Below are 56,208 nucleotides of genomic sequence, written 5' to 3' on the forward strand. Positions count from 1 at the left end.
GTCTCCGCCTACTACTCCGCCGCCGTCCTCGTCCCCGACGCCCTCGCCGTCCTCGAAAGCGCCGAGATCGGCCGGGAGGGATGATGCCCGAGCCCGTGACCCCGCCCCGCCCGCCCGACGCACCCGGCCGGCCGCCGGCGTTGCCCGCCTCGGCGTTCGGGCCGACCGGGCTCGGCACGGCCGCCGCCCGGATCGTGCCGCGGACCGGCGGCGCCCGCCCGCCCGAACCGCCGCGCCGTCCGAGCGCCACCGAAAACGCACACTGAACCGCGGAATCCGAAACTTTCGAAATCACCGGCATTTCGAAAGTTTCGGTCCCGGCTCCCTTCTTGACGACGAAAACGAAACGGTCCTACCGTTTTCACATTCGTTTCACCGGAAGGGAGCACCCCCGTGCCCGGTTCCCGGATCCGCCCTGCCCTCGTGCTGCTGATGGCCACCCTGCTCGCCGTGACCGGAATGGTCACGGCGGCCTCCGGCGCCGCCGCGGCGGTCGAAGACGACGGCGCCGACTGCCCGGTTTCACTGCCCGGCTCGTTTCCCTCGACGGCCAAACTTCCCGATCCCTTCAAGAAGATCGACGGCACCCGGATCACCTCGAAGTCCGACTGGCGGTGCCGCCGCGAAGAGATCAGGAAACTGGCGGAACGGACGATCTACGGCCAGAAACCGGCGAAGCCCGCCACGGTCACCGGAACCGTATCGGCCACGAACATCACCGTCAACGTCAGCGAAAACGGCCGCAGCGCCAGTTTTTCCGCGGGCGTGCAGCTGCCGAGCGGAACCGGGCCGTTCCCGGCCGTCTTCGTGGTCGGCGGATTCGGTGCGGACACCGCCACGATCCGGGCCTCCGGCGCCGCCGTGATCAGCTACGACCCGCTGGCCGTCGGCAAGGAAGGAACGCCGCGGAACAACAAACAAGGGGCGTTCTACAGCATTTACGGCTCGTCCAGCAGCACCGGGCTGCTCGCCGCGTGGGCGTGGGGCGTGAGCCGGATCATCGACGTCCTCGAGCGGTCGGGCGGGCAGGTGCTCAAGGCGGACGCGCTGGGCGTCACGGGGTGTTCGCGGTACGGCAAGAGCGCCTTCGCGATCGGCGTGCTGGACCAGCGCATCGCGCTGACCATGCCGATCGAATCCGGCACCGCCGGCGTCCCGGCCCTGCGCGCGATCCCCGGGGAAAGCGGGTCGCAGGGGCTGAGCAACGCCTACGGGGAACAGCCGTGGTTCGGCGACGCGTTCAGCGCCTACACCGGCAATCCGGCCGGGCTGCCGGTGGACACGCACGAACTGGTCGGCATGGTCGCGCCGCGCGGGCTCTTCATCATGGAGAACCCGCACATCGACTGGCTGGCCGCGCGCTCCGGCAGCGTCGCGGCGCTGGCCGGCGCGGAGGTGTACCAGGCGCTCGGCGCGGGCGGCAACATCACCTACTGGTCCGACGTGCAGGACGGCACCCACTGCGCGTCCCGGCCCGAATGGCGGACACCACTGCAGCAGAACATCCAGAAGTTCCTGCTGAAGACCGGCAGCGCGCCCGGAGTGTTCCGGATTTCGGCGAAGAAGGCGGGCAACCTCGCCGAGTGGCGCGACTGGACGACACCCACCCTGACCGACGGCCCGGGCACGACCACGCCCACCACCCCGACCACCCCCACGACTCCTACCACGCCCTCGGGTGGCGCCTGCACGGCGGCGGTCTCGGTGAACCAGTGGACGGGCGGGTTCGTGACGACGATCCGCGTCACGGCCGGAGCGGCCCCGATCACCGGCTGGACGGTGGCGGCGGACCTCCCGACGGGAGCGGCGATCACCTCGGCGTGGAACGCGGGCCGCAGCGGCGACACGGGCGCGGTCCGCTTCACGAACACCGGCTTCAACGGCGCGCTGGCCGCGGGCCAGTCGACGGAATTCGGTTACCAGGGCACGGGAACGGGCACCGGCACGACGGCCACCTGCATCACCGGTTAGGGGCTGCCGCGTGTCAGCCGCCCCACCGGCACCCTGGCTGGCAGGATCGGCGCATGGAACGTGTGCTCGGCATCGGTGGGTACTTCATCCGCGCCACCGACCCCGCCGCCCTCGCCGCCTGGTACCGCGACTGCCTCGGGCTCGACACCGACGAAAACGGCCTCTGGCAGCAGGAACCCGGGCCCACCGTCTTCGCGCCGTTCGAGGCCGGGACCGGTTACTTCGGCTCCGAGACCCAGCAGACCATGCTCAACTTCCGGGTCCGCGACCTCGACGCCATGCTCGAGCAGCTCCGCGCCCGCGGCGCGGACGTCGCCGACGAGGTGCAGGACATGGCCGGGGTCGGGCGCTTCGGCTGGGTCACTGATCCCGAAGGCCACCGGATCGAGCTCTGGCAGCCCGCCTAGAGCACGAACCCCGCCGGGAACGGGTCGTCCGGGTCGAGCAGGTACGTCGCCGTGCCGGTGATCCACGCCCGGCCGGAGAACTCCGGCACCACCGCCGGCACGCCACCCACCTCGGTCTCGGCGACCAGCTCACCGGTGAACGTCGTGCCGATGAACGAAGAATTCTCGAACGGCGTGTGCAGCGGCAGCTCACCGCGGGCGTGCAGCTGGGCCATCCGGGCGGACGTCCCGGTGCCGCACGGCGACCGATCGAACCAGCCCGGATGGATCGCCATCGCGTTCCGCGACGCCCGCGCGTCCGACCCCGGCGCCAAGAACTGGACGTGCTTGCACCCGCCGATCAGCGGGTCCTCCGGGTGCTTCGGCGGCCGCTGCTCGTTGATCGCGCCCATGATCGCCAGCCCCGCGGCCAGGATCCGGTCCTTCTCCGCCCGGTCGAACGGGATGTCCACAGAGGACAAGTCCAGGATCGCGTAGAAATTTCCGCCGTACGCGAGGTCGTAGCGGACCGAGCCCAGGCCCGGCACGGAAACCTCGGCGTCGCGCTCGGCGAGGAACGACGCCACATTGCGCAGCTTGACCCGAGTCGCGTGCCCGTCCCGGACCGACACCTCCGCGTGCACCAGCCCGGCCGGGGTGTCCAGGCGCACCACCGTCGTCGGCTCGGTCACCTCCACCATGCCCGTCTCCACCAGTACCGTGGCGACCCCGATCGTGCCGTGGCCGCACATCGGCAGGCAGCCGGACACCTCGATGTACACCACGCCCCAGTCGGCGTCCTCGCGGCAGGGCGGCTGCAGGATCGCCCCGCTCATCGCCGCATGGCCGCGCGGTTCGTTCATCAGGAACTGCCGCAGGTGATCCAGGTGCGCCATGAAGTGGCGGCGGCGCTCGGCCATCGTGGCACCGGGAATCGGGGCGACGCCGCCGGTCACCACCCGGGTCGGCATGCCCTCGGTGTGCGAGTCGACCGCCGTGATCGCGCGCGACGCCCGCATCTACGCCACCCCCAGCGCCGCGAGCGCGCGACCCATGTCCGCGCGGACCTGCTCGCGGTGGACGTCCGAAAGCGGACCCCGCGGCGGACGGCACGGCCCGCCGCGGCGGCCGACCAGGTCCATCCCGAACTTGATGGCCTGGACGAACTCGGTGCGCGAGTCCCAGCGGAACGCGGCCACCAGCGGTTCGTACAGCGCCCTGGCCTCCTCGAGCTTGCCCGCCGTGGCGAGCTCGTACAGCCGCGCCGACTCGGCCGGGAACACGTTGGGGAACCCGGCGAACCACCCGGTCGCACCCATCAGCAGGCTTTCCAGGACGACGTCGTCGGCGCCGGAGATCACCGCCAGGCCGGGTGCGCGCTCGCGGATCTCCAGCACGCGGCGGACGTCACCGGAGAACTCCTTGACGGCCACGACGTTGTCGATCTGCGCGATCTCGGCCAGCAGGTCCGGCGTGAGGTCGACCTTCGTGTCGAACGGGTTGTTGTAGACCATCACCGGCAGGCCTGCCGACGCCACCGCCTCGAAGTGGGCGAGCACCTCGCCGCGGTTGGCGCGGTAGAGCGTCGGCGGCAGGCAGAGCACGCCGTGCGCGCCGTCCTCGGCCGCCGCCTCGGCCCAGTACCGCGCCTGGTGCGCGCCGGGGCCGTGGACGCCGACGACGACGATCCCGTCCGTGCCGACGGCCTCGATCGCGGTGCGGGCGACGCGGCGGCGTTCGTCGTCGGTGAGCGAGGAGTACTCGCCGAGGGAACCGTTCGGGCCGACCCCGCGGCAGCCGTTCGCGACGAGCCACCGGCAGTGCTCGGCGTAGGCGTCGTAGTCGACGGCCAGCCCGGCCGGGGCGGTGTCGTCGGCCCGGTAGGGCAACGCGGCGGCGACGACCACGCCCCCGAGGTCGCGGGTGTTCATGGGAGCTCCTTCGGTTCGGCGAGCTCGCCCAGGCGGATCGGCTGGGCGATCGGACGGTGGTGGCGTTCGGCGCCGCCGCAGAGGTCCGCGACGGCGAGGCCGCACATCCGGCCCTGGCACGGACCGAGCCCGGCGCGGGTGCCGAGCTTGAGCGCGTGCGGGCCGGGTGCGGCCGGGTCCGCGGCGGCGGTCTTCAGGTCGCCGTAGCTGGTTTCCTCGCACCGGCAGACGATCGTGTCTTCGCGCAGCCAGCCGGGCCACGCCGCGCCGATCGGGTGGGCGGCGGCCAGGCGGCGGGCGAAGGCACGGGCGTGGTCGCGCCGCTCGAGCAGGGCGCGGCCCGGCGTCCTCCCGGCGGCGGCCCACCCGGCGACCGCGCCTTCCGCCGCGGCGGCGACCGAGCCGCCGATCCCGGTGAGCTCCCCCGCGGCGAACACGCCGGCGACGCTGGTGCGCTGGTCGTCGCCGACCCGGACGAACCCGCCGTCGAGGGCGCAGCCGGCCGCCACGGCCAGTTCGGGCTGCGGCACGAAGCCGTGTCCGACGCAGAGCGCGTCGATCGCGTAGGTGCGTTCGGTGCCGGGGACGACCGACCAGTCCGCGCGCACGCGAGCGGTGACGGCTTCGCGGACCCGGTCGTCACCGCGGGCCTCGATCACCGCCCGGCCCATGCGGTAGGGGACGCGGTGCCGGGCCAGCGTGCCGGCGTGACGAACCAGTTCGGTCATCTTGCCGACGTGGGCGGCCGCGTGCCAGGACCATCCCTGGAGGACAGTGCGGGCCGGGTTCGCCTCCAGGACGCCGAGGACCTCGGCGCCGACGTCCACCAGGGACTCGGCGACCGGCAGCAGGAACGGCCCGGCTCCGGCGACGAGCACCCGCCGCCCGACGGCGACCCGCTCCCCCTTGGCCAGTGCCTGCGCGGCGCCCGCGGTGAACACGCCGGGCAGCTGCCAGCCGGGGAACGGCAGGACGCGGTCGTGTGCGCCGGTGGCCAGGACCAGCGCGTCGGGTTCGAGGGTGCGGCGACGGCGGTGCGTCCCGTCGGCCGGGCCGCGCAGGACGTGCACCCGCCGGCCTTCCACGGCCCAGACAGTGCTTTCCGGCCACCACGCGCACCGGCTCAGCAGCGCCTCGAACCGGTGCGCGGCGCCCCGGTGGAATTGGCCGCCGGGCGCGTCCGCCTGGTCGAGGACGGTGACGTCGGCCCCGGCGGCGAGCGCGTGCTCGGCGGCCGCGAGCCCGGCGGGCCCGGCACCGACGATGACGACGTGCGTCACGCGCGCTCCTCCCGCGTCTGGGTCCGGATCTCGTCGCCGTCGGCGGCGCGGCGGCGGCAGGCACGCACGTCGGCGACGCCGTTGACGGTGAGCAGGCAGTCGAAGCAGGCACCGATGCCGCAGAAGACCCCGCGCGGCGCGCCGGACCGCGTGGTCCGCCAGGACAGCCACCCGGCGGCGAGCAGCACGCCGGCGACGGTCTGCCCGGCGAGCCCGGTGACGGTTTCGCCGTCGACGGTGATTTCGATCGGCTCGCTCACGCCAGCACCGCCGGACGGTCCACGGTGAACTCCTCCACCGGCATCGACGGGGTCGCGCCCGTCAGCAGTTCCCGCAGCAAGCGAGCCGTCCCGGTGCTCAGGCCGATGCCCGCGCCTTCGTGGCCGGTCGCGTGCCACAGGCCGGCGAGCCTCGGGTCCTCGCCCAGCACCGGCAGGTGGTCGTCCACATACGGGCGGAAACCGCCGTACGCGCGCATCACCGCGGCGTCGGCCAGTGCCGGGAAGAGCCGGACCGCCTTGGCCGCGATCGCGCCCAGCACGTGCGGCCGGAGCGTGTCGTCGAAGCCCACGCGGCGGCGGGACGAGCCGATCAGCACCGTGCCGCCCCAGGTCGACTCCACCACCGCCGAGGTCTGCAGCTCGCCGCTGCCCGTGCCGACCGCGCCGACGTAGTCCGCGTCGTACACCTTGTGCCGCACTATGCCCGGCATCGGCGTGGTCACCAGGACCTCGCCGCGGCGGGGCCGGACCGCGATCGGCGCGCCCAGCCGGGCCGACACCGGCCCCGACCACGGGCCCGCCGCGTTCACCACCACGTCCGCCTCGACCACTTCGCCGGCCACGCGGACCCCGGTGATCCGGCCGTCCCGGACCCGGGCGCCGGTGACTTCGGCGCCGGTGCGCAGCCGGGCGCCGTAGCGCAGTGCCGAACCCAGCAGGGCCAGCGCGGCGCCGGCCGGCTGCACCTGGGCGTCCTCCGGGTAGCGGACGGCGGCGGTCACGTCGCGGGTCAGCGCGGGTTCGGCCGCCGCGACGTCCGCCGCGGAGAGCCGCTGGGTGCGCACGCCGGCGGTGCGTTGCGCCTCGGCGAACGCGACGAGCGCGCCGGCTCCGGCCTCGGTGGTGGCCACGACGATGCCGCCCTTCGGGTCGAACTCCGTCGCGGCGGCCGCCCGCGGGTCGTGTTCGGCGATCTCGGCCACCAGCCGCGGCCAGAGCCGGGCCGACAGCTGCGCGAGCGCGAGCTCGGCGCCCGGACCCTTGTCGGAGACCAGCAGGTTGCCTTCCCCGTGCGAAGTGGTGCCGCCCGCGGGACGGCCGCGGTCGAGGACCAGGACGTCGAAACCCGCCAGGGCGAGTTCCCGGGCGCACGCCGCACCGACGATCCCGGCGCCGATCACCACCACTCGCGTTCGGTTCATCGACCCTCCAGCGTTCGGTATAGCGAACGATAGGTCTCGATCCGGATCGCGTCAATCGGCCAGGACGGGGTGCGGCTCGCCGTCGAGCCGTTCGCCCGCGCGGTACTGCAGCAGGAGCACCGACTGCACGGGGCCGTCCGGGGCGGTGTAGCGGTGCGGCTCGCCGGCGTCGAACGCGACGTAGTCGCCGGGCCCGAGTTCCACGGTCCGGCCGGCCACCTCGACGCACAGCCGGCCGGCCTGCACGACGGTGTGCTCGACGCCGACGTGCCCCTGCGAGCGCTGCGGCGCGTCCCCGCGGACGAGCTGGTCGTAGACCTCGAAGACGCTGTTCTCGGCCTCGATCCGGCGCAGCGGCCGCAGGTCGACGCCCTCGCCGCGGAGGACTTCGACCTCGGCGGCCCGCACCACGGTCAGCCCTCCGCGCGGCCGGTGGTCGAGCAGGTCGGAGATGGCGACCTCGAGGACCCGCGACAGGCTGAACACGGTCTCGATGGTCGGGTTGCCGGTGCCGCCTTCGAGCTGCGACAGCGTCGCCTTGCCGATGCCAGAGCGCCGGGACAGCTCGGACAGCGACAGGCCGCGTGCCGCCCGCGCCGCGCGGAGGTTGACCGCCAGCATGTCGCGGATCGACGGACCGCCGTCATCGTTCGGTAAAGCGTCCATCAGCGACGCCTTTCGTTCGGTTTGCCGATCGCCATGATGCCACGCTCTCGCTAGTCTCGACCCGGTGAAGCAGTCGATCCTCGCGCTGGCCGACCTGGCCACGCCCATGGCCGTCCGGGTGGCGGCGACACTCGGTCTCGCGGAACACGGAGAAGCGACGGCCGCCGAGCTCGCCGCCGCCACGGGCGCGTCCGCACCGGCGCTGACCTGCCTGCTGGACCACCTCGTCACGGCCGGGGTCTTCGCGTGCGACGCGGAGTCCGGCCGCTACCGGCCCACCGAGCTGGGGGCGCAGCTGCGCACGGACGGCGCCAAGCTGCTGCTCGACATCCACGCCGCGGGTGGCCGTGCGGAGCTGGCGTTCGCCGACCTCCTGGGCACGATCACCACCGGCAGGCCGGCCTACGAACAGCGGTACGGCCGGGACTTCTGGGCGGACATCGACGCCGACCCACGGCTGCGGCGGACGTTCGACGCCCAGATGAACTGGCGGTTCCGGACGCAGGCGCCGCAGATCGCCGCGCGGTTCGGCTGGGGGCGGTTCCCCCGGATCGTCGACGTCGGCGGCGGGGACGGCGTCGTGCTCGCGGAGATCCTGCGCGCGCACCCGGCGGTGCGCGGCGAGGTGCTGGACTTGGCCCCGTCGGCCGCCGCGGCGGCGGCCCGGTTCGCGGCGGACGGGCTCGGCGACCGGGCGAGCGCGGTGGCGGGCAGCTTCTTCGACCCGTTGCCACCCGGAGCGGACGCGTACGTGCTGTCCGACATCCTCCACGACTGGGACGACGACCACGCCCGCACCATCCTGACCGGCTGCCGCCGCGCGGCGGGTGCGCACGGCACGGTGGTGGTGATCGAGCCCCTGCGCCGGGCCGCGGGCACGGCGATGGACCTGTTCATGCTGATGTGCTTCGGCGGCCGCGAGAGGACGGCGGCCGAGCTGACCGCCCTGGCGCAGGAGTGCGGCCTGGTCCTGCGCGGCACGACGGAGGTGGCCGAGGGCCGAACGGCCCTTGAGTTCGGCCCTGCCCCGGAGCCCGCCCGACTGCCCCTACCGCACCCAGGCTCGTGAGTGAGAAACAGTGTTGGAACACTGTTTCTCACTCACGACCTGCCGCGCAGGGCACTCGACCGGGCCGGCCGGTGCTACCTCGTCGTGTACGTGAGGCAGTTCGCCGCGTGGCCGCCGTCGCCGGGGCCGACGCGGATGTTGTCCGCCGTGCACTCCAGGGACGAGTTGTGCCGGCAGTCCGTCCGCGAACACGCGCCGACCTGGGCCACGACCCGGTCCAAGCCGCCCTTCGTGTTCAACGGGACGAACGTGCCGCAGTCCGCCGACCCGTTGCCGCCGCCGACGGTGATCGCGAAGGCGTGGCAGCCGTCGTGGTTGTAGGAACAGCCGCTGACCGTGCACTCGTGCACGGCAGGCATCTCGGTGGTGGTCATCCGCACTCCTGGTTCCGTGGTGGGAAAACAGTCGGTTCCCCGACCGTCCCACCCGGAACCGGGAGCCGCAACGGACGCCACCACGGCCGGGTGACAAACGCCCCCGATCGAGCTCAGCCGGTGAGCGTGTTCGGGTCGCTCGTGCTCGGCCGCCCGGTCTCGACGTGCCCCGCGAGGCGGCGCAGGAAGCGCGGATCGCGGTCCGACACGATCGAGACGTCGTACCAGTGGCCGCTGCGCCGCGTGTCCACCACCTCGACCACCCGCGCGCCCGGCTTCAGCTGCCGCGACGTCGACCGGCCGGTGTACGCGTCGGTCAGCGTGAGCCGCACCGGGGCCGGGCCGCTGTTGGTCAGGACGAGCGCCAGGTTGCCGCTGCGCCCCTCCGGCCGGGCGCTCACCTCCGGCCCGGCCGAACCGCCCCGGAACTGCCGGAGGAACCCGTTCGGCCCGTGCGCGGTGTAGTCGTACCCCCCGGCAACCGGCAGCGTGGCGGCGAGGGAGCAGCCCGCGCCCGCGGTGTACGTCCGCGGCTCGCCACCCGGAGAGGTGACGTAGAAGGTCGCGCCCGCCCGGCCCTGGTTGACGAACGTCAGGTCCAGCGCGGCCCCCACCCGGGCGTCGGTGGCGAGGTCGTAAGGCAGCGCCCGCGCCGGCCGCAGCCCCGGCTCCTGCTTTGGCAGCACGGCCTTCGCCGGGACGGCGGGCACGTAGTCCGGGTGCCGGTTGCGGTCCGGCGGGAGGTACTCCGCGGTGTCCGGCAGGGCGGGCACCCGCGCGTCGGGCCGGGCGAAGTCGAACGCCGAGGTCAGGTCTCCGCAGACCGAGCGGCGCCAGGCCGTGATGTTCGGCTCGTGCACGCCGAAGCGCCGTTCGATGAACCGGATGATGGAGGTGTGGTCGAACGTCTCCGAGCAGACGTAGCCGCCCTTGCTCCACGGCGACACCACGAGCATCGGCACGCGCTGGCCGAGTCCGTACGGGCCGGCCGGGTTCGCCGCCGAGCCAGCGAAGATCTCGCCCGCGGTGTCCACAGTGGACTGTCCGGCCGTCGCGTACGGCGGGACGACGTGGTCGAAGAAACCGTCGTTCTCGTCGTAGGTGATGAACAGCGCGGTCTTGCTCCACACGTCCGGGTTCGCGGTGAGCGCGTCGAGGACCTGCGCGATGTACCAGGCGCCGTAGTTCACCGGCCAGTTCGGGTGCTCGCAGAACGCTTCGGGCGCGGTGATCCACGAAACCTGGGGCAGGCGACCGGTTTTGACGTCGGCGCGCAGCCGGTCGAAGTAGCCCTCGCCCGCCTTGGCGTTCGTGCCGGTGCGGGCCTTCTCGTAGAGGGCGTCGCCGGGCTTGGCGGTGCGGTAGGAGTTGAAGTACAGCAGCGAGTTGTCGCCGTAGTTGCCGCGGTAGGCGTCGTCGATCCAGCCCCAGCCGCCGGCGGCGTCGAGGCCGTCGCCGATGTCCTGGTAGATCTTCCACGACACCCCGGCCTGCTCCAGGCGCTCGGGGTAGGTCGTCCAGGAATAGCCCTTTTCGTCGTTGCCGAGGACGGGGCCGCCGCCCTGGCCGTCGTTGCCCGTGTACCCGGTCCACATGTAGTAGCGGTTCGGGTCGGTCGAGCCCATGAACGAGCAGTGGTAGGCGTCGCAGATGGTGAACGAGTCGGCGAGGGCGTAGTGGAACGGGATGTCCTCGCGGGTCAGGTACGCCATGGTGGTCGAGCCCTTCGCGGGCACCCACTTGTCGTACTTGCCGCCGTTCCACGCCGCGTGCGTGTCGTTCCAGCCGTGCGGGAGGTCCTGGATGAACTGCAGGCCCAGGTTGTCCGCATCAGGGCGGAACGGCAGGATGTCGCGCTTGCCGTCGGACTGGGCCCAGACCGACTTGCCGTTCGCCGACGTCACCGGCCGCGGGTCGCCGAAGCCGCGGACCCCGCGCAGCGTGCCGAAGTAGTGGTCGAACGACCGGTTCTCCTGCATCAGCACCACGATGTGCTCGACGTCCCGCAGCGTCCCGGTCCGGTGGAACGCGGGGATCTCCGCGGCACGGGCGATGCTGGTGGACAGCGCGGAAAGGGCGGCGGTACCGCCGGCCAGCTGCAGAAAACGTCGTCGGTTGACGTCCGTCATGGGGACTCCGGGGGTGTCGTGGTGGCGAGCCGGGTCAGTATGGGTGGCAGAAAGCGAACCTGTCCCGGGACCGAGGCTAACGCCGGGCGAAAGCCTGGTTAACGCCCGCGAGCGGACAGGCCCCGGACAGAGTGTTGACAGAGATACGGAAGTACGTACTAATGTAGTGCTTCACTATGAATGACGTACTCAACTTCGCCCGGGACGAGGAAGGCCGGCTCTACTCCCCCGAGGTCCGCAGCGCTCTGGCCGGGTTCACGCTCGGCGAAGACACCGGCGTGATGGAGGCCGCGGCCGCCGTCCGCACCGCCGCGCGCAGTCTCGAGGGGCTGCGCTCGCGGGGCACCGACAACCGCGGCCTGAGCCCCGGCGCCCTCGACATCCTGATCCGGCTCGCCGGCGGCGCCGCGAACATCAAGGACCTCGCCGGCTCCGCCGGGGTGAGCTCCCGGAACGTGACCGGCCTGGTCGACACCCTGGAACGCGCCGGGCTCGCCGAGCGCGTCCCCGACACGCGTGACCGGCGGTCGGTGCAGGTCCGGATCACCGCGGACGGCCGGACCTGGCTGGAGGAGTTCCGGCGGCCGTCGCAGCTGGCCATGGCCGCGCTCTTCCGGGGGTTCACCGCCGCCGAAACCGCCCAGCTGCGGCACCTGTGCCTGCGGCTGGCCGAAAACCAGTACCACCTCGCCCGCCACCTGGAGGACCGATGACCGCACAGACCCGGGAAACCGTGCAGGCCTACCACCGAGCCCGCTTCGACGGCGACGCGACCGCCGCGGCCGCGCAGCTGGCCGGCACGTTCACCTTCCGCAGCCCGCTGATCGAGTCGGCCGACGCCCGCGGCCACCTCGACGGGCTGGCGGGATTCGTCGGGATCGTCACCGGGGTCGAGCTGATCAGCGAACTCTACGGCGACACCGAGGCCACGCTGGTCTACGACGTCCACACCGCCACCCCGGTCGGCGTGCAGCACACCGCGGAGCACTTCCGCCTGCGCGACGGGAAGATCGAGGCCATCAGCCTGATCTTCGACGCGACGCGCTGGCACCCGCTGATGGCGGCGGTGGCCCGCCCGGCTGCCGGGGTTGTGGAGACCACGGACTGAGCTCGAACACCGGGTCGGCACCGCCGGGCCCGGTGCACCCGGGGCGCGGTGCGGCAACCGCGCGGACGTCGCCTGCGGGATTCCGGCATCCGGGGCAGAATCCCGGTGTGCTCGACCGACTGTGCGGCCACCCCCGCTCCGGAGCCCGCTGACGTGGGCCGCGCGGAATACCTGCTCGTCCTCGGCGCATGCGTGCTGGCGACGGTGCCGATCGAGCTGGCGGGCGCGCGGGTGTACCGCAGGCCGGGCCGGCTGGTCCGCGCGGTGCTGCCGGTGGCCGCGGTGTTCCTCGTCTGGGACGCCTTGGCCATCGCCGCCGGCGTCTGGAACTTCGACCCGGCGTTCGTCACCGGCCTGCGGGTGCCGTTCGGGATCCCGCTGGAAGAAGTCCTCTTCTTCGTCGTCATCCCGGTATGCGGGGTGCTCACCTACGAAGGGGTCGGCCTGACCGGGCGGCTGCTGCGGCGGGGGCGCCGGTGATGCCGTGGGGCTACACGGTTCCCGCCGTCGCCGCGGTGCTCGCCGTGGTCGCGTGGGAGCTGCTTTTCCTGCGCACCGGGCTGTTCCGGCGGCCGGCGTACTGGGTCACCATGGCGATCGTCGTCGCCTTCCAGATCCCGGTGGACGGGTGGCTGACGAAGCTTTCGGCGCCGATCGTCCGGTACGCCCCGGACGGCATCACCGGCTGGCGGTTCCCGTGGGACATCCCGGTCGAGGACTTCCTGTTCGGCTACGCGCTGGTGACCGCCGTGCTGTTGTTGTGGGAGCGGGGAAAGAAGTGAGGCCCGCCTCCGCTCAGCGGAGGTCCGAGGGGGGTCGACCTGCGAGCGGAGACGGGAGTTTCGGGGCCGGTACGGGGGCCGCCTCGCGGCGGAAGGCACAACACGGCTCCAGCGTTACCGGTATTCCGTGAAGGCAAGGGGTGAGGCCCGGGGGCACCGCCGTACCGACACCCTGTACAACGTCGTGGCCCCGCTGGTGTTCCGGGCCGGGAGGGTGACGTGCGTCGCTCACCGGGCGGCCACCGGCTGCCGCGTCCGGATCGCCCAGCGGGTCAGTGCGGGCACCGGCGCGACGGCCGCGAGGAACACCACGGCGACCAGCAACCAGCCGGGGCCGCCGAGACCGCCCACCGCGAGGGTGAACACGCCCGGCCCGACCATCTGCACGGTCGCCGTCGCGGCTTCGGTCGCGCCCTGGTAGGCGCCCTTGGCGTCTTCGCGCATCAGCCGCACCGACAGGCCCCAGTTGGCGGCCACGTACCCCAGCTCCCCCACGACGTGCAGCACCGCGGCCAGGCCCACGACACCGATCGCGAGCACTCCCGAGCCGCCGGCCGTCGTGGCGAGCAGTGCGCAACTGGCCGCGAGGACCAGCCCGGACACCACCGCCGTCCGCGCGGCTTGGTGCGCCGTGCGGGCGAACCGGGCGAACGGCACCTGGAACACCGCGATACCCACCGAGCTGATGACGACCACGACCCCGCCCAAGCCGAGCGGGAGGTGGGTCCAGCCGGACAGCCACAGCGGCAGTCCGGCCGACAACATGGCCCAGCACAGGGAAAGCACGGCCGTGGCGGCGGTGAGGCACAGGTACGGCCGGTCCTTCAGCACCACCCGGGTCTTCGTCGGCACCGGCGTCCGCGCGGGCGTGGGCACCAGCAGGGTCGCGCCGGCGAGCACCAGGAAGCTGACGGCGTTGCCCGCGATGGCCAGCGTGTACGCCCACCGCGTGTCGGCGGTGAGCACCAGGGCGCCCAGCCCGGCACCGGCGGCGTACCCGACGTGCTGCGCCACCCGCTGCTGCGCCAGCGCGCGCACCCGTTCGGCCGGCTCGGCGACGAGACCGGTGACGAGCGCCGTCCGCACCGCGGTCCCGCCGGTCGCCAAGGCGGTGAACGGCACGGTCACGGCCAGGAACGACCAGGTGCCGTCCACCGCGAGGTAGCCGGCCATCGCGACGGCTCGCACGAGGGTGAGCACGACCAGCACCGGCCGCGCGCCCGCCCGGTCCGCGAAGGCGCCCAGTGGCACCGCGGCGGCCATGCCCACCGCGCTCGCCACGGCCAGTCCGACACCCACGGTGACCGGCGGGAGCCCGGCGATCCGGGTGAGGTACAGCGCCCAGATCGTGAACCAGAGCCCGTCGCCGAGCGCGGAAACCCCGCGGCCCCACAGGAGACTTCGCATGCATCCACCCTTCACGATGACGTGAAGGGTATTGCCGCGGCCGGTCACGTGCAAACATCATTCACGTACTCGTGAAGCGTGCTAGGCTCGCGCGCGTCGGAAAGGAACGGTGATGGGCGGGCTGGTCGATGCGGGCAACGCCGTCCAGGGCGCGATCGTCGAGCTGACGCGCGAACTGGCCGACCCGGTGCGGCTCACGGCACTGCAGGTGCTGGCCGCGGAAGGCCCGCACACGATGGTGCAGCTGGCCGACGCGCTCGGCGTCACCGCGCCCCGGCTGGGCAACCACCTGGCCCGGCTCCGGGCGGCCGGGCTCGTGACGGTCGAGCACACCGGGCGGCACGCCGTGTACCGCGTCGGCCGCGAAGACCTCCTCGGGGTGCTCACCGCCCTCGCCCACTACGCCGGCAAGGAGGAGATCGCGCCGCCGGATCGCGCCGAGTCGGGCGCGGACCTCGCGCACACGTGTTACGACCACACGGCGGGACGCCTGGGCGTGTCGGTGTTCGCGCTGCTCGTTTCGCGGGGAGCCCTGCGGCCGCCGGACGGTTCCACACCGGACGTGGCCCTGGGTGACGACCTCTCGGCGTTCGAAGACCTCGGCGTCTCGCCGTCGGAGGTCGACCCCGGCCGACGGCGGCCGGCCACCGCCTGCCTCGACCGGACCCACCGCGTCCCCCACCTCGGCGGCGTCCTCGGCCACGAAGTCCTGGAGGCCTTCCTGTCCGGCGGCCTCGTCCGCCGCGGCCGGGAAGACCGCGAGCTGCGGATCACCCCGCGCGGCCGCCGCCGGTTCGCCGTCCTGCTACCGGGGTTCTGACCTCCCGGACCGAGCCGCGGCCAGGTACTCCCGGTTCAGCGTCGCGATGCTCGCGAACGGAATCCCCTTCGGGCACGACGCCACGCATTCGCCGGTGTTGGTGCAGCCGCCGAAGCCCTCGGCGTCCATCGCGTCCACCATGTCGAGGACCCGGCTCGCGCGCTCCGGGCCGCCCTGCGGGAGCAGGCTCAGGTGGGTCACCTTCGCCGCCGTGAACAGCGTCGCCGAGCCGTTCGGGCACGCCGCCACGCAGGCGCCGCAGCCGATGCACGTCGCGTTGTCGAAGGCCAGGTCCGCGTCCGGCTTGGGGACCGGGGTCGCGTGGGCGTCCGGCGCGCTGCCGGTCGGTGCGCTGACGTACCCGCCCGCCTGGACGATCCGGTCGAGCGCCGAGCGGTCGACGACCAGGTCCTTGACGATCGGGAACCCCGCCGCGCGCCACGGTTCCACGTCGATGACGTCGCCGTCGGCGAAGGAGCGCATGTGCAGCTGGCAGGACGTCGTGCGCTCGGGGCCGTGCGCCCGGCCGTCGATCACCACGCCGCACGAGCCGCAGATGCCCTCGCGGCAGTCGTGGTCGAACGCCACCGGTTCGTCGCCGTCCTCGATCAGCCGCTGGTTCAGCACGTCCAGCATTTCCAGGAACGACATGTCCGGGCTGATGCCGTCGACGGGGTAGGCGACGAGCCGGCCTTCGGCGGCCGGTCCGGCCTGCCGCCAGACGCGGACGGTGAGTTTCACGTGTAGCTCCGCTGGGTCGGGTGGACGTGTTCGAAAACCAGTTCTTCGCGGTGCAGCACCGGCTCGGTGCCGTACTCCCACGCGGCGACGTGGGCGAAGTGCTCGTCGTCCCGCAACGCCTCCCCCGAAGCCGTCTGGTGTTCTTCGCGGAAGTGCCCGCCGCACGACTCCTCGCGGGCGAGTGCGTCGACGAGCATGAGCTCGGCCAGTTCCAGGAAGTCGGCCACTCGATGAGCCTTTTCGAGTTCCTGGTTGAACTCCCCGCCACCGGGGATCCGGACGTCCCGCCAGAATTCCGCCCGCAGTTCCGGCACCCGGTCGAGGGCCTTGCGCAGGCCTTCGCGGGTGCGGGACATCCCGCAGTGGTCCCACATCAGCAGGCCCAGCTCGCGGTGGAACGAGTCGACCGACCGCGTCCCCCGCACCGCCAGCAGCCGGGAGATCCGGGCACGCACCTCGGTCTCCGCTTCGCGGACCGCGGCCGCGGGGACCTCGTCGAGCCGCGTGCCGCCGAGGTAGTCGTTCACCGTGGCGGGGAGCACGAAGTAGCCGTCGGCGAGCCCCTGCATGAGCGCCGACGCGCCGAGCCGGTTGGCGCCGTGGTCGGAGAAGTTGGCCTCGCCGATCACGAACAGCCCGGGGATCGTGCTCTGCAGGTCGTAGTCCACCCAGAGCCCGCCCATCGTGTAGTGGATGGCCGGGTAGATCCGCATCGGCACCGCGTACGGGTCTTCCGCGGTGATGCGCTGGTACATCTCGAAGAGGTTGCCGTAGCGGGCTTCGATCGCCGGACGTCCCAGCCGCGCGATCGCGTCGGCGAAGTCGAGGTAGACGCCCAGGCCACCGGGTCCGACGCCGAACCCGGCGTCGCACACGTTCTTCGCCGCCCGCGAAGCGATGTCTCGCGGCACGAGGTTGCCGAAGCTCGGGTAGAGGCGTTCGAGGTAGTAGTCGCGCTCGTCCTCGGGGATCTCGCCCGGCGGCCGCGGGTCGCCCGGCCGTTTCGGGACCCAGATGCGGCCGTCGTTGCGCAGCGACTCGCTCATGAGCGTCAGCTTCGACTGGTGCTGGCCGGAGCGCGGGATGCACGTCGGGTGGATCTGGGTGAAGCACGGGTTCGCGAAGTAGGCGCCGCGCTTGTGCGCCCGCCAGGTCGCGGTCGCGTTGGAGCCCTTCGCGTTCGTCGAGAGGTAGAAGACGTTGCCGTACCCGCCGGTGGCGAGCACGACGGCGTCCGCGAGGTGCGTGGTGATTTCGCCGGTGATCAGGTCGCGCGCGACGATGCCGCGCGCCCGGCCGTCGGCGACGACCAGGTCGAGCATCTCGGTACGCGCGTGCAGTTCGACGTTCCCGGCGTCGATCTGCCGGGACAGCGCCTGGTACGCCCCGATCAGCAGCTGCTGGCCGGTCTGGCCGCGCGCGTAGAACGTCCGCTGCACCTGCACGCCGCCGAAGGACCGGGTGTCCAGGAGGCCGCCGTACTCGCGGGCGAACGGCACGCCCTGGGCCACGGCCTGGTCGATGATCTGCGCCGAGACCTGCGCCAACCGGTACACATTGGACTCGCGGGCCCGGAAGTCGCCGCCCTTGACCGTGTCGTGGAAGAGCCGGTACACCGAATCGCCGTCGTTGCGGTAGTTCTTGGCGGCGTTGATGCCGCCCTGGGCCGCGACGGAGTGCGCGCGGCGCGGGGAGTCCTGGAAGCAGAACTGCACGACGTGGTAGCCCTGCTCGGCCAGCGTCGCGCCGGCCGAGCCGCCGGCCAGCCCGGTGCCCACGACGATCACCCGGTGCCGTCGCCGGTTCGCCGGGTTCACCAGCTTCGCGGCGAACTTCCGTTCGTCCCAGCGGTGTTCCAGCGGAACGGCAGGGGCTTGGGTGTCGGCGATCGGGTCGCCCACGCGGTAATCGGTTTTCACTGCACCAGTCCCGTCATGATCGCGATCGGGACGAGGGCGTAGCCGCCCGCGACCACGACCGCCGTCGTGCTGCCGAAGATCTTGATCGCCCGCTCCCGCCGCGGGCGGGTGACGCCGAGCGTGCGCGCGGCACTGGCGAAGCCGTGGTGGATGTGCAGGCCCAGCATCGCGAGCGCGGTCAGGTAGATCAGGTTCACCCACCAGACCCGGAAGTCCGCGACGAGATTGTGGTACGGGTCGCCGGGGACGAAGTCCCGGTTCACCGCGCCGACGGTGAAGTCGAGGATGTGCCAGACGACGAACAGCGCGAGCGTCGCGCCGCCCCAGCGCATGGTCCGCACCGCGAACGTCCCGTGCGACGGCGGCCGGTGGGCGTACCGGACCGGCCGCGCGCGGCGGTCGCGGCGGGCCAGCTGCACCGCCGCGGTGACGTGCAGGACCAGCGCGACGAGCAGGACCGCGCGCTGGATCCAGAGGAACCATTCGCGGCGCAGCACCGGTTCGCCGATCGTGCGCAGCCAGCCGGCGTAGTGGTTGAGGTCGCCGGCGCCGAGGAACGTCTTGAGGTTGCCGACCATGTGCGCGAACACGAAGGCGAGCAGGAACAGGCCGCTGACCGCCATGACGGCCTTCTTGCCGATCGTCGAAGCCCAGAAGCGCCGGACGGCGGAGCGCCGGTGCGGGGCGAGCGTGTTCACCACCAACTCGACGTTAGGAGCGCCTCGACCAGAGGTCAAAGACATGATTACTCTGTTGTCGATAGGCTGAGGCTATGCAATTCCAGCAACTCGCCTACTTCGTGGCCGTCGCCGAGCACCGGCACTTCACCCGCGCCGCCGAGCAGGTGCGGGTGGCGCAGCCGTCGCTGTCCCAGCAGATCCGCGCCCTCGAACACGATCTCGGCGCGCCGCTGTTCCACCGGATCCGCGGCAACGTCACCCTCACCGAGGCCGGGGAAACCCTGCTGCCGATCGCGCGCCGGATCCTCGCCGACACCGAAACCGCGCGGCTGGCCATCCGGGAGCTGGCCGAGCTCGACCGCGGCCGCGTCCGGCTCGGTGCGCCGCCGAGCCTGTGCACGGGCCTGCTGCCCGCGATGCTCGCCGCGTTCCGCCGCCGGTACCCGGGCATCCAGCTGGAACTGCACGAAAGCGGGTCGGGCGACCTGCGGCAGCGGCTGGCCGAAGGCGCGCTCGACCTGGCCCTGCTCGCGGGCGCCCGGACGACCGCCGACGCCGGCCTCGCCGCGACCCCGCTGCTGCTCGAGGAGCTGGTGGTGATCTCCGCCCCGGACGCGCCGGTGGCGGGTGACCGCCTCGGCATCGCCGGGCTCGCCGACGTCCCGCTGGTGATGTTCCGCCGCGGCTACGACGTCCGGGAGGCGACGGTCAACGCCTGCCGCGCGGCCGGGTTCGAGCCGTCGTTCGCGATCGAGGGCGGCGAGATGGACGCGGTGCTGGAGCTGGTCCGCGCGGGCGTCGGCGCCGCGGTGGTCCCGAGCACGGTGGCGGGCGAGGAGTTCCGGATGACCCGGTTCACGCCGGACGCCGGGATGACGCGCGTGGTGCAGCTGGCCCACCGCGCCGACCTGGAACCCACCCGGGCGGTCCGCGCGCTGCGGGCCGCGATCGCGGGGTTCGTGGCCGACCGGGCCCGGCGGGCGAGCCTGCCGCCGGGCATCGAGTCCCTGGTGGACGACGTCAGCTGAGGCCGAACCGCTCGGCGAACCCGGCGAGCTCCGCCCGCCTTTCCGCGGGCTCGGCCGTGCCCGGCGTCACGACGATGCGGGTCACCCCTTGCCGGGCCAGCTCCTCGACGTCCTCTGTGGACATGTCGAGCGTGCCCCAGCGCGTGTACTCGATGTTCTCCGGATCGCTCGCGGTGGCCCGGACGAGCTCGAACTGACGGCGGCGCTCGTCCGCCGTGAGCGCACCGCCGGGGAAGTAGCCGTCACCGCGCCGGCCGGCCCGGCGCGCTGCCGCCGGGCTCGATCCGCCGACGTGGATCGGCAGCGTGCGGACCCCGACCGGTTTCGGGTAGCTGCAGACTCCCTCGAAGGAGAAGAACTCGCCGTCGTAGCCGACGCCCTCTTCGCCACCCGCCCACAGCAGCCGCAGGACGTCGATGGCCTCGTCCGCCCGGCGGCCGCGGGTGGCGAAGTCGACGCCGGCCGCCCGGGCCTCGCCGGGCAGCGCGCCGACGCCGACCGTGAGCAGCCGCATGCGGCCGCCCGACAGCACGTCGACGGTGGCCAGGCGCTTGGCGAGCACCACCGGGTGGTGGTAGGGCAGCAGCAAGACGCCGGTGCCCAGCAGGATGCGGCTGGTGACGGCGGCGAGGAAGCCGAGGCACTCCAAGGGGTCCGCGTACGGCAGGGACGGCGGCAGCGCCATCGGCCCGATCTGCGCACCCGGGTACAGCGCGATGTGCTCCGGCAGATAAATCGACTCGAACCCGCACTCCTCGGCGTCCCGGGCGAACCCGGCGAGCACTTCCGGGTCGGAGCCGAAGAAGGGGGTGCTGTAACTGATTCCGAACTTCACTCAGCGGAAGCTAGCGGTTGACGTGCACGTCAAGGCAACCTCGTGAGGCGGGTGAGGGCGGCGAACCCGTCGTCGGTCCCGGGCCAGTGGGCCCGCACGGCCTCGAGCCCGGCGCGGCGCACGACCGAGCGCAGGACGGCGCTGACGATGATCGCGTCGTCGGCGTACCCGAGCACCGGGATGAAGTCCGGCACCAGGTCGATCGGCAGCGCGAGGTAGGCCAGCAGCAGCCCGAGCCGGATCCGCACCCCGCGCGGCAGCGACTTGTCCGCGGCCAGCCGGCGGACGAGCCGCAGCACGTCCGGCAGCAGCCGCAGCGCTTCCCGGAGCAGCCCGCCGCGCGGCCGGACGATCACGAGCGCGACGACGAGGGCGGCCCACGCGACCACCAGCGCGGCCGCGACGCCGATCAGCAGGTCCCACCAGAACGACCCCGTCACCCGCGCGAGGGTACGGGCGGGCTCCGCCGGGGTTCAAGGGTGTCGCGCGATCGGGCGGTTTGGCCGCCGGCCACCGGGGAACGCCGAACGGACCGGATCGACGGGCGGAGGTCGGAGTGCTCGGTGGGGTGTTCGCGGCGACGAAGGCGGGGATGGCGCTGGCCCTGGTCGGCCCCGTTCTCGTGACGCGGCAAGCGAAAAAGGCAGTTTCGGCGATCGGGCCGCTCGCCGGGGAACTGGCCGCGGGCGCCACCGGGACCGCGGCGGAAGCCGCGCGGACGAGCAGCCGCACCGCGGTGCGGGCCGCGCGGGTCGTGCGCAACGCCGCGGGTCCGCGCTCCGCCGTCTGGCGCGCGGGACGACGGCTGCACGTTCCCCTGCGCCCTGCTGGAGACCGCCCGGACGGCGCCGCGTTCGCCGCCGAGCTGGCCGCGGACGCCGACGTCGCCGGCGCCTACTGGGACGGCGGGCTCGGCAGCGTCGTCCTCCACCTGGCCGAGGAGGCCGCCGCCGACCGCGTCCTCGACCGGATCACCGACCGCTGCGGGCGGCACGGGCTGGCCCCGGCCGAGCCCGGTGACTCCGCCCCGGCCCACCCCGGCGACACCTACGGCGTGCGGACGGCCGCGCTCGCCCTCGCGATGGACGTCGCCGGCCTGGCCGTGTCGGTCGGCAGCCGGACGACGCGGCTGCACCCGGCCGTGCGCGCCGCCGTGTCCGCGGCGCGCGAACACCCGGCCGTCCGTGCCGCGCTCGACGAGCGGTTCGGCTGGTACACGGCCGAACTGGCGCGCGCGGGCGTGTCCGCCGCCGTGCGCGGGCTGAGCCAGGATCCCCTCGAACTGGTGCTGGACGCGCTCCTGCGCACCGGGCAGCTCACCGAGGCGATCGCCCGGCTCACCGCGTTCGACGCCCACCACGACGACCTCTGCTCGCCGGAGCGGCCCAGCCTCGGCGTGACGCCGGCGGAGCGGCGGGTCCGGATCCCCATGGAGGACTACGCCCGCAACGCCGTCGGCGGCGGCCTGCTCGCCGCGCTGGCCGACCTGCTGGTGCGCCGCAACCCCCGCGAAGCCGCCGAAGCGTTCCTCGCGGCGTCGCCGATGCCCGCCCGGTTCGCCGACACCGCGTTCCACACCGCGATGGGCACCGCGTTCGCCCGCGAAGGCGTGCTCGTCCGCGACCCGGACCGGCTCAAGGCACTGGACACTGTGGACACCGTCGTGCTGCACGCCGACGCGCTGCACGGCGAGGACGGCCTGGACCCGCACGCCGAAGCCGTGCTGGACGCGGCCCGCCGGGCCGACGCGCGGGTGGTCATCGTCGGCGACGGCGCCCGCGACCGGCTCGGCGAGTTCGCGGCGCTCGCCGACGACGTCGCCGAAGAGCCGTTCTTCGGGCTGGTGACGCGGCTGCAGGACGAAGGCCGGGTCGTGCTCACCGTGGGGCGGCCGCCGTCGGCGTGCGCACCGCACTGCGACGAGGTGGCGGGCCTGCTCGCCGGCGACCTCTGCGTCGCACTCGCCGACCGGAACGCGCCGGTGCTGTGGGGCGCCGACCTCGTCGTCCGGCCGGGGCTGACCGGCGTCTGGCGGGTCCTGCGGGCGGCGGGTGCCGCGCGGGTGAACGGCAAGCGGGCCACCCGGGTGGCGACCGCGGGCGGCCTGATCGGCGGCCTGCTGCTGGTGTCGCGCGGCCGCCGGGCGCTGGTGCCGGTGGTGCCCCGGCTGGACCCGGTGCTGCTCGGCGGGCTGACCGGGCTGGCGATGGGCACGCTCGCCGCGGTGCGGGTGGCCGCCGCCCGGCCCCCGGCCGGCCGGACCCGGATCGCCTGGCACGAGCTGACCGGCGAGGAGGTCCTCCGGCGCCTCGCGGACGCGGAGCCCGCACCCACGAACTGGGAGCTGGCCACCCGGCGGGTGCGCGCGGCGGCGGGTGCGGTGGCCCGGCACCCGGCCGCCGCGCCGGTCCGGTTCGGGACCGGGCTCGCCGCCGACGTCGTCGCCGAGCTGAACGACCCGCTGACCCCGGTGCTGGCCCTCGGCGCGGTCGCGTCCGCGGTGGTCGGCTCGCCGGTGGACGCGCTGCTGGTGGCCGCGGCGATGGGCCTGAACGCGTTCGTCGGCGGCGCCCAGCAGTTCCGCGGCCGCCGCGCACTGGCGAAACTGCAGCACGGCGAGCGGCAGCGGGCCCGGCGTGAAGGCGGCAAGGTCGTCGACGCGCGGGCCCTCGAACCGGGCGACCGGATCGAACTGCGCGTCGGCGACGTCGTTCCCGCCGACGCCCGGCTGCTGACCGCGGGCGACCTCGAGACGGACGAGTCCGCGCTGACCGGCGAGTCCCTGCCGGTCGCCAAGCAGCTCGGCCCGGTGCCGGGCGCGCCGGTCGCCGAGCGCAGCTGCCTGGTCTTCGCCGGCACCACGGTGGTCAGCGGCGAAGGCACCGCGGTGGTCGTCGCGGTCGGCTCGGAGACCGTGGCCGGCCGGGCGGTCGAGCTGGCCACCCGCACCGCCGCCGCGGCCGGCATCCAGGCGCGGCTGCAGGACCTCACCCGCCGCGCCCTCCCGCTGACCATGCTCGGCGGCGCGCTCGTCACCGGCCTCTCGGCGATCCGCGGCCGTCCGCTGCGCCGGGCCCTGGCCGGCGGGGTCGCGATCGCCGTCGCGGCGGTGCCCGAAGGCCTGCCGCTCGTGGCCACCGTGGCCCAGCGGGCGGCGGCCCGGCGGCTGTCCGCGCGCGGCATCCTCGTGCGCGCGCCGCGGGCCCTGGAAGCGCTGGGGCGCCTGGACGTCGTGTGCTTCGACAAGACGGGCACGCTGACCGAAAACCGGCTGCGCGTGGTGACGACGACCGGACCCGACGGCGAAGCGCGAGAACCGGGCCCTGAAGACGTCGTGGTGCGGGCCGCCGCACGGGCGTGCCCGGGCACGCTCGACGACCCCCACGTGCGGGCCCACGCCACCGACCACGCCGTGCTCGACGCCGCCGGCCCGGACGAGGGCTGGACCGAGCTCGCCGGGCAGCCGTTCGAGGCGAACCGGGGCTATTCGGCGACCGTCGGCCGCGAGGGGGACGGCGATGTGACGCTGGTCGTCAAGGGCGCCCCGGAGGTCGTGCTGCCCGCCTGCGCCCGCGCGGAGGAGCTGGCTCGCGCCGCGGAAGCGCTGGCGGACAAGGGATTGCGGGTGCTGGCCGTGGCGTCCCGGAAGACGTCGCCGTCGCTCGACGACGAAGAAGTGCTGGCGGGCTTGGAGTTCCTCGGCTTCCTCGGGCTGGCCGACACGCTGCGGCCGACGGCCGGGCCGCTGATCACCGGGCTGCGCGAGGCCGGCGTGGCACCCGTGATGCTCACCGGCGACCACCCGAACACCGCGCGGGCCATCGCCACTTCGCTCGGCTGGCCGTCCGACGCCCCGGTCGTCACCGGGGACGAGCTGGCCGCCCTCGACCGGGCCGGCCGGGCCCGGCTGCTCTCCGGCGCCGGCGTGATCGCCCGCGTCGCGCCGGAGCAGAAGCTGCAGGTCGTGGAGGCACTGCGCGAGGCCGGGCGGGTCACGGCGATGGTCGGCGACGGCGCGAACGACGCGGCGGCCATCCGCGCCGCGGACGTCGGCATCGGCGTGCGCGCCCGGGCCTCGACCGCCGCCCGCACCGCGGCCGACGTCGCGCTGACCGACGAGGACCTGACCGTGCTGCTGGAGGCGGTGGCGGAGGGCCGCGCGCTGTGGCGCAGTGTGTCCGACGCGGTGATGATCCTGGTCGGCGGCAACGCGGGCGAGATCGGCTTCTCGGTGCTGGGCACGCTGTTGTCGGGCGACTCGCCGCTGGGCACCCGCCAGCTGCTGCTGGTCAACCTGCTGACCGACCTGTTCCCGGCGATGGCGGTGGCGGTGACGCGCCCCGACGACGACAGTGCTCCGGGCGGTCTCGGCCAGGGCCTGAACCGCGCGATCACCAGCCGCGGCGTGACGACGGGCGTCGGCGCGACGACGGCGTGGCTGATCGGGCGGTTCACCCCGGGAACGGTGCGCCGCACGAGCACGATGGCCCTGTGCGGCCTGGTCGGCACCCAGCTGGCCCAGACCCTGCGCGGCCGCCGCAGCAGCCCCCTGGTGATCGGCACGGCGGTCGGTTCGGCCCTCGCCCTGGCGGCGATCGTCCAGACGCCGGGGGTGAGCCAGTTCTTCGGCTGCACCCCGCTCGGCCCCCTGGCCTGGGCGGGCGTCGGCGCGGGAGTGGCGACGGGAGCACTGGCTTCGTCGCTGCCGGTGCTGCGCCAGGAGTCCGCTTAGGACAGACCCGGGCCGGGGGCGATCGGCGCGGGGTAGCGCTGGCGCTACCCCGCCTTCGGTGGCCTGCACTCCTGATCTTCGCGCCGGATCCCGGCATCGTGGGCGATGTCCGATTCCGGTGGAAGGAGCAGGGAAATGCGCGCACTCGTGACGATGGTGACCGTGGCGGGACTGCTGTGCGGGACGGCCGCGGCGGCCGACGCGAAACCGCGGAACGCCGCCCTCCAGGAGCAGCTCGACGCGCTGGTGGGGCAGTTTCCGGCGGCGCTCGCCTCGGTGAGCCGCGGCGGTCGCACGGACTCGCTGGTCGCGGGCTCGGCGCGGCTCGGCGGCCGGGTCCCGGTGCCCGCCGACGGGCGGGTCCGGGCGGGCAGCAACACGAAGACGTTCACCGCGGTCGTGGTGCTGCAGCTGGTGGCCGAGGGCAAGGTGGCGCTGGACGCGCCGATCGAGCGGTACCTGCCCGGCCTGGTACCCGGCGGGTCGTCGATCACCGTCCGGCAGCTGCTGCAGCACACCAGCGGGCTGCCGAACTACACCGAGTACCTCGGGCTCGAGGACATCGCGAAGCTGCGGCACCGGTACTTCCAGCCCCACGAGCTGCTGGCCGTCGCGTTCGCCCACCCGGCGAAGTTCGCGCCCGGCACGAAGTGGGAGTACAGCAACACGAACTACGTGCTGGCGGGCCTGCTGATCGAGCGGGTGACCGGGCGTCCGGTGGCGGAGCAGATCACTTCGCGGGTGATCCGGAAGGCGGCCCTGCGCAACACGTACTGGCCGCAGGCCGGCGACGAGACCATCCGGGGCCCGCACCCGCAGGGCTACGCGCGCTCGGGCGGCGACGTGGTCGACGTGACCGAACTGGACCCGTCGTGGGGCTGGGCGGCGGGCCAGCTGATCTCGACCCCCGGCGACCTCGCGCAGTTCTCCCGTGCCCTGCTGGACGGCCGGCTGCTGCCGGCACCCCAGCTGGCCGAGATGCGCAAGACGGTCGACGCACCACTGCTGCCGGGCTGGCGTTACGGCTTGGGCCTGTTCAGCGTCCCCCTCAGCTGCGGCGGCGTGTACTGGGGCCACGGCGGCGACATCCACGGGTTCGAAACCCGCGGCGGAGCCACCGACGACGGCCGTTCGGTCGGCCTGGCGGTGACGGCGCTGCCGGGCACCTTCGGCGACACCGACCAGGCGGCGCAGGCGGTGGTGTCCGCGGTGGACACGGCCTTCTGCCGCTGACCTCAGGCCCCTTCCACCGACCCCGGGGGCAGGAAGTCGACGTCGTGCAGCGCCGAAAGCCGCACCACCTCGGCCGGATCGGCCAGGTCGTGCAGCCGGTCGAACAGCTGCGCGAGCCGCCCGGCGGGACTCACCCAGAACAGCGCCCGGGTGACGGCCTCACTGCGGTTGTAGTAGGCGTGCGGGAGGTTCTTCGGCATCCGCACGGTGTCCCCGGGGCCGGCGGTGGTCCACTCGCCGTCGAGGTAGAGGGTGAAGACGCCCTCCAGGACGTAGATGTGCTCGTCCTGGGTGGGGTGCACGTGCGGCGGCACCCCGGTCCCGGGCGGATCGAGGGTTTCGAAGGCGAAGCTCGACGCACTGGCGGCCTTCATGGCGTAGGTGTGGCCGAGCACGTTCCACACCTTCCCCTCCCCGGCCGGGGTGATGCCCTTGGGCAGCGGTCCGAGCACGATCTCTTCTCCGGTCATGGCATCACACTGTCCGGGGTCCCGCCCGGGATGTACAGAACCGGGCGCCGGGCGTGCCGGGGACTCGAGGCGTTCGTCAGCGTGCGCGGGCGCGCAGGTGAGCGCGTTCGCCTTGGCGGCCGAACAGGATGAGCAGTTCGACGGCCTTCCCGTCGGCGCTGCCCAGCCAGTGCGGAATCGTCGTGTCGAACTCCGCCGCCTCGCCCGGCGGCAGCACCAGGTCGTGCTCGCCGAGCACCAGCCTCAGGTGGCCGTGGAGCACGTACAGCCATTCGTGCCCCTCGTGGGTCCGGTGGTCCGGGACCGGCGGCGGATCCGCACCGGGAATGATCATCTTGTAGGCCTGCATGCCGCCGGGCCGCCGGGACAGCGGCACGAACGTCATGCCGTGGCGGTGGATCGGCGTCAGGTGGATGCGGGGGTCGCCGGTGCGGGGCGCGCCGACGAGGTCGTCGAGCGGGACGCCGTAGGCGCGGGCCAGCGGCAGCAGCAGTTCCAGGCTCGCCCGCCGCTGCCCGCTCTCCAGCCGGGACAGCGTGCTCTCCGACACCCCGGTGGCGGCGGCCACGTCGGCGAGCGTCATCCCGCGGTTCCGGCGCAGCGCCCGCAGCCGCGGACCGACCGCGTGCAGCACGTCCTCGAAGTCATCGCTCACCCGGCCATCTTGCCGGAACCGCAAGAAAGCGTGCCGACTTCGCCTTGGCCGGGTCAGAGTGGGCCCATGACGACACCGACCACCGAAGCGGCCCGGTTCTGGGACGGTCACCACGCGGCCCACCTCCCGGACGGTGAGCCGCACGCCAACGCCCGGCTCGTCGAAGTCGGTTCCGGGTGGCCGCCAGGACGGGCCCTCGACCTCGGGTCCGGCGCCGGCGGGGACGCGCTGTGGCTGGCCCGGCGCGGCTGGCGCGTCACCGCCGCCGACATCTCCGCGGTCGCCCTCGCCCACCTCGATCACCGCGCCGGGGAGGCCGGGCTCGCGGACCTGATCACCACCGAACGGCACGACCTCGCCGCGACGTTCCCGGCGGGCCCGTTCGACCTCGTCGCGGCGCACTACCTGCACACGTCCTTCCCGCTCCCCCGCGAGCACCTGCTGCGGCAGGCCGCGGCGGCGCTCGCCCCCGGCGGCCGGCTGCTGGTCGTCGAGCACGGGTCCGTCGCTCCGTGGTCGTGGAGCCGGAACCCGGATTCCTGCCCGCCCTTGACGGCGCCGTCGCTCGATCCGGCGCGGTGGACCGTGGAGCGCGCCGACACGCTCCCCCGCCGCGCCACCGGACCCGGCGGGCAGACCGCCGACGTCGTCGACCACCTGCTGCTGATCCGCCGCACGCGCTGAAAGGACCCACGATGCCCCGAACCCGGCGGCGGGACACCCCGCCCCCACGCACCGGACCGTCCGAAAAGGACGTGCTGCGCGGCTTCCTCGACCACCTGCGGGCCGCGGTCGCCGCCAAGGCCGAGGACGTCCCGGAACCCGCGGTCCGGACGCCCGGCGTCCCGTCCGGCACGTCGCTGCTGGGCCTGGTCCGGCACCTGGCGCACGTCGAACGGTTCACCTTCCTCGGCGAGGACGTCGCCGACTGGCCCGGCACGTTCCGGCCGCGCCCGGACGAGACCGTCGGCTCGGTCGTGGCGGACTACCGCGCGGCGTGCGAGCGGGCGAACACCGTCATCGACGCCTGCACCGACCTGAGCCGGCCGGTGGCGCGCCCCGGCCGCACCGCGCCCTCGATGCGCTGGGCGCTGGTCCACCTGATCGAGGAGACCGGCCGCCACGCCGGGCACGCCGACATCCTCCGTGAGCTGATCGACGGCAGCACCGGTCGCTGAGCCGGCCTGGCGCACGAGGACCCCTGCAGCAGGGCACGACAGCGGGTGACACCGATGACCGCCCGCGCGACGATCGTGTCCTGATCACGACTTTGCCGGAGGGGGCCACGTGGGCGCGTTGAGCGAGCAGGTCAGGGCGAGGGTTGCGGCGGCGAACATCTGGCACCTGGCCACCGTGAACGGGGATGGTTCGCCGCACGTGTCGCCCATGTGGGTCGACGTCGAGGGCGACCACATCGTGTTCAACACCGCGGTCGGCCGGGTGAAGGAAGAAAACCTGCGCCGCGATCCTCGGGTGTCGCTTTCCGCCGTGGAAAAGGACGATCCCTACGACCGAGTGGTGATCCGTGGCCGGGCGGTCGAATTCATCGAGGGCGACGAGGCGGATCGCTGCATCGACCGGCTGGCGGAGAAGTACGCCGGAACCGACCATTTCGAATGGCGCATCCCCGGCGAGCGGCGGGTCAAGATCCTCGTCGAGCCGACAAGCGTTCGCCACGTGGTCGGAGTCGAGCCGTTCCGGCCCGGTGTCCTGGGGAATCCCGAGGCCTGAAGCCCTCAAGCCGCGGGTCCCCGCCGGGGCCGCACCTCGCCGACCGCGACGAGGAGCCGCCGGAGCTCACGCCGCTCCGGCTCGCCGAGGTTGGCCAGTACCCGATCCTCCGCCTCGGCCACCTCGGGTTCGAGGCGGGCCAGCAGGGCCGCGCCCGCGCGCGTCAGCGTGGCGGGCAACGACCTCCCGGCCGGCACCGTGGCGGGCCGCGTCACCAGGCCGCGCTCCTGCAGTTCGCGAACCACCTTGTTCATCGCCTGCGGCGACACCTGGGCCTCGCGGGCCAGCTGGGCGTTGGACTTCGGCGACTGCGACAGCATCCGCAGGCAGAAGTACTCCGGCGCCGCCAGTTCCGACGGCTCGAGCACGGTGGCGGCCACCTCGGCGCGCAAGGCCGACGTCACCCGGTGCAGCAGGTAGCCGAGCGGCTCGTCGCGAACACCTTCCATGTCAACCATGTTGACATATATCAACCCGGTTGACACTCTGGGCTGCATGACGAACTCACCCCGCGACGCGTTGTTCGAATCCGCCTATCGGCGCGAGGCGCCCGAGATGGGGCCAGGCCTGCGTCCGCCGTGGAGCCTCGGCGAACCGCAGCCCGAGATCGCCGCGCTCATCGATGCGGGCGCCTTCCACGGAGAGATCCTCGACGCCGGCTGCGGCGAAGGCGCGACGTCGCTCCACCTCGCCGAACGGGGCTTCACGACGGTCGGCCTGGACCTGTCGCCGACAGCGATCGAACTCGCGCGGGCGGAAGCCACCCGGCGGGGCTTGCCCAACGCCGGCTTCGCGGTCGCCGACATCAGCACGTTCACCGGCTACGACGGCCGTTTCGGCACCGTCGTCGACAGCACGCTGTTCCACTCGATGCCGATCGAGGCGCGCCGCGGGTACCAGGAATCGATCGTGCGTGCCGCGGCGCCCGGCGCGTCCTATTTCGTGCTGGTGTTCGACAGCGCGACCGTGCCGTCGGGCAAGGTCAACCCGGTGTCGGCGGACGAGCTGCGGGAAGTGGTCGGTGCGTACTGGACGATCGACGAGATCCGGCCGGCCCGCATCCACGCCGCCGTCCCCGAGAACTTCCCGGACTTCTCGGACTTCGCCGGCAGCGACGTCCGGGACGAGGGCAACGGCCGCAAGTCGGCACCGGCCTGGCTGCTGTCGGCGCACTTGCCCGGAACGTGACGTCGTGCCGAGCGCCGTCCGGGGTCAGCGGCTGTCCCGTTTCCGCGCCGAAGCGAGCAACAGCAGCCCGGCCCCGAGCAGAACCAGCAGCACGACCGCCTGCGCGGGCAGTGCGCCGATGCCGGTTCCCGGGAGCCGGCCGGCCGGCCCGCCGCTGGACGGCGGGGACGCAGCACCGCCCGGAGTGGTCGTGGCGCCGGAAGAACCGGTCGTCATCGAGATCGTCGCGGAAGCTGAAGAACCCGCCGTCGAGGTGGCCGAAGTGGCCGAGGTCGTCGAAGACGTCGAGGTGGCCGAAGTCGTCGAGGACGTCGGCGGCCGGGAAGTGCACTGCGCCTCGACTTCGCCGAGGCGCAGGAACATCACCGGACCGTCGTACACCGGCCTGCCGTCCTTGTCCTTCAGCACCGCGGTGACGACGATGTCCAAGCCGGCCCGGGCGTAGCCCTGACGGCTCTGCGCGGCCGGGTCCTGGAACGGTGTCACCACCAGCGTCAGAGTGCTCTTGCCGATCCCGGCGGCCCCGAGCTCGGCACCGGTCACGCTCAGCTCGGTGCGGCCGGGACGCACGAGGTGCCCGAGCACCTGGATCATGCCGCTGTCGGTGCGGTTGTACGCCAGCGCCCACGGCCCGACCGGCGGCGGCACGCACTCGGCGTGGGAATCGAGCGAGGCCACCTTGAGGAACGGCTTCCTCCCGGCCTTCACCTCGAGCGACGTCAGCTGCGCCTGCGCCCAGTTCTTGGCCGGGTCGGCAGCAGTCCGGGCCTGCCTCGTGGCCAAGCCGATCCTGCGCAACATCCCGTCCGGGTCGCCGAAGTCGCCGTTGTCGGCCTCACCGGCACCGGCGGACTCCGCCACCCCGTACCGGCCGGTGTAGGCCTCGAGACCCAGCACATCGACCGGTGACTCCGTCAGCTGTACCAGCGTCGCGGACGCGGGCGCGGCGGACCGCACGCCCGGCGGTCCGACCGGACCGGCGAAGGCCAGTGTCGCGACGCCCGCGGACACAGCCAAGCCGGTCAACGCATGAGCGACACGAAGCGGAGGCACCGCTTCAAGGAAGCACAGCCGAGCACCGCCCACGACCGGTGTCGCTGGTTCGGTGGCGGTGATCGGCCGATGGTGTGATGCGGCGGGCGAAGCGCGTGGCCACATCACCGGGACTCCCCCGACCGCGTTGGTACCGGGCGTGGCGCGCCGAAGCGGCGGTGAGTTCCGCGCGCGGCTGTGGTGATGCGGTGATCGCGGGCCCAGGTGCACAGCAGCTCGCCCGAGCCACCGGCCAGGTCCGGCATCCGCGCGCCGGGTGGTGGATTCAGCGCCTCGCCCAGGCCGCCCACACTGCCGAGCGGGAACCTCGCGCTGTGGAAGCGTTTGCCCCAGGGCCCGGCCCACTGACCGCCCGGCGAGGTCGGCACACGCCGTCGGGACTCGCGGTGCCCGCGTCCGGTCGGATCCGGACACGTCTTGGCGCGGGTGCGCGCCTGGCCCACGGTCATGTCCGGATCCGGCTAGCGCCGGCCGGGGCGGATCGCCTACACCTGAGGACATGACGACTTTCTCGGCCGTGGTCACGACGGGCATCTACTGTCGTCCCGGGTGCGGGGCGAAGCCGCTCGCGGAGAACGTGAAGACGTTCGAGCTGGCCGCCGGGGCCGAGGCGGCGGGGTTCCGGGCCTGCCTGCGCTGCCGCCCGTACCGCGTCGCCGGCCCGGTCGCCGCCGACGCGCCGGAGCTGGTCTGCCGCGCGGTGCAGCTGATCATCGCCGGGGTGCTGGACACCGGGACCGAGGCGGCCCTCGGCGCGCGGCTGGCGGTGTCGCCCCGGCACCTGCGCCGGCTCTTCCGTGACCACCTCGGCGTGACGCCGGACGGGCTGGCCCGTTCGCGGCGGGCGCACTTCGCGCGCCGCCTGCTCGACGACTCCGACCTGACCGTCGCCGACATCGCGTTCGCGTCCGGGTTCGGCAGCCTCCGCCAGTTCAACCGGGACATGAAACTGGTCTTCCGGGCAGCCCCGGTCGAGCTGCGCAACCGGCGCCGCAAGGCCGACCGGCTCGCCGCGGACGGCGGGCTGATGATGCGGCTGCCGTTCTCCCCGCCCCTGCACTGGGAGGCACTGAGCGCGTTCCTGGCCGAGCGTGCGGTCCCCGGCGTGGAGTCGGTGCGAGACGGCGTCTACCGCCGCACGATCAGCCTCGACGGCGAGGCGGGCGTCATCGAGGTGACGCCCGGCAGCGACGACCACCTGCTGCTCACCGCACACATGCCGTTCTGGGAAGGCCTCATCCACGTCGTCGACCGCGTCGGGCGGATGTTCGGCGTCGACGCCGACCCGGCACCGGCGGAAGCCGGGCTCGCCGCCGACCCGGTGATCGGCCCGCTGCTGCGCGCCCGGCCCGGTCTGCGCGTGCCCGGCGCCTGGGGGCCCTTCGAGATCGCCGTGACAGCCCTGCTCAGCCAGTACAGCGTCCGCACGCGGGTGCGGCGGCAGCTGGCCGGGCTGGTCGAGGCGGCAGGCCGGCCGGTGCCGGGCCTCGAACACGGCCTCACCCACCTGTTCCCGTCGGCCGCGACCCTGGCCCAGGCGGACCTGACCGCGGCCCGGCTGTCCGCGGCGACCGAGCGGACGCTGCGCACGTTCGCCTCCGCGGTGGCCGCCGACGAGAACCTGCTCGACCCCGGCGCGAGCCTGGCCGACTGCACCGCGGCGCTGACCGCGGTGCCCGGCATCGAGCCGAGCACCGCCCAGGAGATCGCGCTGCGGCTGGGCCACGCCGACGCCTTCCCGGCCACCGAGCGCACGCTCGAGACGACGTTGCGCGCACCCGATCCCTCCGCCGCCGCCTGGCGCCCCTGGCGCGCCTTCGCCGCCACCCACCTGATCGCCGCCGGTGTGTCCACATCGGCCGGTTGAACACCGATAAGGAGAACGAACGAATGTCGACGAACCGGCGGGAGCTCGCCGAGAAACTGCGTGCCCTGCACGAGGGCACCCTGGTGCTGCCGAACGCCTGGGACGCCGCCAGCGCCGCCCTCATCGCGCGGGCCGGCGCCCCGGCGATCGCCACCACCAGCGGCGGGATCGCCTGGTCCGCGGGACGCCCCGACGGGCACGGCCTGACGCGCGAGGAGATGGCCGCACAAGTGGCGCGGATCGTGCGGGTCGTCGACGTCCCGGTGACCGCCGACATCGAGGGCGGCTACGACGACGTCGCGGCCACCGTGCGAGCGGTCGTCGAGACCGGCGCGGTCGGGATCAACCTGGAGGACTCGACCTCCCCCGGCGGCCCGCTTTTCGACGCCCCGGCACAGGGCGGCCGGATCCGCGCGGCCCGCGAAGCGGCGACGGCGGCCGGCCTGCCCGAGCTGTGGATCAACCTCCGCACCGACGTCTACCTGTTCGGCATCGGCGCGCCCGAGGGCCGGCTGGACGACGTCCTGGCCCGCGCGAGCGCCTACGCCGCCGCGGGCGCGGACAGCCTCTTCGTGCCCGGCCTGGTCGACCTGGACACGCTCAAGATTCTCGTGCAGGAAAGCCCGCTGCCGGTCAACGTCATGGTGTGGCCGGGCGCGCCGGCCGTCGCGGAGCTGGCCGCGGTCGGTGTCCGCCGGATCAGCGTCGGCACGGCGATCGCACAGGCCGCCTACGGCGTCGCCCGGCGCGCCGCGGCCGAACTCCTCGACCACGGCACCTACACCGCGTTGGAGGGCGGTCTCGACTTCGGCGCGGTCAACAGCGCCGTGACCGGCTGATGCTCCCTCGCCGTCCGATGTGGACGGTCAGGCGTTCCACATCCGGGCGGTCAGCCGGAGGAACTCGTGGCCGTCGCCGGCGCTCAGCGCGGCGTCGCGGTCCGGGTAGACGTCGAGCACCCGGGCCGCCCCGGTCAGCCGCAGTGCGCGGGCCACCACCGGGTTGCCGCCGGTGACGACGCGGAGGCGGGCGTTCTGGGCGGCCGCGTGGTCGGTCATCGCGTCCAGCACGCGAACCCCCGCCGCGCCGAGGAAGTGCAGTTCTCCGAGGTCCAGCACGATCACCCGGGGTTCCGGGCTGCCGGCCAGCGCGGCGGCCACCGCGCCCACGAGGACGAGCGCCGTGCCGGCGTCCAGCTCACCGCTCAACGCCAGGAGCACCGGCTCCCCGCGCGAGCACGTAACCCGCAACCGCCCCGTCGGAAAAGCGGAGGACGCCACGCGAAACATCCCCTCTTCGGAACAGCCCGGCACGAACCAGCACTGCGGCTCCTGCACGACCCGCTCGCGCACCAGGCTAGTGACGGTATCCGGATGATCACAAGCCGTGACCAAGGGAGTCGACCCGATCGTGTTTCGCCGAGGGGAGCCGGGGGAAGTCACGCCAGGCGATCTGCTCTCAAGGAGGTTGTCATGGCGGCAACACCCGATCCGGCGTCCACCGGGGTGCGCACGCTCATCCCGGCACGCATCGACCGGTTGCCCTGGTCCCCGTTCCACACCCGGATGGTGGTCGCCCTCGGGGTGGCCTGGATCCTCGACGGCCTGGAGATCACGGTGGCCAGCGCGGTCGCCGACACCCTCACCAAGCCGGAGACACTGCACATGTCGTCGGCGGCCGTCGGGCTGCTGGCGACGATCTACCTCGCCGGCGAGGTGGTCGGGGCGCTGTTCTTCGGCAGCCTCTCCGACAAGCTCGGCCGGCGGAACCTGTTCATGCTGACGCTGGCCGTCTACCTGGTGGGCAGCGGCCTGACCGCGCTCACCCTCGGCAACGGCGCGGGCTGGGTCATCTTCCTCTACGCGACGAGGTTCGTCGCCGGCATGGGCATCGGCGGTGAGTACGCGGCCATCAACTCGGCGATCGACGAGCTGATCCCGGCGCGGTACCGGGGCCGGGTGGACATCGCGGTCAACGGCACCTACTGGGCCGGCGCGGTGCTGGGCACGATCGGGACCTACATCCTGCTCAACCGGATGGACCTCTCCCTGGGCTGGCGGCTGGGCTTCCTCATCGGGCCGGTGCTCGGGCTGGTGATCCTGCTGGTCCGGCGGCACCTGCCGGAGAGCCCGCGGTGGCAGATCATGCACGGCAAGGCCGACGCCGCCGAGGAGTCGATCAAGCAGATCGAGGAAGAGGTCGAGCACGGCGGCCGCAGCCTGCCGCCGGTCGACGAGAAGAAGGCGATCGAGGTGACCCCGGCCGAGCGGATCGGGTACGTGGCGCTGGCCAGGGTGCTGTTCCGCGAGTACCCGTCGAGGGCCGTGCTGGGCGCGTCGCTGATGATCAGCCAGTCGTTCCTGTACAACGCGATCTTCTTCACCTACACGCTGGTGCTGGGCAAGTTCTACGGGGTCTCCTCCGAGGCGACGCCGATCTACCTGATCGCGTTCGCGGTGGGCAACCTGGTCGGCCCGTTCACGATCGGCCACCTGTTCGACACCCTGGGACGGCGCAAGATGATCTCCGGGACGTACGTCGTGTCCGGGGTGCTGCTGGCGATCACCGCGGTGCTGTTCTACGCGGGCGCGCTCAACGCGATCACGCAGACGATCGCGTGGTGCGTGATCTTCTTCTTCGCCTCCGCCGGCGCGAGCGCGGGCTACCTGACGGTGAGCGAGATCTTCCCCCTGGAGGTCCGGGCCAAGGCGATCGCGGTGTTCTTCGCCATCGCGCAGTGCTTCGGGGCGCTGGGCCCGGTGATCTACGGCGCCCTGATCGGCACCGGCGAGCACCCGGTCCGCCTGTTCATCGGCTACCTGCTGGGCGCGGCGGTGATGATCGCGGGCGGCCTGGTGGCCCGGTTCCTGGCGGTGGACGCGGAGGGCAAGTCCCTGGAGGACATCGCCCAGCCGCTCGCCGCCGCGGGCCGCCGGGGCCGCACCCGCGCCGAAGGGGCCTCTTCGCCGTTCTCCACCTGACCCGCCGACCCAGGCAAAGCGCCCCAATGTGGCCTTGGGGCGCTTTGCCTGGGCGGGATCGGCTGAGCCGGTTTAGGCTCGGGAGACCACGGGTAGCCGGGCGTGACGCGAGCGGGAGGTGCCATGGGACCACGGAAGTGGCTCGAGTCCTGGCCCGTCTACCGCCAGCTCACCGGCACCGACCCCCTCGGCCGGGGCAAGGCCGCCGAGTCCCCGCACTCCGAGGCCCTCGCCCCGCGCACGGCGAGCGCCGACCGGGTGGCCAAGTCGATCTGCCCCTACTGCGCCGTCGGCTGCGGGCAGCAGGTGTTCGTCAAGGACGAAAAGGTCGTCCAGATCGAGGGCGACCCGCACAGCCCCATCTCGCGCGGCCGGCTCTGCCCCAAGGGCTCGGCCAGCAAGCAGCTGGTCACCGGCCCGCAACGCGAACAGAAGGTCCGCTACCGCGCGCCCTACGCCACCGAGTGGACCGAACTCGACCTCGGCACCGCGATGGACATGGTCGCCGACCGCGTGCTCGACGCCCGCCGGAAAGGCTGGCAAGACACCGACGAGCGCGGCAAGCCGCTGCGCCGCACGATGGGGCTGGCCAGCCTCGGCGGCGCCACCCTGGACAACGAAGAGAACTACCTGATCAAGAAGCTCTTCACCGCACTCGGCGCGATCCAGATCGAAAACCAGGCCCGGATTTGACACTCCGCCACGGTTCCCGGTCTGGGGACCTCCTTCGGTCGCGGTGGCGCGACGGACTACCAGCAGGACCTGCAGAACGCCGACTGCGTCGTCATCATGGGCTCGAACATGGCCGAGGCGCACCCGGTCGGGTTCCAGTGGGTGATGGAGGCGAAGGCCCGCGGCGCCGAGGTGTTCCACATCGACCCGCGCTTCACCCGGACGAGCGCGCTCGCCGACGCCCACGTCCCGCTGCGGGCCGGCACGGACATCGCGTTCCTCGGCGGGGTGATCAACCACATCCTCAGCAACGACCTGGACTTCCGCGAGTACGTGGTCGCCTACACCAACGCCTCCTTCCTGGTGCACGAGGACTTCCGCGACACCGAGGACCTCGACGGCTTGTTCAGCGGCTACGACGAGGCCAAGGCCGCCTACGACCCCTCGACCTGGCACTACGAGAACGTGCCGCCGCGGGACACCGCGCACGGCAAGGAGACCTCGGCGTCCGACCAGCACGGCTCGGGCGGCCCGGTGCTCGAGGGCGGCAGCGACGAGATCGCCGCCGATCCGACGCTGCAGCACCCCCGTTGCGTGTTCCAGATCCTCAAGCGCCACTTCGCCCGCTACACCCCCGAGATGGTCGAAGCCACCTGCGGAACGCCGAAGGAGCTCTTCCAGCGGGTCTGTGACGCCTGGACCCGCAACTCCGGCCGGGAACGCACCGCCGCGCTCGTCTACAGCGTCGGCTGGACCCAGCACAGCGTCGGCGCCCAGTACATCCGCGCCGGCTCGATCATCCAGCTGCTGCTCGGCAACATCGGACGGCCCGGCGGCGGGGTGTTCGCGCTGCGCGGGCACGCCAGCATCCAGGGCTCGACCGACATCCCGACGCTGTTCAACCTGCTGCCCGGCTACCTGCCGATGCCGACGCCCGACCAGGTCACGCTGGCCGACTACCTGGACGACGTCCGCGGCGACAAGCAGAAGGGCTTCTGGCGCAACGCCGACGCCTACACCGTGTCGCTGCTCAAGGAGTACTGGGGCGAAAAAGCCACCGCCGAAAACGACTTCTGCTTCGGCTACCTGCCGCGGATCAACGGCGACCACGGCACCTACCGCACGGTCATGGACATGGTCGACGGCAAGGTCTCCGGCTACTTCCTGCTCGGGCAGAACCCGGCCGTCGGGTCGGCGCACGGCCGGCTGCAGCGGCTCGGCATGGCCAACCTCGACTGGCTCGTCGTCCGGGACCTGACGATGATCGAAAGCGCCACCTTCTGGAAGGACGCGCCGGAGATCGAGACCGGCGAGATCGTGCCGGAGCAGTGCCGCACCGAGGTCTTCTTCTTCCCGGCCGCCTCGCACGTCGAGAAGGAAGGGACGTTCACCCAGACCCAGCGCATGCTGCAGTGGCGCGAAAAGGCCGTCGAACCGGCCGCGGACCAGCGCTCGGAGCTGTGGTTCTTCTACCATCTGGGCCGGCTCATCCGGGAGCGGCTGGCCGGCTCGGAAGACGAGCGCGACCGGCCGGTGCTCGACCTCGCCTGGGACTACGAGGTGCACGGCGGTGAACCGTCCGCCGAGGACGTGCTGCGGCGGATCAGCGGTCAGGACCTCACCACCGGCAAGGAGGTCGGCGGCTACCTCGAGCTCAAGGCCGACGGCAGCACCTCCTGCGGCTGCTGGATCTACAGCGGCGTCTACGCCGACGGCGTCAACCAGGCCGCGCGCCGCAAGTCCCGCTTCGAGCAGGACCTGTACGCCCGCGAATGGGGCTGGGTGTGGCCGCTGAACCGGCGGGTGCTCTACAACCGCGCGTCCGCCGACCCGGCCGGGCGCCCGTGGAGCGAGCGCAAGGCCCTGGTGTGGTGGGACGCCGACGCCGGTGAATGGACCGGTCACGACGTCCCGGACTTCGAGAAGACCAAGCCGCCGGACCACGTCCCGCCGCCGGACGCCGTCGGCCCGGCCGCGCTGCGCGGCGACGACCCGTTCATCATGCAGTCGGACGGCAAGGCCTGGCTGTTCGCGCCCACCGGGCTGGCCGACGGCCCGCTCCCGGCGCATTACGAACCGCACGAATCGCCGTTCCGGAACCCCTTCTACACCCAGCAGGGCAATCCGGCGCGGAAGGTCTACGGCCGCCGCGACAACCCGTCGCACCCGTCGCCGCCCGAGTCCGGCGGCGAGGTGTTCCCGTTCGTGTTCACCGCCGCGCGGCTGACCGAGCACCACACCGCGGGCGGGATGAGCCGGACGCTGCCGTACCTGTCGGAGCTGCAGCCGGACCTGTTCGTCGAGGTCTCCCCCGAGCTCGCGAAGCTGCGCGGGCTCGCGCACCTGGGCTGGGCGCACGTCGTCACGGCGCGGGCGGCCGTGGAGGCACGGGTGTTCGTGACCGACCGGATGGCGCCGCTGCGGGTGCAGGACCGGGTCGTGCACCAGGTGTGGATGCCCTACCACTGGGGCAGCTCCGGGCTCGTGTCGCGCGACGTCGTGAACGACCTGTTCGGCGTGGTGCTGGACCCGAACGTCTTCATCCAGGAGAGCAAGGTCGCCACCTGCGACGTCCGGCCCGGACGGCGGCCGCGCGGCGCCGAGCTGCTCGCCCTGCTCGCGGAGTACCGCGCGCGGGCGGGCATCACGCCGGAAACGGGTACCCGGGTCGCCACCGTGCACGACACCGAGCACGTCGAGCCGGGCCACGAGACGGAGGACGGACGATGACGACCGAGAACCGGCTCTCCGGGCCGCTGCCGGACGTCGCCGGCGAGGCCGGGCACACCGGGCACCCGCCGCGCGTCGGGTTCTTCACCGACACGTCGGTGTGCATCGGCTGCAAGGCCTGCGAAGTCGCCTGCAAGGAGTGGAACGACGTCCCCGAAGACGGGCTCGACCTGCTCGGGATGTCGTTCGACAACACCGGATCCCTCGACGCGGACTCGTGGCGGCACGTGGCCTTCGTCGAGCAGCCACGGCCGGCGCGGGAGCCCGAAGACCTGGGCATGCCCTCGTTCGACCTGCCGGGCGCGAAGACCGGGACCGAGGGCCGGACGGACTTCCGGTGGCTGATGGCGTCGGACGTGTGCAAGCACTGCACCCACGCCGGCTGCCTCGACGTCTGCCCGACGGGCGCGCTGTTCCGCACCGAGTTCGGCACGGTCGTGGTGCAGCAGGACATCTGCAACGGCTGCGGGTACTGCGTTTCGGGCTGCCCGTACGGCGTCATCGGCCGCCGCCCGGGCGACGGCCGGGCGCAGAAGTGCACGCTCTGCTACGACCGGCTCCACGACGGCCTCGAACCGGCGTGCGCCAAGGCCTGCCCGACCGACTCCATCCAGTTCGGCGAACTCGACGAGCTGCGGGAGCGGGCCGAGCGCCGGGTTTCGGACCTGCACTCGCAGGGCGTGGCGGAAGCCCGCCTGTACGGGCACGACCCGGAGGACGGCGTCGGCGGCGCCGGCGCGTTCTTCCTGCTGCTGGACGAGCCCGAGGTCTACGGGCTGCCGCCGGATCCGGTGGTGCCGACCCGTGAGCTGCCCGCGATGTGGAAGTACGCCGGGATGGCGGCCTCGGCCCTGCTCGCCGCGGCGGTCGCGTCGTTCGGACGGCGGCGCCGATGACCCCGCGCGAACCTCGCAGTACACCGGCACCCGCGAAAGAGCCGCCGCCCGCCGCCGCGCCCGCCGCGTCCGAAAAGAGGCGCCGGTGACCTCGCGCGCGCCCCAAGCCGCCACCACCCGGCAGCCCGCACTGCCCACCACCGCGATCGGAGCACCCCGCCGATGAGCGAAGATCCCCTCCTCCGCGAACCACGCAGCGATGCCGGCGCCGCCGACACCCGGGCGCGCTGGCCGGGCCGGCGCCGCAAGCGGGGCGGGTCCGGGGAAGAGCTGATGGTGCCCCGCGCCGAGTTCCGGTCGTACTACGGGCGGCCGGTGCTCAAGCCGCCCGTGTGGGAGTGGAAAGTGCCGGCGTACCTGTTCACCGGCGGGCTCGCCGCAGGCACCTCGCTGCTGGCCGCCGGGGCCGATCTGACCGGGCGGCCGTCGCTGCGCCGGGTGGGGCGCACGGGTTCGCTCGCAGCGCTGGTGGCCAGCGTCTACCTGCTGGTCGCCGACCTCGGGCGGCCGGAACGCTTCCACCACATGCTGCGCGTCGCGAAACCGACGTCGCCGATGAGCGTGGGCACCTGGATCCTGACCGCGTTCGGCCCCGGGATGGGGGTGGCCGCGGCGGCCGAGGTGCTGCCCGCCGGGCTGCGCCGCCGCCTGCCGGGAAAGATCGTCAGCGCCGCCGCCCGGCCCGCCGGGCTCTCGTCGGCGGTCGTCGCCCCGGCCGTCGCGTCCTACACGGCCGTGCTGCTCTCCCAGACGGCGGTCCCGGCCTGGCACGAGGCCCACGCCGAGCTGCCGTTCGTGTTCACCGGCTCGGCAGCGGCGAGTTCCGGCGGCTTCGCGATGGCGCTGGTCCCGGTCGCGGAGGCGGGCCCGGCGCGAGCGCTCGCGGCCTTCGGCGCGGCGACGGAGCTGGTGGCGTCGAAGGTGCTGGAGCGGCGGCTCGGCCTCACGGCGGAGGCGTACAAGACGGGCAAGGCGCACCGGCTGCGCACGTGGTCGGAACGCCTGACGGCGGCGGGCCTGCTCGGCGCGCTCGCCGGGCACCGCAGCCGCGCGGTCTCGGTGGCGGCCGGGGCGGCGCTGTTCGCCGGGAGCGCGCTGCAGCGGTTCGGGGTGTTCGAAGCGGGTGTCGAGTCCACAAAGGACCCCAAGTACGTCGTCGTGCCCCAGCGGGAGCGCGCGAACCGGTCTTGACGGCGGCGGGTCAGCCCCGCCCGGTCCCCCGCAGCCGGGGCAGCACGGCCAGCCAGTCCAGCGCCGCGCCGACACTCCGGTGGATCGGCAGCGCCCGCTCCAGGCCCAGCACCCGGACCGGCCGCAGCACCGCCCGGCCGGCCGCCGCGATCGCGAACGGCACGCCGCTCACGTGCGCCTCCGAGGCCGCCACCAGCAGCTCCGTGATCCCGCCCGCGCCGCAGAAGGACACCTGCGACAGGTCGAGGACCAACGCGCGCGGGGCGAGGTCGAGCTCGTCACCGAGCCGCGTGCGGAGCCGGTCGAGCACCGGCAGGTCGATCTCGCCGCGGATCGCGACGATCGTCGCCTCCGCGGTGGCGGTCACCGTGCACGTCATCGCGGACGGGACGTCGACGCGGAACTGCGGAGCGGCGATCTGGTCGAGCACACAGGCCTCCTCGAAACGAGGGACGGCCGGAAGGCGACCCCCGCCTCCCGGCCCACCCACGGGAACGGACACGCAGGGGGGAGCTGGTGGGCGGCTGCCGGTTGAACCGCGATGTCCACCGTACGCCGCCGCGGCCGGGACTTCCGCACCGAGGCCGAATTCGTCGAATGCGGACTCCGCCGCGGCGAATTGCCGGAATGGGCCGGCGTGATCCGGATAACGGTCGGAGACCCAGTCGGTCCCGAACCCCCACCGAACGCCCGTCTTCTGCTAAAAAGTGCATCGTTTCGTCGACCGGCGCAGGGGTGTGGGTGGCTCTCGAGGAACAGCTCGTCAACGGGCGGTACCGGCTGCTGGGGCACGTCGGCCGCGGCGCGATGAGCCTGGTGTGGCGGGCCAAGGACGAGCGGCTGGACCGCGTCGTGGCCGTCAAGCAGTTCCTGCACGAGCCGGGCACCGGCGGAGACGTCTGCGAGCGGGCGATCCGGGAGGCGCGGCTGGCTTCGCGGCTGCGGCACCCGCACGCCGTCGCGGTCTACGACGTGTTCGAGGACGCCGGCTCTATGTACCTCGTGATGGAGTACGTGCCCGCGCGGTCGCTGACCGAGCTGCTCGTCGAACGCGGGCCGCTGCCGCGGTGCGACGTGCTGCGCCTCGGGCGGCAGATCGGCGCGGCGCTGGCCGCCGCGCACGGCGACTGGATCCTGCACCGGGACGTCACGCCCAACAACGTGCTCGTCGCCGACGACGGCACCGCCCTGATCACCGACTTCGGCGTGTCGCGCGCGCTCGGCGAGCACCCGGCCGCCGACGACGGTGTCGTCGTGGGCACGCTCCCCTACCTGGCTCCGGAAGTCGCGCGGGGCGGTGAAGCGGGCCTGCCCTCCGACGTCTATTCGCTCGGCGCCACGCTCTACACCGCCTTGGAGGGCGCGCCGCCGTTCGGCACCAGCGACGACCCGATCACGCTGCTGCGGCGGATCACCGAAAACCAGCTCACCCCGCCGGGCCACGGCGGCCCGCTGACCCCCGTGCTGATGCGGATGCTCGAACGCGATCCCGCCGCGCGCCCGTCGATGCAGGAGGCGGTGGACCTGCTGGCCACCGTGGGCAAGCCCGCCACGGCCGGGGCACCCCGCCGGTCCCGGCTCCGCCGGCTCGCCGTGATCGGGGCCGCCGCGTGCCTGACGTCGGTGAGCGTGGCGGCCGGTCTCGCCCTCGCCGACCGGCCGGCGGCCACCACCGCGGTCCCCGTCGAGCACCCGCCCACGACGATCACCGCTTCCCACACGGTCAGCAGCACCACCACGGCACCCGCGCCCGCGTCGGCTCGCGTGTCCGACGGATCGGCGCGGCGCTCCACGCCGCCCGCACCACCCGAACCGCTCGGGGCCACCGCCGGGTGCACCGCGCGCTACGAGATCACGAACGCCTGGCCGGGTGGTTCCCAGGTGCAGGTGACCGTCCACAACAACCGGCCGAGGCGGCTCACCGGCTGGACGGTGACCTGGGTGCAGCCCGGCGGGGCCGGCATCCGGGACCTCTGGAACGGCACCCTGAGCCAGGTCGGCTCGGCGGTGACCGTCACCGACGCGGGCTGGAACGCCCTCGTCGAGCCGGACGGTTCGGCTTCGTTCGGGCTCAACCAGGACGTCACGTCCGGCCATCCGGCCGTTCCAGTCCTCGACTGCCGGACGAACTGACACCGTTACCGTTCCGTCACAACCGGATCGCCATTTCTTCCGTAGCGGCCGATGCCGTTTCCGGCATCCGGAACGAATACGTCGAACGCTTTTTTCTGCACCCACCCAGGTGAGTGAATTGGGCCGACGGGGCGAACTGCGCGCCGGAACCGGCCGTGTCCCCTGATGACGGAAACGACAGAGGGGAGCGTGCCCGTGCGCGAAGGGGCAGTGATCGCCGGCCGGTACCGCGTGCTCGGCCGGGCGGGTCACGGCGCGATGGGAACCGTGTGGCGGGCGAAGGACGAGCGGCTCGACCGCCTGGTCGCGATCAAGCAGCTGTTCCCCGACTCCCCCGCGGACCCGGCGGCCGCCGAGCGCACGCGCGAGCGGACGATCCGGGAGGCCCGGGTCACCGCCCGGCTGCGCCACCCGCACGCGGTCGTCGTGTACGACGTCGTCGAACAGGGCACCGCGGCCTACATCACGATGGAGTACCTGCCGTCCCGCACGCTGACCGACCTGCTGGAGGAGCAGGGTCCGCTGGTGCCGGAGTACGTGGCCGAACTGGGCGCGCAGCTCGCCTCCGCGCTGGCCGCGGCGCACGCGGAAGGCGTGGTGCACCGCGACATCAGCCCCAACAACGTGCTGGTCACCACCGACGGCACCGCGAAGATCACCGACTTCGGCGTGGCCCACGCGCGCGGCGAGGGCACCGCCACCGGCCGCGGGCTGGTCGTCGGCACGCCGGCCTACCTCGCCCCGGAAGTCGCGGACGGCGAAGAACCCGGGTTCCCGTCCGACGTCTACTCGCTCGGCGCGACGCTCTACACCGCGCTCGAAGGACGGCCACCGTTCGGCACCGACGAGAACCAGCTGGCCCTGCTCAAGCGCGTCGGCGCCGGCGCCATCACCCCGCCCGCCACCAGCGGCCCGGTCACCGACACCGTCCTCCGGCTGCTCCACCGGGATCCGGCCGCCCGTCCCGCGATGGCCGGGGCGGCGCGGCTGCTGACCCGCGCCACCGCACCCGGTGTGGTCCCGGTGGCCGTCCCGGCGGAGGACGCTCCCGCCCCGGTCCGCCGTCGGCGCCGCTCCCGGCTGGCCTTCGCGGGGACGGCGCTGGCGCTGACGGCGGCCGCCGTCGTGGCGGCGACGGCGATCCCGCCGGGCCGGGAGCCGGCGAGTGCCGCGGCCCAGCTCGCTTCGGCGCCGTCCGCGACGCCCTCGACCGCCGTCCCGGGGCCGCTCACGTCCCGGACCAGCGGCCCGCCCGCCTGCGCCGCGCGCTACCAGGTGGTCGAATCGTGGAACGGCGGTTTCAAGGGGCTGGTGACCGTCCGCAACAGCGGGCGCGCCGCGGTCACCGGGTGGACGGTCAGCTGGACCACCCCGGCCGGGACGAGCATCGACGACCTCTGGAACGGCAGGCTGGTGCGGACCGGCGCCACCGCGGCGATCGCGAACGCCGAGTGGAATGCGGTGCTGAAGCCGGGCGAATCGACCACCTTCGGCTTCATCGCCCTGGCCCGCGGCGGCAGCCGCGGGATGCCGGTGACCGACTGCCTGCCCAGGGAATAATCGGCGCCCCGAACATTTTCGATCATCCGACGAAGGTGGCTTGACCAGCGGCGTTGACCGGCATTATGGTCAGCATCCGCTCCTTCCTGTTAGCGCTAACTTCCGGCCGGACAACGGATCGGACAATGGTTCTCGAGAAAGTCCTCACAAGATGACGAATTTCCGCGACGTGGCGGACGAGCCGGCCGGTGGCAGCCGCGCCGCGGTGACGATCACCGACGTGGCGAACGCGGCCGGTGTCTCGGCGAGCACGGTGTCCTACGTGATCACCGGGAAGCGGACGATCTCCCCGGCCACCCGGCGCCGGGTCGAGGAAACCATCCGCGCCCTCGGCTACCGGCGCCGCGGCGGCTCGCCGTCGCCCCGCGCCGGTGTCCTCGCGGTGGCGGTGCCGCCGCTGGGCGACCGGCAGCTGGGCATGGAGATGGAGTTCTTCTCCGCGGCCGCGGGCGCGGCCCGCGAACTCGGCTTCGACCTGCTGCTGGTCACCGACGACGAAGGCACCGCGGGGCTGCACCGGGTCACGTCGGCCGCGCTGGCCGACGCGGTGATCGTGCTGGACGCCGGGAACGACGACCCGCGCGTGCCCGTGCTGCTGGCCTCCGGCCGCCCCGCGGTGCTGGTCGGCGCGCCGGGAGAGCACCGCGGACTGGCGTCGGTGACGCTCGACTTCGCGCCGGCCGGCCGGGCCTGCCTCATCCACCTCGCCGATCTCGGCCACCGGTCGGTCGCCCACCTCACGCCGCCGGACACGCCGCCCGGGCCGCGGTTGCGGTACCTGGCGGGTTTCGGGGAAAGCTTCGGCGCGGCCGCCGGGGAGCGCGGCGTGAAAGCGATTTCCCGGCCCTGCGCGCCGACCGCCCAGTACGTCGCCCGCAGGCTGGACGAGTTGCTCGCCGACGGCGGCCCGACCGCGCTGGTCGTCCACGACGAAGCGGCTCTCCCGCTGGTCATGGGCACCCTGCGGCAACGCGGGCGGCAGGTCCCCGGCGACGTCTCCGTCGTCGCGGTCTGCTCGGACACCGTGGCGGGACAGCAGCGGATCCGGCCCACCGCGGTGGTGGTCCCGGCCGCCGAACTGGGGGTCCTGTCCGTCCGGCGGGCGGTGGGCCAGCTCGACGGCGAACCGGCCGCCGATCCCGGCACCGTGTCCCCCGCCTTCGTCGCCGGGGAAAGCACCGCGGCCGCCCCCGCCGTCCACGAAGGGGCGACGTCGCCCGGAAGGTGAGAATTCCCGGACAATCGGCGCGGAAACCGAACCCGGATCGCGTGGCGGCCGTATTTCCGTTCGAGGGGCCGTCGACGTCGACAGGGGATTCGGGTGGCAGCGAAAAAAGGGGCACTGGCCGGGCGGTACCGGCTGCTCGAACCCACGGGCCACCGTCCCGGCGGCACGGCGTGGCGGGCCAAGGACGAATTGCTGGACCGGTTCGTCGTCGTCGAACAGCTGCCGCCGGGCTGCCCGTTCGACGCGGCCCATTCCGACCGGGTCCGGGCCAAGGCGATCCGCGACGCCCGGGTGGCCGTCCGGCTGCACCACCCCCACGTCCTCGTCGTGCACGACGTCTTCGAGCACGACCTGACGCCGTACGCGGTGACGGAGGACCTGCCGGCCGGCACCCTGGCCGAACTGGTCGACCGGCGCGGGAGCCTTCCCCCGGACCGCGTCGCGGCACTCGGCGCCCAGCTGGCGTCGGCGCTGGCCGCCGCGCACGCCGAGGCCATCCTCCACCGCGGCTTCGGCCCGGACAAGGTGCTGGTCACCGCGGACGGAACGGCCAAGATCACCGGCTTCGGGCCGGGCACCGGCGGGTTCCCCGCCCCGGAGGTGGCCGCCGGGGCGAGCCCGGGCCGTCCCTCGGACGTCTATTCCCTGGGCGCCACCCTGTATTTCGCCCTCGAAGGGCGGGTACCGGGCACCGCCGTCCCGCCGCGGACCCGCGGACCGGTCCTCGACGCGCTGTTGGACCTGCTGCGCCCTGACCCGGCGGCCCGGCCGTCGATGGGCGAGGCCGAGCGGGTCCTCACCGGCCTCGCGGTTTCCCGTCCCCTCGCGGCGATTCCGGTCCGGGCCGCGCGGTCCCGCACCCGCGTCCTGGTGACGGGCACGGTCCTCGTGGTCGCGCTCGGCACGGCGGTGACGACCCACGCGGCCCTGCGCCGCCTCACGGCTTCCCGAGGCCTCCGGGAATTCTCCGCGCGCATCCGCTGAATCAATTCCCGAACCCGATATCTGCTGCCGGAACACGCCAGTGATTCGACGATTTCACGGAAGCCGGGATTCCGAACTGCTCCCGCAGGATTCGCGGACCACCAGCGTCGGCCAGAGCTGCAGGCGGTGCACGGGCCGCTCGGTCGTGTCGGCGAGCCGGGCCAGCGCGAGCTCGGCGGCCACCGCGCCGAGCCGGTGCTTCTGCGGGCACACCGCGGTCAGCGGCGGGTCGGACGCCGCCGCGACCTCGTCGTCGTAGGAGACCACCGCCAGCTCGCCGGGCACCGCGACACCGCCGTCGCGGGCCCGTTCGATCAGGCCGATGGCCTCGCGGTCGGCGTGCACCAGCAGCGCGCGGACGCCGGCCCGGCGGCAGCGCTCCAGCAGTGCGTCGTACTCCTCCGCCCACCCGGGAGAGCCGTAGGCCGGCACGTCGAGGTCCAGTGCCGCACCTTCGTCCAGGCCCAGTGAGCCGATGGTCTCGCGCCAGCCGGTGCGCAGCGCCCGGCTCGTCGGGCTGGATCGGGACGTGACCAGCCCGACCGAACGGTGGCCGAGGGAAACCAGGTGCCGGACGGCCAGTCCCGCGCCGAGCGCGTGCGCCGTGGTGGCGGCGTCCAGGGCCAGGGTCGGCAGCTCCGGCGGCGGCAGGCGTTCGACGAGCACCACCGGGACGCTCAGCGAACCCAGCCAGCGCAGCAGGTCCAGCGCACCGCGCCCGCGGGTGGCCGGGGCGACCAGCAGCGTCTGCACGCCGCGTTCGAGGAGCTTGGTGATCTGACGGCGGTCCTCGGCCGCGTCGTAGCTGGACGCGCGCAGGACGAGCCTGCCGCCGGTGGCGGCCACGGTGGACTGCGCCCCTTGGACCACCGTCGGCCAGTAGTACTCGACCGACGGCGCGACCATGCCGACCAGCGCGCCGTGCGCGGCCGGGCCGAACGCCGAGGCGGCGCGCCCGGGCTCGGGGTGACCGCCGCGGGGCCGGGTCAGCGTGACGCCGCCGTGCACGCGCGTCAGCAGCCCTCGGTCGGCGAGCTCGGTGACGTCCCGCCGCACGGTGACCGCGGTGACGCCCAGCCGGTCCACCAGCTCGGTGAGCCGGATCGCGCCGTGTTCGCGCACCAGCGAAAGGATCAGCTGGTGGCGTTCGGAAGCGAGCATCATCGGACCTGCTCCAGCCGGACCCGCGCCGGGCCCTCGCGCACCAGCAGCGTGAGCCGGCCGAGGTGCGGCCCCCACGAGGCCCGCAGCAGCGGGTCGTCCAGCGGCCGCCGCTCGAACTCCGCGGTGGTCGCCCGGGAATCCCAGCTCAGCCGCAGCCCCCGCCGGCCGCCCCGGGACACGAACGCTTCGCCCTCCCCCAGTTCGACGTCGCCGGCGAGGACGTGCCGCAACCGCACGGGCCGGACGCTGTCGTCGTCCGCCACGAGGACGTGCGCGGGCGTGTCCCGGACCAGCCGCACCGAACGGATCCAGCGCGGCATCCCCGGGTAGGCCCCGGCGAGGTCCGCGGACAGCACGGCTTCGGACGCGGAGAGCTCGACCCGGACGTCCCGCGCCCCGAAGGCTTCCCCGGGTTGCTGCGTGACGCCCGGCTCGGGAACGTTGTGCCATTCGCTGCGCAACGGCCAGGCCCCGTACCGGTCCGGCCCGAAGCTGGCCGCGGTGTAGGTCGGCTGGCCGGCGTCGACCACCACCGGCACGCCGTCGACCGCCACCCAGTAGGACCCGACGTCGAGGTGGTTGTGCCGCTCGCCGTTGTGCCCGGCCTTGACCGCCACGGTCAGCCCGCGCGGCGAGCCCGCCGTCTCCCGGGCCACGAGCACCTGCACCCGCGGCAGCCATTCCTCGCGCGCCAGCCAGTGGCCCGCCGGTTCCTCCGCCCACGCCGTGCGCCAGGCCGGGTCGGCCAGTGCGGCCAGGGCCCGGCCGAGCCCCGCCTGCGGCCACACCGGCCGCCCGCTCGCGCGCGCCCGGCTCAGCGCGTGCGCCCGGACCTCGTCGTCGCCGAGCCGCGCGCCCCACCGGTGCAGCACGTGCCACGGCTGGGCCGGCGGCAGGCGGGCCGGGGCGTCCCCGGCGTTGACGTAGGCGTCGCCGCCCAGGTGCATCCGGTGCGGGAAGCGGATCAGCTCGGCCACCACGGGGAGATCCTCCGCGCCGCCGAGCAGGTCGAGGCACTCCAGCAGGCGGCAGGCGCCGTGCCACCAGTAGGCGACGCCCTCGTCGATGCCGCCGTCGTCGGGCAGGACCGCGATGTAGTGCCCGAGCCCTTCGGCCACCAGCCGCACCAGCCGCCGTCGGCGCTCGCCGTCGGGCACGAGCAGGAGCGCGGCGGTGAGGACGGCGCTGTGGATCCACGGGTTCCAGTTGTGCGCGTCGCCGTCCAGGCCGAGCCAGTGCCAGTCGCGGACGCGCTCGAACGGCGTCAGGACGCGGACGTCGACCTCGCGCCGCAAACGTCTGCGCAGCCCGGGAGCGCGGAGGTCGAGGTGCGGGCCCAGGGCGTGGTCGGCCCAGGCGAACAGGGACGCGACCTCGGCCGCGCCCAGGTCGAGGAAGGGGTCGCCGGGGTCGGCCAGCACTTCGCCGCGCGCGGCCGCGTGCCGGTCGTGGGGCGCCCAGCACCAGGTGGTCGTCTCGGCGAGGGCGACCAGGCCGTCGACGGCGCCGTCCAGGAACGGCACCGGCCCCGGCGGGACCTCGCCGGTGAGCACCGCGGCCAGCACGAGCAGCGTCACGCGTTCGCGCAGCTCGCGCGCCGCGTCTTCGTAGTCGGTCCGGACGCCGTCGCGGAACGTCCTGGCCCACGCCGTCGCGGTCAGGATCGGGGCCGGACGCGCGAGCAGGTCCTCGGCTTCGGCGAGGATCGGCTCGCCGTCCACGGCGGCCCAGACCGTCCGGTCGCGCACGTCGGGGAGCAGCCTCATTGCCGCCCTTTCGATTCTGATCGGTTGTGATCGGTTCTGACCTGAATTGTTGACTCGCACTATGGCACACGCCGACAGTGACAGCCATCACTTCGACGGAGGAGCAATGAAGCTTCAGGGGTTCACCCGCAGGACGTTCCTGTCCGCCTCGGCCGGGCTCGCGGCCGGCGGGCTGCTCGGCGGCTGCGCGTCGACGACCACCGCGTCCGGCGCCACCCGGGTGACCATCTGGTCGTGGCTCACCGGCATGGACAAGTACGTCGCCGCGTTCAACGCCGCCCACCCGGACATCGCGGTGGAGCTCAACGTGATCGCGTCCGGCCTGAAGGGCGGTTACGCCCAGCAGACCAACGCCCTGCGCGCCCACAACGCCCCGGACATCCTGCACGCGGAGTACCAGGGCCTGCCGCAGCTGCTCACCACGGGCGGCCTGCGGGACCTCACCGGCGACCTCGCGGACCTCGAGCACGGCTACTCCCCCGCCGCCTGGCAGGGCGTGCGGCCCGGCGGCCGCACCTGGGCGGTCCCGATGGACCTCGCCCCGATGGTCCTCTACTACCGCAAGGACCTGTTCGACCGGCACGGCATCGCGGTGCCGCGCACGTGGGACGAGTTCCGCGCCGCCGCGCAGGCGGTGAAGCAGACCGACCCGGCCGCGCGGGTGACGACGTTCCCGCTCAACGACGGCTCCTTCTTCGCCGGGATGTGTTGGCAGGCAGGCGATCCCTGGTGGCGCGTCGACGGCGGCTCGTGGCGGGTGGACATCAGCGGCGAAGGCACCCTGCGCACCGCGGACTACTGGCAGGGCATGATCCGCGACGGCCTGGTCGCCACCGCCCCGACCGGAGACCAGGACTGGATCGGGGCGATGCACACCGGACGGCTGTGGGGCCTGCTCGGCGCGTCCTGGAGCGTCGGCTCCCTGGTGAAGTCCATCCCCAAGGACAAGGACCGGTGGGCGGTCACCACGATGCCGACGTGGGACGGCACGCCCGCCAACGGCGTGCAGGGCGGCAGCGCGTTCGCCGTCTCCGCCGAAAGCGAGGTGCCCGAGGCCGCCGTGAAGTTCCTGCGCTGGCTGAGCACCGACCCTGCGGTCGCGAAGATCGGCACCACGTTCACCACCCCCTTCCCGGGCTACCTGCCGAGCCGGGACGTCGCCCGGAAGGCCTACAAGGGCGGGTACTTCCTCGGCGACCCGGTGTACGACGTGCTCGACGAGGCCGCCCGCCGCGTGCCGGACTGGACGTGGGGCCCCAACGCCCTGCGGATCTTCTCGACCGTCGTCGACCGCATGAGCGGGGTGAAGACGGGCGGGACGACCCTGGCCGCCGCCGTCCGCCAGACGCAGGGGGACGCCGTCGCCGCGCTGCGGGAGCGGGGATTGACCGTGCTGGAAGGAAAAGCCTGATGACCGTCCTCACCCCCGAACGCGCCGCGAGCGTGCCGGCGCCGGCCCGCTCCGGTGCCCCGGCGCCGAGCCGGCGCGGCCGCGGGCGCGCCGGCCTCGTGCTGGCCGCCCCGTTCGCGATCCTGCTGACCGCCACCGTGCTCGTGCCCATCGGGTACGCGCTCTACCTCAGCCTGTTCACCGATCGCCTGTCCGGCCTGGGTTTCTCCGGTCCGGCGCAGGCGTTCGTGGCGCTGGGCAACTACGTCGACGTGCTCACCGACAGCGCCTTCCACACCGGCCTCGGCAACGTGGCGCTGTTCGTCCTGGTGCACATCCCGATCATGCTCGGCCTGGCCCTGGTGCTGGCGCTGCTGATCGACTCCGCCGTCGTGCGGCTCAAGCGCCTGTGGTCCCTGTCGGTGTTCCTGCCCTACGCGGTGCCGACGGTGATCACCGGGCTCATCTGGGCCTACCTCTACAGCCCCAATTCGGGGCTGACCGCGTTCCTGCCGTTCGACCCGCTGGGCAAGACCGGCATCCTGCCGTCGATCGTGAACATCGCGACCTGGCAGTGGGTCGGCTACAACATGATCATCTTCTACACCGCGCTGCAGGCCGTCCCGCGTGACGTGCTGGAAGCGGCCCGCGCCGACGGCGCCGGGGGCTTCCGGACGGCGTGGTCGGTGAAGGTCCCGATGATCCGGCCGACCATGTTCGTCGCTCTGGTGTTCACGATCATCGGGTCGCTGCAGCTGTTCACCGAACCCCTGGTGCTGCGCGGGTTCACCGGCTCGGTGACGAGCACCTGGTCCCCGAGCCTCTACGTGTACGAAGCCGCGTTCATCGCCAACGACTACGGCCGCGCCGCCGCCGCGTCGGTGCTGCTGGCCCTCGTGTCCGCCCTGCTCTCGGCGCTCGTCATGCGCCTGTCCAACCGGAGGTCCCGGTGACTGCCCTGTCCTCTGCCGGTTCACGGTGGACGTCCCGCACGGTCGTGCACGTCTTGCTGGTGCTCGCCGCGCTGTACGCGGTCCTCCCGCTGGTCTGGCTGGTCACTTCGGCCACCAAGTCCGTCGGCGACTTCTCCACCACCGGCGCGTTCGAGTTCGGGCAGTTCAACCTCGGCACCAACCTCAGCGCGCTGTTCAGCCAGGACGGCGGGGTCTTCCTCGCCTGGATCCGCAACTCGCTGCTCTACGCCGGCCTCGGCGCGGTGCTCGGCTCGCTGATCTGCGCCGCCTGCGGGTACGCGATCGCGAAGCTCGACTTCCCTGGCCGCCGCGCGCTGTTCGCCGTGACGCTGGCCGGGGTCCTCGTGCCGACCACCGCGCTGGCCCTGCCGCTGTATCTGCTGGCGTCGCAGCTGGAGGTGGTCGGCACGTTCTGGGCGGTGTTCATCCCGTTGCTCACCAACCCCTTCGGCGTCTACCTGGCCCGCGTCTACGCCGAGGCCGCGGTGCCCGGCGAGGTGCTCGAAGCCGCCCGGACCGACGGGGCAGGCGAGCTGCGGACGTTCTTCACCATCGCGCTGCCGATGATGCGGCCCGGCCTGGTGACCGTCTTCCTGTTCCAGTTCGTCGGGATCTGGAACAACTTCTTCCTGCCGTTGGTGATGCTGACCGATCCGAAGCTGTTCCCGATGAGCCTCGGCCTGTACCAGTGGAGCACGCGCGTGACCCAGTTCCCGCAGTACAACCCGCTCGTCATCACCGGCTCCCTGCTGGCCGTGCTGCCGCTGGTCGTCGCGTTCGTCCTGCTGCACCGGCAATGGCGGTCCGGGCTGGCGGCGGGCAGCGTCAAGTGACGCGCCGCCCGGAGACCCTGCTGGTGATGGCGCGGGAGACGATGGAGCTGCAGTTCGGACCCGCCGAACTGGCCCGGTTGCGCGCCACGGCCCGGCTGGGCGAGCCGCTGTGCGCCGACGAGCTGGCCTCGGGCTCGGTGCGCGCACGGCTGGCGGAGGTGGAGGTGCTGATCACGTCGTGGGGCTGTCCCCCGCTCGACGACGCGGTCCTGCGGGCCGCGCCGCACCTGCGGGCCGTGCTGCACGCGGCCGGCAGCGTCCGCGACCACGTCGGCGCGGCGGTGTTCGACCGCGGCCTGCTGGTCACCACGGCCGCCGACGCCAACGCCGAGCCGGTCGCCCAGTACACCCTGGGCGCGATCCTGTGGGCGTTCAAGAAGGTGCCGTTCCTGGCCGCCGACGCCCGGCTGTCCCGGGAGGACTGGAGCTACCGCGAGCAGCGGGGCGAGCTGTCCGGCCGCGACCGGACGGTGGTGCTGGTCGGTTTCTCCCGCGTCGGACGGCGGGTCGCCGCGCTGCTGCGGCTGCTCGACCTGGCCCGGGTGCTCGTCGTCGACCCGGTGGCCGACCCGGGCGAGATCCGGGCGGCCGGCGCCGAACCCGCTTCGCTGGCCGAAGCCCTGCCCCAAGCGGACGTGCTGAGCCTGCACGCGCCGTCGCTGCCGGAAACACGGCACATGATCGGCGCGGCCGAGCTGGCGGCCCTGCCGCCCGGCGCGGTGCTGATCAACACCGCGCGGGGCGCGCTCGTCGACACCGCGGCGCTCGAACTGGCCTGCGCCGCCGACGGCCTGCACGCCGTCCTCGACGTCACCGAACCGGAGCCGTTGCCGGCCGGCTCCCCGCTCTACGACCTGCCCAACGTGGTGCTGACGCCGCACATCGCGGGGTCGCTGGGTTCGGAGACCCGCCGGATGAGCGCCGAGGCGCTCGGCGAACTCGAACGATACGCCGCCGGTCTCCCGCCCCGGGCCCCGGTGACCCGGCATTCCCTGGCCGTGCAGGCATGAGCGCCGTCGAGGACCGGCAGCTGTCGCCCTACACCGGCTGGACCCGCGGGCACTGGGCGGCATACGCGGACCGGCTGCTCGCCGCGGCCGGGAAGTACCGGTCCCCGGCGGGCGCCCGGATCGACCTGCCCGGCCCGGCCAGCCGCAACGGCCGCGTCTCGGACGGCTTGGAAGGCTTCGCCCGGACGTTCCTGATCGCGGGCTTCCGCGTCGCCGGGGAGGGCGGCGCGGATCCGGGCGGGGTGCTGGAGCACTACGCGCGCGGGCTGGCCGCCGGCACCGATCGGGCCTCGCCCGAGGCGTGGCCGCGGCCCGACGAGCTGGGTCAGTCCAAAGTGGAGGCCGCGTCGATCGCGCTGGTGCTCCAGCTGACCCGGCCGTGGCTGTGGGACCGCTTGGACGGCGCCGTCCGCGAGCGGGTCGTCGCCTGGCTCGCGACGGTGATCGGGCAGCCCTACCCGCCGATCAACTGGGTGTGGTTCCGGATCGTCGTGGAATCGTTCCTGCGCGAGGCGGGCGGCCCGTGGTCGGCGGCCGACGTCGAGGAGGACCTCGCCGTGCACGCGTCGCTGCGGCGGCCGGGCGGCTGGCTCAGCGACGGCGACGAGCGCGCCTACGACCACTACACCGGCTGGGCCCTGCACCTGTACCCGTTGCTGTGGACGCATTTCTTCGACGTCACCGGCACCCTGTGCCCCGGCTCGCTCCGGCACCGGTGGGGCGCGGACCTGCGGGCCTACCTCGACGACGCCGTGCGGCTGGTGGGCAGCGACGGCTCGCCGCTGCTGCAGGGCCGCAGCCTGGTCTACCGCTTCGCGGCCGCGGGACCGTTCTGGGTCGGCGCGCTCACCGGGACCTCGCACCTCTCCCCCGGCCTGACGCGCCGGGTGGCGGGCGGGATGGTCCGGCACTTCGGCGCGTCCGACGACCTGCTCACCCTGGGCTGGCACCGCCCGTGGCCCGCCATGCGCCAGGCGTACTCCGGACCGGGGTCACCGTACTGGGCGGCGAAAGGCCTGCTGGGTCTCGCGCTGCCCACCGGCCATCCCGTGTGGACGGACGTCGAGGAACCGCTGCCGATCGAGACCGGGGACGTCGCCCGCGTCGTCGCCGCGCCCGGCTGGCTGGTTTCGGGACGGCATCGCGACGGCATCGCGCTGGTGGTCAACCACGGCACGGACCACGCGCGCCCCGGCGACCCGCGGTCCGACTCGCCGC

Annotated in this window: 54 protein-coding genes (1 of these 54 only partly in view); 32 read left to right on the forward strand and 22 right to left on the reverse strand. The window is 73.4% G+C overall.

All coding sequences use genetic code 11. The annotated features are described in order from the left end of the window. From IE317_RS44890 to IE317_RS37745, 4 genes are all read left to right on the forward strand, one after another. Window positions 1-84, forward strand: an 84-nt coding sequence (locus IE317_RS44890) for a hypothetical protein (RefSeq protein ID WP_229903133.1), incomplete at its 5' end; no start/stop codon positions are given. Next, on the forward strand, window positions 84-266 hold the full coding sequence (locus IE317_RS37735) for a hypothetical protein (protein ID WP_191316156.1): 183 nt from the start codon (window positions 84-86) through the stop codon (window positions 264-266). The genes IE317_RS44890 and IE317_RS37735, both read left to right, overlap by 1 nt. A gap of 127 nt (window positions 267-393) precedes the next feature. Then, complete coding sequence (locus IE317_RS37740) at window positions 394-1,971, forward strand: glucuronyl esterase domain-containing protein (RefSeq protein ID WP_229903129.1); 1,578 nt, start codon at window positions 394-396, stop codon at window positions 1,969-1,971. A 53-nt stretch (window positions 1,972-2,024) separates the two neighbouring features. Then, on the forward strand, window positions 2,025-2,378 hold the full coding sequence (locus IE317_RS37745; RefSeq protein WP_191316157.1) for a VOC family protein: 354 nt from the start codon (window positions 2,025-2,027) through the stop codon (window positions 2,376-2,378). Here IE317_RS37745 and IE317_RS37750 read toward each other — a convergent pair. From IE317_RS37750 to IE317_RS37775, 6 genes are read right to left on the reverse strand one after another with little or no spacing between them, the layout of a single operon-like run. Then, window positions 2,375-3,376, reverse strand: a complete 1,002-nt coding sequence (locus IE317_RS37750; RefSeq protein ID WP_191316158.1) for a proline racemase family protein — start codon at window positions 3,374-3,376, stop codon at window positions 2,375-2,377. The genes IE317_RS37745 and IE317_RS37750 overlap by 4 nt on opposite strands. Beyond that, window positions 3,377-4,288 carry a dihydrodipicolinate synthase family protein gene (locus tag IE317_RS37755; protein WP_191316159.1) on the reverse strand — a complete coding sequence of 304 codons (912 nt, stop codon included), beginning with the start codon at window positions 4,286-4,288 and terminating at the stop codon, window positions 3,377-3,379. Beyond that, window positions 4,285-5,568: an FAD-dependent oxidoreductase gene (locus IE317_RS37760; RefSeq protein ID WP_191316160.1), complete on the reverse strand. Its 1,284-nt coding sequence runs from the start codon at window positions 5,566-5,568 to the stop codon at window positions 4,285-4,287. The genes IE317_RS37755 and IE317_RS37760 overlap by 4 nt, the downstream gene beginning before the upstream one ends. Beyond that, window positions 5,565-5,828, reverse strand: coding sequence for a (2Fe-2S)-binding protein (locus IE317_RS37765; protein WP_191316161.1), 264 nt, complete (start codon window positions 5,826-5,828; stop codon window positions 5,565-5,567). Before IE317_RS37765 ends, IE317_RS37760 begins: the two co-directional genes overlap by 4 nt. After that, on the reverse strand, window positions 5,825-6,991 hold the full coding sequence (locus IE317_RS37770; RefSeq protein WP_191316162.1) for an NAD(P)/FAD-dependent oxidoreductase: 1,167 nt from the start codon (window positions 6,989-6,991) through the stop codon (window positions 5,825-5,827). The genes IE317_RS37765 and IE317_RS37770 overlap by 4 nt, the downstream gene beginning before the upstream one ends. A gap of 51 nt (window positions 6,992-7,042) precedes the next feature. Then, on the reverse strand, window positions 7,043-7,657 hold the full coding sequence (locus tag IE317_RS37775; protein ID WP_191316163.1) for a helix-turn-helix domain-containing protein: 615 nt from the start codon (window positions 7,655-7,657) through the stop codon (window positions 7,043-7,045). A 64-nt stretch (window positions 7,658-7,721) separates the two neighbouring features. Here IE317_RS37775 and IE317_RS37780 point away from each other — a divergent pair, with 64 nt between their 5' ends. Then, window positions 7,722-8,726, forward strand: coding sequence for a methyltransferase (locus IE317_RS37780; protein WP_191316164.1), 1,005 nt, complete (start codon window positions 7,722-7,724; stop codon window positions 8,724-8,726). 74 nt (window positions 8,727-8,800) lie between these two features. On the opposite strand, the gene IE317_RS37785 is transcribed toward IE317_RS37780, so the two are convergent. Continuing rightward, window positions 8,801-9,100, reverse strand: coding sequence for a DUF1540 domain-containing protein (locus tag IE317_RS37785; protein ID WP_191316165.1), 300 nt, complete (start codon window positions 9,098-9,100; stop codon window positions 8,801-8,803). A gap of 113 nt (window positions 9,101-9,213) precedes the next feature. Then, window positions 9,214-11,229, reverse strand: coding sequence for a phosphocholine-specific phospholipase C (locus IE317_RS37790; RefSeq protein WP_191316166.1), 2,016 nt, complete (start codon window positions 11,227-11,229; stop codon window positions 9,214-9,216). Window positions 11,230-11,405: 176 nt separating this feature from the next. On the opposite strand from IE317_RS37790, the gene IE317_RS37795 reads away from it, so the two are divergent. The 4 genes from IE317_RS37795 (at window position 11,406) to IE317_RS37810 (ending at window position 13,119) form a co-directional block, all read left to right on the forward strand. Then, a complete protein-coding gene (locus IE317_RS37795; RefSeq protein WP_191316167.1) occupies window positions 11,406-11,942 on the forward strand; it encodes a MarR family winged helix-turn-helix transcriptional regulator in 537 nt (178 codons plus the stop codon). Further along, window positions 11,939-12,337, forward strand: coding sequence for a hypothetical protein (locus tag IE317_RS37800; protein ID WP_191316168.1), 399 nt, complete (start codon window positions 11,939-11,941; stop codon window positions 12,335-12,337). Before IE317_RS37795 ends, IE317_RS37800 begins: the two co-directional genes overlap by 4 nt. A gap of 153 nt (window positions 12,338-12,490) precedes the next feature. Next, the gene (locus tag IE317_RS37805) at window positions 12,491-12,817 is read left to right on the forward strand and encodes a lycopene cyclase domain-containing protein (RefSeq protein WP_191316169.1); all 327 of its coding nucleotides are present in this window, start codon (window positions 12,491-12,493) and stop codon (window positions 12,815-12,817) included. Beyond that, a complete protein-coding gene (locus IE317_RS37810; protein ID WP_373309222.1) occupies window positions 12,817-13,119 on the forward strand; it encodes a lycopene cyclase domain-containing protein in 303 nt (100 codons plus the stop codon). Before IE317_RS37805 ends, IE317_RS37810 begins: the two co-directional genes overlap by 1 nt. A gap of 228 nt (window positions 13,120-13,347) precedes the next feature. Here IE317_RS37810 and IE317_RS37815 read toward each other — a convergent pair whose 3' ends face one another. Then, window positions 13,348-14,526 (reverse strand): MFS transporter, encoded by a 1,179-nt coding sequence (locus IE317_RS37815; protein WP_191316171.1) that lies wholly within the window; start codon window positions 14,524-14,526, stop codon window positions 13,348-13,350. 112 nt (window positions 14,527-14,638) lie between these two features. Here IE317_RS37815 and IE317_RS37820 point away from each other — a divergent pair, with 112 nt between their 5' ends. After that, window positions 14,639-15,346, forward strand: coding sequence for an ArsR/SmtB family transcription factor (locus IE317_RS37820; protein ID WP_191316172.1), 708 nt, complete (start codon window positions 14,639-14,641; stop codon window positions 15,344-15,346). Here IE317_RS37820 and IE317_RS37825 read toward each other — a convergent pair. Genes IE317_RS37825 through IE317_RS37835 form a run of 3 tightly spaced genes read right to left on the reverse strand, consistent with a single transcriptional unit; the run spans window position 15,332 to window position 18,707 of the window. Then, entirely contained in the window at window positions 15,332-16,087 is a 756-nt protein-coding gene (locus IE317_RS37825; protein ID WP_191316173.1) for a succinate dehydrogenase/fumarate reductase iron-sulfur subunit, read from the reverse strand. The two genes, IE317_RS37820 and IE317_RS37825, sit on opposite strands and share 15 nt — an antisense overlap. Next, window positions 16,084-18,006, reverse strand: a complete 1,923-nt coding sequence (locus IE317_RS37830) for a fumarate reductase/succinate dehydrogenase flavoprotein subunit (RefSeq protein ID WP_191316174.1) — start codon at window positions 18,004-18,006, stop codon at window positions 16,084-16,086. The genes IE317_RS37825 and IE317_RS37830 overlap by 4 nt, the downstream gene beginning before the upstream one ends. Continuing rightward, on the reverse strand, window positions 18,003-18,707 hold the full coding sequence (locus IE317_RS37835; protein ID WP_191316175.1) for a succinate dehydrogenase cytochrome b subunit: 705 nt from the start codon (window positions 18,705-18,707) through the stop codon (window positions 18,003-18,005). The genes IE317_RS37830 and IE317_RS37835 overlap by 4 nt, the downstream gene beginning before the upstream one ends. Before the next feature lie 71 nt (window positions 18,708-18,778). Between IE317_RS37835 and IE317_RS37840 the strand changes: the two genes are divergently transcribed. After that, window positions 18,779-19,714, forward strand: a complete 936-nt coding sequence (locus tag IE317_RS37840) for a LysR family transcriptional regulator (RefSeq protein WP_191316176.1) — start codon at window positions 18,779-18,781, stop codon at window positions 19,712-19,714. On the opposite strand, the gene IE317_RS37845 is transcribed toward IE317_RS37840, so the two are convergent. Together IE317_RS37845 and IE317_RS37850 are read right to left on the reverse strand one after the other, a co-directional pair. Continuing rightward, on the reverse strand, window positions 19,707-20,549 hold the full coding sequence (locus IE317_RS37845) for a TIGR03619 family F420-dependent LLM class oxidoreductase (protein WP_191316177.1): 843 nt from the start codon (window positions 20,547-20,549) through the stop codon (window positions 19,707-19,709). The two genes, IE317_RS37840 and IE317_RS37845, sit on opposite strands and share 8 nt — an antisense overlap. Window positions 20,550-20,578: 29 nt before the next feature. Next, a complete protein-coding gene (locus IE317_RS37850; protein ID WP_191316178.1) occupies window positions 20,579-20,989 on the reverse strand; it encodes a YkvA family protein in 411 nt (136 codons plus the stop codon). 116 nt (window positions 20,990-21,105) lie between these two features. On the opposite strand from IE317_RS37850, the gene IE317_RS37855 reads away from it, so the two are divergent. Both IE317_RS37855 and IE317_RS37860 read left to right on the forward strand, forming a co-directional pair. Then, the gene (locus tag IE317_RS37855; RefSeq protein ID WP_191316179.1) at window positions 21,106-25,281 is read left to right on the forward strand and encodes a cation-translocating P-type ATPase; all 4,176 of its coding nucleotides are present in this window, start codon (window positions 21,106-21,108) and stop codon (window positions 25,279-25,281) included. A gap of 135 nt (window positions 25,282-25,416) precedes the next feature. Next, on the forward strand, window positions 25,417-26,514 hold the full coding sequence (locus IE317_RS37860; protein WP_191316180.1) for a serine hydrolase domain-containing protein: 1,098 nt from the start codon (window positions 25,417-25,419) through the stop codon (window positions 26,512-26,514). Window positions 26,515-26,516: 2 nt separating this feature from the next. Here the strand turns inward: IE317_RS37860 and IE317_RS37865 are convergent, their stop codons facing one another. Beyond that, window positions 26,517-26,984 (reverse strand): cupin domain-containing protein, encoded by a 468-nt coding sequence (locus tag IE317_RS37865; RefSeq protein WP_191316181.1) that lies wholly within the window; start codon window positions 26,982-26,984, stop codon window positions 26,517-26,519. Between the two features lie 76 nt (window positions 26,985-27,060). Further along, window positions 27,061-27,639, reverse strand: a complete 579-nt coding sequence (locus tag IE317_RS37870) for a helix-turn-helix domain-containing protein (protein ID WP_191316182.1) — start codon at window positions 27,637-27,639, stop codon at window positions 27,061-27,063. Between the two features lie 66 nt (window positions 27,640-27,705). Here IE317_RS37870 and IE317_RS37875 point away from each other — a divergent pair, with 66 nt between their 5' ends. From IE317_RS37875 to IE317_RS37885, 3 genes are all read left to right on the forward strand, one after another. Next, window positions 27,706-28,323: a class I SAM-dependent methyltransferase gene (locus IE317_RS37875; protein ID WP_191316183.1), complete on the forward strand. Its 618-nt coding sequence runs from the start codon at window positions 27,706-27,708 to the stop codon at window positions 28,321-28,323. Between the two features lie 11 nt (window positions 28,324-28,334). Beyond that, entirely contained in the window at window positions 28,335-28,817 is a 483-nt protein-coding gene (locus IE317_RS37880; protein ID WP_191316184.1) for a DinB family protein, read from the forward strand. 109 nt (window positions 28,818-28,926) lie between these two features. Next, the gene (locus IE317_RS37885; protein WP_191316185.1) at window positions 28,927-29,370 is read left to right on the forward strand and encodes a PPOX class F420-dependent oxidoreductase; all 444 of its coding nucleotides are present in this window, start codon (window positions 28,927-28,929) and stop codon (window positions 29,368-29,370) included. Between the two features lie 5 nt (window positions 29,371-29,375). Here the strand turns inward: IE317_RS37885 and IE317_RS37890 are convergent, their stop codons facing one another. Beyond that, window positions 29,376-29,819, reverse strand: coding sequence for a MarR family winged helix-turn-helix transcriptional regulator (locus IE317_RS37890; protein ID WP_191316186.1), 444 nt, complete (start codon window positions 29,817-29,819; stop codon window positions 29,376-29,378). A gap of 46 nt (window positions 29,820-29,865) precedes the next feature. Here IE317_RS37890 and IE317_RS37895 point away from each other — a divergent pair, with 46 nt between their 5' ends. Continuing rightward, a complete protein-coding gene (locus tag IE317_RS37895) occupies window positions 29,866-30,558 on the forward strand; it encodes a class I SAM-dependent methyltransferase (protein ID WP_191316187.1) in 693 nt (230 codons plus the stop codon). Between the two features lie 24 nt (window positions 30,559-30,582). Here the strand turns inward: IE317_RS37895 and IE317_RS37900 are convergent, their stop codons facing one another. Continuing rightward, window positions 30,583-31,575 carry a hypothetical protein gene (locus IE317_RS37900; RefSeq protein WP_191316188.1) on the reverse strand — a complete coding sequence of 331 codons (993 nt, stop codon included), beginning with the start codon at window positions 31,573-31,575 and terminating at the stop codon, window positions 30,583-30,585. A 535-nt stretch (window positions 31,576-32,110) separates the two neighbouring features. Between IE317_RS37900 and IE317_RS37905 the strand changes: the two genes are divergently transcribed. Together IE317_RS37905 and IE317_RS37910 are read left to right on the forward strand one after the other, a co-directional pair. Continuing rightward, entirely contained in the window at window positions 32,111-33,478 is a 1,368-nt protein-coding gene (locus IE317_RS37905; protein WP_191316189.1) for an AlkA N-terminal domain-containing protein, read from the forward strand. A gap of 23 nt (window positions 33,479-33,501) precedes the next feature. Then, window positions 33,502-34,317, forward strand: a complete 816-nt coding sequence (locus IE317_RS37910) for an isocitrate lyase/PEP mutase family protein (RefSeq protein ID WP_191316190.1) — start codon at window positions 33,502-33,504, stop codon at window positions 34,315-34,317. Window positions 34,318-34,344: 27 nt separating this feature from the next. Here the strand turns inward: IE317_RS37910 and IE317_RS37915 are convergent, their stop codons facing one another. Then, the gene (locus tag IE317_RS37915) at window positions 34,345-34,698 is read right to left on the reverse strand and encodes an STAS domain-containing protein (RefSeq protein WP_191316191.1); all 354 of its coding nucleotides are present in this window, start codon (window positions 34,696-34,698) and stop codon (window positions 34,345-34,347) included. Window positions 34,699-34,950: 252 nt separating this feature from the next. Between IE317_RS37915 and IE317_RS37920 the strand changes: the two genes are divergently transcribed. The 4 genes from IE317_RS37920 (at window position 34,951) to nrfD (ending at window position 41,948) form a co-directional block, all read left to right on the forward strand. Further along, window positions 34,951-36,459 (forward strand): MFS transporter, encoded by a 1,509-nt coding sequence (locus IE317_RS37920; protein ID WP_191316192.1) that lies wholly within the window; start codon window positions 34,951-34,953, stop codon window positions 36,457-36,459. A gap of 123 nt (window positions 36,460-36,582) precedes the next feature. After that, a complete protein-coding gene (gene fdh, locus IE317_RS37930; protein ID WP_229903130.1) occupies window positions 36,583-39,861 on the forward strand; it encodes a formate dehydrogenase in 3,279 nt (1,092 codons plus the stop codon). Then, window positions 39,858-40,757 carry a 4Fe-4S dicluster domain-containing protein gene (locus tag IE317_RS37935; protein WP_191316195.1) on the forward strand — a complete coding sequence of 300 codons (900 nt, stop codon included), beginning with the start codon at window positions 39,858-39,860 and terminating at the stop codon, window positions 40,755-40,757. The genes fdh and IE317_RS37935 overlap by 4 nt, the downstream gene beginning before the upstream one ends. A 162-nt stretch (window positions 40,758-40,919) precedes the next feature. Further along, window positions 40,920-41,948 (forward strand): NrfD/PsrC family molybdoenzyme membrane anchor subunit, encoded by a 1,029-nt coding sequence (gene nrfD, locus IE317_RS37940; protein WP_191316196.1) that lies wholly within the window; start codon window positions 40,920-40,922, stop codon window positions 41,946-41,948. Window positions 41,949-41,958: 10 nt separating this feature from the next. Here nrfD and IE317_RS37945 read toward each other — a convergent pair whose 3' ends face one another. Then, a complete protein-coding gene (locus tag IE317_RS37945; protein WP_191316197.1) occupies window positions 41,959-42,378 on the reverse strand; it encodes an STAS domain-containing protein in 420 nt (139 codons plus the stop codon). 311 nt (window positions 42,379-42,689) lie between these two features. Between IE317_RS37945 and IE317_RS37950 the strand changes: the two genes are divergently transcribed. From IE317_RS37950 to IE317_RS37965, 4 genes are all read left to right on the forward strand, one after another. Further along, window positions 42,690-44,081, forward strand: a complete 1,392-nt coding sequence (locus IE317_RS37950; protein ID WP_191316198.1) for a serine/threonine-protein kinase — start codon at window positions 42,690-42,692, stop codon at window positions 44,079-44,081. Between the two features lie 165 nt (window positions 44,082-44,246). After that, window positions 44,247-45,641: a serine/threonine-protein kinase gene (locus tag IE317_RS37955; RefSeq protein ID WP_191316199.1), complete on the forward strand. Its 1,395-nt coding sequence runs from the start codon at window positions 44,247-44,249 to the stop codon at window positions 45,639-45,641. Window positions 45,642-45,792: 151 nt separating this feature from the next. Then, window positions 45,793-46,869, forward strand: coding sequence for a LacI family DNA-binding transcriptional regulator (locus IE317_RS37960; protein ID WP_191316200.1), 1,077 nt, complete (start codon window positions 45,793-45,795; stop codon window positions 46,867-46,869). A gap of 93 nt (window positions 46,870-46,962) precedes the next feature. Further along, window positions 46,963-47,853, forward strand: a complete 891-nt coding sequence (locus IE317_RS37965) for a protein kinase domain-containing protein (protein WP_229903131.1) — start codon at window positions 46,963-46,965, stop codon at window positions 47,851-47,853. A gap of 54 nt (window positions 47,854-47,907) precedes the next feature. Here IE317_RS37965 and IE317_RS37970 read toward each other — a convergent pair whose 3' ends face one another. After that, a complete protein-coding gene (locus IE317_RS37970; protein WP_191316201.1) occupies window positions 47,908-49,017 on the reverse strand; it encodes a substrate-binding domain-containing protein in 1,110 nt (369 codons plus the stop codon). Then, window positions 49,014-50,783 (reverse strand): heparinase II/III family protein, encoded by a 1,770-nt coding sequence (locus tag IE317_RS37975; RefSeq protein ID WP_191316202.1) that lies wholly within the window; start codon window positions 50,781-50,783, stop codon window positions 49,014-49,016. The genes IE317_RS37970 and IE317_RS37975 overlap by 4 nt, the downstream gene beginning before the upstream one ends. 106 nt (window positions 50,784-50,889) lie before the next feature. On the opposite strand from IE317_RS37975, the gene IE317_RS37980 reads away from it, so the two are divergent. The 5 genes in view from IE317_RS37980 to IE317_RS38000 are tightly spaced (at most 44 nt apart) and all read left to right on the forward strand, a layout consistent with a single transcriptional unit that may run on beyond the window. Continuing rightward, a complete protein-coding gene (locus tag IE317_RS37980; protein ID WP_191316203.1) occupies window positions 50,890-52,194 on the forward strand; it encodes an ABC transporter substrate-binding protein in 1,305 nt (434 codons plus the stop codon). Then, window positions 52,194-53,126 carry a carbohydrate ABC transporter permease gene (locus IE317_RS37985; protein WP_191316204.1) on the forward strand — a complete coding sequence of 311 codons (933 nt, stop codon included), beginning with the start codon at window positions 52,194-52,196 and terminating at the stop codon, window positions 53,124-53,126. The genes IE317_RS37980 and IE317_RS37985 overlap by 1 nt, the downstream gene beginning before the upstream one ends. Before the next feature lie 44 nt (window positions 53,127-53,170). Next, window positions 53,171-53,980, forward strand: a complete 810-nt coding sequence (locus IE317_RS37990) for a carbohydrate ABC transporter permease (RefSeq protein ID WP_191316215.1) — start codon at window positions 53,171-53,173, stop codon at window positions 53,978-53,980. Further along, the gene (locus IE317_RS37995) at window positions 53,977-54,990 is read left to right on the forward strand and encodes a hydroxyacid dehydrogenase (RefSeq protein WP_191316205.1); all 1,014 of its coding nucleotides are present in this window, start codon (window positions 53,977-53,979) and stop codon (window positions 54,988-54,990) included. Before IE317_RS37990 ends, IE317_RS37995 begins: the two co-directional genes overlap by 4 nt. Beyond that, a protein-coding gene (locus IE317_RS38000; RefSeq protein WP_191316206.1) for a DUF2264 domain-containing protein crosses the window boundary here: on the forward strand, window positions 54,987-56,208 show its 5' portion. It continues 800 nt past the right edge of the window; only the first 1,222 of its 2,022 coding nucleotides appear in the window; its start codon is at window positions 54,987-54,989; its stop codon lies off the right edge, out of view. The genes IE317_RS37995 and IE317_RS38000 overlap by 4 nt, the downstream gene beginning before the upstream one ends.

The organism is Amycolatopsis bullii, from assembly GCF_014654205.1.
GTDB lineage: Bacteria > Actinomycetota > Actinomycetes > Mycobacteriales > Pseudonocardiaceae > Amycolatopsis > Amycolatopsis plumensis.

What these genes read in the sequence shown, in the direction of transcription:
- IE317_RS37735 (WP_191316156.1), top strand. Translation starts at nt 84, where the DNA reads ATGCCCGAGCCCGTGACCCCGCCCCGCCCGCCCGACGCACCCGGCCGG.
- IE317_RS37745 (WP_191316157.1), top strand. Translation starts at nt 2,025, where the DNA reads ATGGAACGTGTGCTCGGCATCGGTGGGTACTTCATCCGCGCCACCGAC.
- IE317_RS37750 (WP_191316158.1), bottom strand. Translation starts at nt 3,376, where the DNA reads ATGCGGGCGTCGCGCGCGATCACGGCGGTCGACTCGCACACCGAGGGC.
- IE317_RS37755 (WP_191316159.1), bottom strand. Translation starts at nt 4,288, where the DNA reads ATGAACACCCGCGACCTCGGGGGCGTGGTCGTCGCCGCCGCGTTGCCC.
- IE317_RS37770 (WP_191316162.1), bottom strand. Translation starts at nt 6,991, where the DNA reads ATGAACCGAACGCGAGTGGTGGTGATCGGCGCCGGGATCGTCGGTGCG.
- IE317_RS37775 (WP_191316163.1), bottom strand. Translation starts at nt 7,657, where the DNA reads ATGGACGCTTTACCGAACGATGACGGCGGTCCGTCGATCCGCGACATG.
- IE317_RS37785 (WP_191316165.1), bottom strand. Translation starts at nt 9,100, where the DNA reads ATGACCACCACCGAGATGCCTGCCGTGCACGAGTGCACGGTCAGCGGC.
- IE317_RS37790 (WP_191316166.1), bottom strand. Translation starts at nt 11,229, where the DNA reads ATGACGGACGTCAACCGACGACGTTTTCTGCAGCTGGCCGGCGGTACC.
- IE317_RS37795 (WP_191316167.1), top strand. Translation starts at nt 11,406, where the DNA reads ATGAATGACGTACTCAACTTCGCCCGGGACGAGGAAGGCCGGCTCTAC.
- IE317_RS37800 (WP_191316168.1), top strand. Translation starts at nt 11,939, where the DNA reads ATGACCGCACAGACCCGGGAAACCGTGCAGGCCTACCACCGAGCCCGC.
- IE317_RS37810 (WP_373309222.1), top strand. Translation starts at nt 12,817, where the DNA reads ATGCCGTGGGGCTACACGGTTCCCGCCGTCGCCGCGGTGCTCGCCGTG.
- IE317_RS37815 (WP_191316171.1), bottom strand. Translation starts at nt 14,526, where the DNA reads ATGCGAAGTCTCCTGTGGGGCCGCGGGGTTTCCGCGCTCGGCGACGGG.
- IE317_RS37820 (WP_191316172.1), top strand. Translation starts at nt 14,639, where the DNA reads ATGGGCGGGCTGGTCGATGCGGGCAACGCCGTCCAGGGCGCGATCGTC.
- IE317_RS37840 (WP_191316176.1), top strand. Translation starts at nt 18,779, where the DNA reads ATGCAATTCCAGCAACTCGCCTACTTCGTGGCCGTCGCCGAGCACCGG.
- IE317_RS37860 (WP_191316180.1), top strand. Translation starts at nt 25,417, where the DNA reads ATGCGCGCACTCGTGACGATGGTGACCGTGGCGGGACTGCTGTGCGGG.
- IE317_RS37865 (WP_191316181.1), bottom strand. Translation starts at nt 26,984, where the DNA reads ATGACCGGAGAAGAGATCGTGCTCGGACCGCTGCCCAAGGGCATCACC.
- IE317_RS37875 (WP_191316183.1), top strand. Translation starts at nt 27,706, where the DNA reads ATGACGACACCGACCACCGAAGCGGCCCGGTTCTGGGACGGTCACCAC.
- IE317_RS37880 (WP_191316184.1), top strand. Translation starts at nt 28,335, where the DNA reads ATGCCCCGAACCCGGCGGCGGGACACCCCGCCCCCACGCACCGGACCG.
- IE317_RS37890 (WP_191316186.1), bottom strand. Translation starts at nt 29,819, where the DNA reads ATGGAAGGTGTTCGCGACGAGCCGCTCGGCTACCTGCTGCACCGGGTG.
- IE317_RS37895 (WP_191316187.1), top strand. Translation starts at nt 29,866, where the DNA reads ATGACGAACTCACCCCGCGACGCGTTGTTCGAATCCGCCTATCGGCGC.
- IE317_RS37905 (WP_191316189.1), top strand. Translation starts at nt 32,111, where the DNA reads ATGACGACTTTCTCGGCCGTGGTCACGACGGGCATCTACTGTCGTCCC.
- IE317_RS37910 (WP_191316190.1), top strand. Translation starts at nt 33,502, where the DNA reads ATGTCGACGAACCGGCGGGAGCTCGCCGAGAAACTGCGTGCCCTGCAC.
- IE317_RS37920 (WP_191316192.1), top strand. Translation starts at nt 34,951, where the DNA reads ATGGCGGCAACACCCGATCCGGCGTCCACCGGGGTGCGCACGCTCATC.
- IE317_RS37935 (WP_191316195.1), top strand. Translation starts at nt 39,858, where the DNA reads ATGACGACCGAGAACCGGCTCTCCGGGCCGCTGCCGGACGTCGCCGGC.
- nrfD (WP_191316196.1), top strand. Translation starts at nt 40,920, where the DNA reads ATGAGCGAAGATCCCCTCCTCCGCGAACCACGCAGCGATGCCGGCGCC.
- IE317_RS37955 (WP_191316199.1), top strand. Translation starts at nt 44,247, where the DNA reads ATGACGGAAACGACAGAGGGGAGCGTGCCCGTGCGCGAAGGGGCAGTG.
- IE317_RS37960 (WP_191316200.1), top strand. Translation starts at nt 45,793, where the DNA reads ATGACGAATTTCCGCGACGTGGCGGACGAGCCGGCCGGTGGCAGCCGC.
- IE317_RS37970 (WP_191316201.1), bottom strand. Translation starts at nt 49,017, where the DNA reads ATGATGCTCGCTTCCGAACGCCACCAGCTGATCCTTTCGCTGGTGCGC.
- IE317_RS37975 (WP_191316202.1), bottom strand. Translation starts at nt 50,783, where the DNA reads ATGAGGCTGCTCCCCGACGTGCGCGACCGGACGGTCTGGGCCGCCGTG.
- IE317_RS37980 (WP_191316203.1), top strand. Translation starts at nt 50,890, where the DNA reads ATGAAGCTTCAGGGGTTCACCCGCAGGACGTTCCTGTCCGCCTCGGCC.
- IE317_RS37985 (WP_191316204.1), top strand. Translation starts at nt 52,194, where the DNA reads ATGACCGTCCTCACCCCCGAACGCGCCGCGAGCGTGCCGGCGCCGGCC.